The following is a 56,473-nucleotide window of genomic DNA, read 5'->3' on the forward strand; positions in this document are numbered from 1 at the left end:
CTTCATTATGATGAACAAGAACAAATTGTCACATTACAGCAGCGTAATTTCTTTAAAGCTGGCGACGCAGTTGAATTTTTCGGTCCAGAAATCGAAAATTTCACATGCAAGATTGAGACGATTTGGGACGAAAAAGGGAACGAACTCGATGCCGCTCGTCATCCACTGCAAATTGTGAAATTTAAGCTTGATCAAAAAGTATACCCTAGCAACATGATGAGAAAGGGGAAATAACCGGCACATGGGGAAAAAACCAGTGGTGATTGGAATCGCTGGCGGCTCGGGTTCAGGTAAAACGAGCGTCACCAATTCCATTTACGAAAAATTTAAAGGACATTCAATCCTCATGCTTCAGCAAGATTTATATTACAAAAATCAAAGTCATATGCCATTTGAAGAGCGCCTGCTGACCAATTATGATCATCCGCTTGCATTTGACAATGACCTGATGATTGAGCATGTAGAAGCGCTGTTAAAGTACGAGTCCATTGAAAAACCGATTTATGATTTTAAACTAAACACACGTTCAGAAGAGACGGTACATGTTGAACCCAAAGATGTCATCATCGTTGAAGGAATCTTTGCTCTTGAAAACGAACGTCTAAGAAACTTAATGGATATTAAACTGTATGTGGATACTGATGCAGATCTTCGGATCATTCGCCGTATTTTACGTGATACGAAAGAAAGAGGCAGATCGATTGATTCCGTGATTGAACAATATGTATCTGTCGTCAGACCGATGCACAATCAATTCATTGAACCGTCAAAACGATACGCCGATATCATCATCCCAGAAGGCGGTCAAAATCATGTGGCCATTGACCTCATGGTGACAAAAATTCAAACGATTCTTCAAAACCGCGGAGAGTAAATGGTGGAGAAGAACAAAGACCTTTACGACGTAAAGGTCTTTTCAACATCATGCTCTTGTAGTCAATACTTTAGTAATGACTAGTCCGAAATCATCAGTGAGCATTGTAAGAAACAGCCCTCTGAATAAAAGATTTGATATGATAGGAAAACAATGCTGCGAAATGAAGACAGGAAAATCACGATGGGATGCTGAAAGTTTCAGTTATTCCTGCTTTGTAAAAGTATATTAAAAAAACGACAAACAAATCATCACAAATTTTCAAACAATTCTTGATCAAAATGCAATTTTGTAATAATATAGCATAGACATATCGTACACTGACCATATTATGTATTGGAAGATGGAGAATGGATAAGCTATTCTTCTACATATGATCGAAATGGCCGAACGAGGTACAGGAGCTTCCTGTGCCTTTCCACAGTTTGTGCGATGAAGATAATACATCATCATGAGACCGCTGCTGTTCCTGCCTAATAAAAAGGCATAATAGTTGCATCTAAAAGGGACGCCATGTAAGATGGACTTTTACGAATATGGGACAGAAGGAATGAGGGCCGGAATATGTCCTCATTCTTGTATATTTCAGTCGTCACTCACATGCAGAAAGCTTGTATGATGAGGATTAATAGAAGGAGTGAATGATTCATGGCACAAGAGAAAGTATTTCCAATGACAGAAGAAGGAAAGCGCAAATTAGAAGAAGAGCTTGAATATTTGAAAACGGTTAAACGTAAAGAGGTTGTAGAGCGTATTAAAATCGCTAGAAGTTTTGGAGACCTCTCTGAAAACTCGGAATATGATTCTGCTAAAGAAGAGCAAGCGTTTGTAGAAGGTCGTATTACAACGCTTGATAATATGATTCGTAATGCCAAAATTATTGAAGATGAAGGTAACTCAAATATTGTTTCACTCGGTAAAACGGTGACATTCGTTGAATTACCGGACGGTGAAGAAGAGTCTTATACGATTGTAGGAAGTGCAGAAGCTGATCCGTTTGAAGGCAAAATTTCAAACGATTCACCAATTGCAAAAAGTCTTTTAGGCAAACAAGTAGACGACAAAGTCACTGTTCAAACACCTGGCGGAGAAATGTTCGTCCAAATTGTAAAAATTTCATAATTACGTTTATGCGATCAACACCTCGTCCACAATAGGGACGAGGTGTTTTTATGCTGAAAACAAGCAGAATCCAATGGACAGGTGTCATTATTTTTATCTTATTGCTCGGTCTCCTATTTAGACTAGCGGAAATTCAGTTGTTTTTCACAGAATCTTTTTCAAAGCTTGATATTAATTTGATCCAAGAAAGTGTCAGGCAGCGGACAGAAGAAGTAGTCATTTCAGACGGACGCGGCGAATTTTTAGATCGAAACGGCGAGGCACTTCTCACAAAAGAAGAGCCTGCGGTCATCATATTTCCTTTCCTGCAATATGACCTCCCTCACTTAAAACAAACCGCTTCTATACTTGAGATGGAAGAAGATGAATTGAAAAGCCAGCTGACAGAAACGAAGAAACCACTCATTTTAAAAGATGATATCACGAAAAAAAAGCTGAAAGACATCAATGATATGAAATATTCAGGTGTTTACGGCGTATATATGAAAGAGAAGGACAAAAAAAGACTTGCCCTCCACACATTAGGCTTCACAAGTGAGAATCCAGAACTCTTGAGAAAGCGTTATCCGGACAAAAAAGAGCTTTCGATTCGCACTGAGATCGGTACATTTGGTTTGGAAAGTACATTTGACGAATTTCTATTACCAGAGCAAGACACAAAATTGTTATATCATGTGGACGGAAGGGGAAACCCTTTGTTTGGGATGGACGTCAAATATACAGCAGAAGCTCATTCGTTTTATCCGCTGCAAGTGCAGACAACCATGGACGAAGACATGCAGAGGGAAATGGAGAATGTTCTCAAAGCGCAAGGTGTTGAAAAAGGCGGAGCGGTTCTGCTCGACATTCAAAATAGCAGTGTGCTGGCGATGGCGAGTGTTCCAAATGTGACCAGCAAAAACCGGCATGAGGCAAGAAATTACATGCTGACCGCAATGGCTCCCGGTTCTGTATTTAAAACGGTCGTACTTGCCGCAGCGATTGAAAAAAACTTGAACCAGCCACAAACGATGTATGATTGTCGAAAGAATTTATATGGAGAGCCAGAAGGAAAGCAGGAAGTACTGAATCTGTCTGAAAGCTTTGCGCAAAGCTGTAATTATACATTTGCGACACTCGCTGAGCAGCTCATCCAAACAGATGATCAAATCATTGAAAAGACAGCTTCAAAGCTTGGGCTTGTGGATCGAGCCGGCTGGGAAGGGGATGTATACCATAAGCAGCAATTCAAACAGTTTGATCGTGAAGAAACAGGCAGTGTGTGGGGAGATAAAAGAGACAAGCATGTCAAAAAAGCCATTGCACAAACGGCGATTGGTCAAAAAAATGTCAAAACAACTCCCTTGCAAATCGCCAATATGATGGCAACGATTGCAAGGGGCGGAGAAAGAAAAGAAGTGAGGATTGCAGATAAAGTGCTGTATCAAAACGGAACAACGATGCTATCCTTTCAAAACAAACGACCTGATGGTGACAGTATTGACCGCTATACAGCTCAAACCTTGCAAAAGTACTTAAGGCAGGTGGTGACGTCTGACAAAGGAACAGGAAGAAGATTTCAAGACCTGCCGTTCCATATAGCAGGGAAATCAGGCACTGCCCAAACCGGCAGCAAAGATAAACAGGGGAATCCACTTTATCACAAGTGGTTTGCCGGATACTTTCCGGCAGAAAAACCAAAATACGCTCTCGTCGTTGTTCACCTTGATGAGGCAAGTGGCCGGGCTAAGACAAATGAAGCGTTTTATGATATTGTAAAAAAGGTCAATGAAATTGAAAAGAAACAGACATAGAACATCCCTTCATGTCATGTTAGAATAGTAACGACTTAGGGAACAGAGGCAAAGGAGTGCAGAGATTTTGAGTAGAAATTCTCGATTTGAACATCGTGATAAGCGCAGAAAGGCGAATATGGTGCTTAACATATTAATTGGTATCGTTGTGGTGCTTATTTTGGTTGTCGCATCGAGTTTGTTAATTTTTAATAGACCACCGAAAGATGTAGCCAACGAACCATCAAAAACAGCACCTGCATCGAGTGAAAATAAACAAAACTCAGAAGAAGATGTGAAAGATCAAAAGAAAGACACATCAGATGATGCGGATGCGAAAAAAGACGATTCATCTGACAAAAAAGACGATACAAAGAAAACAGATGATGAAGAAAAGCCAAACAAAGATGCGTTAAAAGACGCCACAGAAACAGATGGCGGTAAAACAAGTGACGTAGACAAAACATATGAAAACGATAACTGGGAGCCTGTAGGAACAGAGCAATCGGGATCACATACAGCAACCTATGATGCTAACTCAAAAGACTGGAAAGAAATGATCAAAGCCATGTCCTATGCGACAGGAATCTCAGAAGACCAAATGACTGTTATTTGGTTAGGAAATAACGGAGGACCTCAAGATGCAAAAGGAACCATCCGTGATAAATCAACAGGTGAACGCTACCGTGTAGAAATTACGTGGGTGGATGAAAAAGGCTGGAAACCTGTGAAGGTTGAAAAATTAAAATAAAATAAAAAAGATGTATGCAAAAAGGCTAAAATGAACCTCATTTTAGCCTTTTTCTTCTTTTCAGCGTGATAGAAAACCTTTGCAGTCTAGGAAGGACTAGCACCGGCGCACAGACCTGACTTCCTACACGCTGATCTTTTTTATGAGACATTCGCTTTAAAATGAACAACTGCTGTATACAAAATCTTATCATCAATGACAGTTGTTTGATGACTTACAGAATGAACAGTCAGCAAGATCGCCTGATTATGTTCAATTTGTTTTTGGATCTTTTGTTCAAGTTCTTTTAAAGACGTTGCTTCAAAAAATTCAATTTTGTCCTTTAAAAAATCCAGTTGAAAATCCATTTCATTCATCCCTCCATGCTCTAGATTCATCATAATCTCTCCCATTCAAAAGGGCAAATATTTTTCTACCCCGCCCAGTATTTTTTAGTAGGAAAGAATCAGAAGATGTGGTAGGATAGGAACTGTTCGACGGAATAAAACATACTATACGGATAGGAATAAATAGATAAAGTGGAGGGAAAGAAAAATGGGACGTGAGTTTCTTTCTTTATTTGATCATTGGGCTGAATCTTATGATGACACTGTAAGTGGTCATGACGAGCAGTATAAAGAAGTGTTTCGCCGGTATCCGGCCATTCTAAAAGAGATTACTCGCCGTGCAGGTCAACATGTCATTGAGTTTGGAAGCGGCACAGGAAACCTAACGGCGGCACTGCTTCAAGCAGATAAGAAAGTGTTTGGCGTTGAACCTTCAGAGGCCATGAAGAAAGCGGCTCTTCAAAAAGGAATACCAAATGTATTTCATGACGGAGATTTTTTATCGTTTCCAGCTCCACCTTTTGAGCCTGATACGATCGTCAGTTCATATGCTTTCCATCATTTAACGGACGAAGAAAAAAAACAAGCCATCCACACCTATGGCAACATCCTTCCCTCAGGTGGTAAAATAGTCTTTGCTGATACAATGTTTCAAAATCAAGCAGCACATCAAGCTGAAACGAACAAAGCGAAAGCCGCTGGATTCGATCAGCTTGCAGAGGATTTAGAAACGGAATACTATCCATCCATAGGTGTGTTAAAGCAAATCTTTGAAGAAGAAGGTTTTAGCACATCTTTTCATCAAATGAATGATTTTGTGTGGATCGTAGAAGCGAAGAAAAGGGAATGAAAGGATGTTTTTGATTTGAAAATCGCAGTGATAGGTGCAATGGAAGAAGAAGTGACGATTTTAAGAGACCAACTAAAGAATGCCACACAAGAAAACATCGCTGGGTGTGAATTTACAACAGGTGTTTATGAAGATAAAGAAGTGATTTTATTAAAATCAGGGATTGGAAAAGTGAATGCAGCGGTCAGCACAACACTTCTGCTTGACCGCTTTCAGCCAGATTATGTGATCAATACAGGATCAGCTGGCGGTTTCCATCACTCATTAAATGTAGGTGATATTGTCATCTCTACTGATGTTAGACATCATGATGTGGACGTGACGATCTTTAATTACGAATATGGACAAGTGCCAGGATTACCAGCTGCTTTCATCGCAGATGATCAGCTTGTGAAGCTGGCAGAGGAATCTGCTTCAGAAATCGATCATATTCAAGTGGCAAAAGGAACGATTGCAACAGGAGATTCATTTATGGATGATCCTGGTCGTGTCGCGTTTGTGAGAGAGAAATTTCCAGAGCTGTATGCAGTGGAAATGGAGGCAGCAGCAGTTGCGCAAGTTTGCCATCTATTTGAAACGCCATTTGTGGTCGTTCGAGCGTTGTCAGATATTGCTGGGAAAGAATCCAATATCTCTTTTGATCAATTTCTAGAGCAAGCAGCGATTCACTCAACAGACCTTGTCCTGCGTATGATAAAGCAAACACAATAAAAGAAGGGGTTTCCCCCTTCTTTTCCATACAAAGGAAGGGATTTATATGGCTGTCATACATGATATTACGGAATTAATTGGCCACACACCGCTTTTAAAACTGTCAGGGATGGGTGTGCCGGCAGGTGTTGATGTTTATGCAAAACTTGAAATGATGAACCCAGGCGGAAGTATTAAGGATCGCTTAGGTGATATGCTGATTAAAGAAGCGCTGGCATCGGGCAAACTGCGCCCAGGCGGAACCATTATTGAAGCAACTGCAGGAAACACAGGCATCGGGCTTGCGCTAAGTGCAAGAAAACATCAATTGCATCCGATCTTCTGTGTACCAGAACATTTTAGTCAAGAGAAACAACAGCTCATGAAAGCGCTTGGTGCAGAGATTATTCATACACCAAGAAAAGATGGGATGAAGGGTGCGATTGATCGAGCCCTTGAACTAGAGGCAAGCCTTGACAATGCTTATTGCGTCTTACAATTTAAAAACCAAGTAAATCCATTGACTTACTATAAAACGCTCGGGCCAGAAATATGGTCTGACCTCCAGGGGAACATAGACGTGTTTGTAGCAGGAGCGGGCTCTGGCGGAACGTTTCAAGGCTGTGCTACCTATTTAAAAGAGCAAAAAGAAGCGCTAAAAACAGTGATCGTGGAACCAGAAGGATCTATTTTAAATGGCGGAAAGCCGGGGCCGCATAGAACGGAAGGAATTGGCCTTGAATTTATTCCAGATTATATGGAATCGACTTTATTTGACGAAATTTATACCGTCAGTGACGATGATGCTTTCCGAATGGTGAAAGAAGCAGCTGAAAAGGAAGGTGTTCTGATCGGAAGCTCGTCTGGTGCCGCTCTATTTGCCGCTTTAGAGGAAGCGAAAAAGGCATCACCTGGGACGGTGATCGTCACTATTTTTCCTGATAGCAGTGAGCGTTATCTAAGTAAAGGTATTTATGAGGGAGGAAAATAAAATGAAGCCAAAAACAATGATGATTCATAGTGGAATCACTGGTGATGAAAAAACAGGAGCCGTGTCTGTTCCTATTTATCAAGTCAGCACCTATAAGCAGCCTAAAGCAGGCGAGCACACTGGATATGAATATTCCAGAACTGCGAATCCAACAAGAACAGCACTGGAAACAGTCATTCGTGATCTTGAAGGCGGGGCAAACGGCTATGCGTTCGGTTCAGGGATGGCTGCAATTACAGCTGTGATGATGCTGTTTAACAGCGGAGATCATATCGTACTGACTGACGACGTGTACGGCGGAACGTATCGTGTGATGACAAAGGTGCTCAACCGGATTGGCATTAAAGCTACATTTGTAGACACAAGTGATCCTGAAGCGGTGAAAAAAGCAATTTCACCAGAAACAAAAGCCGTCTATATTGAATCACCAACCAATCCATTGCTGAAAATGACGGATCTACAAGCCATAAGCCGGATCACAAAAGAAGCTGGCATCTTGATGATTGTCGATAATACGTTTTTTACCCCATATTTTCAAAAGCCGATTTCATATGGGGCTGACATTGTCTTGCACAGTGCCACAAAATATTTAGGCGGCCATAGTGATGTGGTGGGCGGCCTTGTCGTGACAGCTACTGAAGAGCTTGGTGAAGAACTGCACTTTGTTCAAAACTCTACAGGCGGTATTCTTGGACCGCAAGATGCATGGCTTCTAATGCGAGGGATGAAAACGCTCGGACTAAGAATGGAAGCACATCAACAAAACGCGCAGAAAATCGCTGAGTTTTTAGAACAGCATCCTGCGATTACAAGTGTCTATTACCCAGGTTTAAGCGCTCACCCAGGGCATGAGCTTGCAAAAACTCAAGCAACAGGCTTTGGCGGTATGATTTCTTTTGATATTGGAAAAGAAGAAAATGTCGACGTGTTTTTAAGCCAATTGAAATTGTTTACAATCGCAGAAAGCCTAGGGGCGGTTGAAAGTTTAATCTCTGTTCCTGCTCGCATGACCCATGCATCTATTCCAAAAGAGCGCAGAGAAGAGCTTGGCATCACAGATGGTTTAATCCGTATTTCTGTCGGTATTGAAGATATTGATGACTTATTACATGATATTGAACAAGGGCTCGACGCAGTAACGAATGGATAGATTTACATGCCCCTCGCTTTCTCTCACTATGGTAAGCTATCAATAGACATTGATAGCGGGAAGGTGAAACAAGTGAAGAAAAAGTGGGATGGTTTAGTGACAGATTACAAGCAATACGCTTTTATTTTGCTTGCTGTCAGCACCTTTTTATATATTGGTACGATTTTACCGAATCAGCACATAGAAGCCTCACCAAAAATGCTGATGCTGGCAGTTGATTGTGTTTTCCTATTGGCTGCTTTCCTTTGCGTGAAACGTGCGATCTTTTTTCAAAAAAAGCTACAAGAACTAGATGAAGATTAAGTCGAAAAGTCTCCTCATGTGATGAGGAGACTTTTTTGATTACACTGGATAATTGGACAAGAATCACTGTGGAAATTTAGTCAAACACACAAAAATCATCTAATTTACTAAAAACAGGTTTACAAAATGGTGCTTGCTGGATATACTTACAAAGTAATTAAAAACGTAAAGGAGGCTGAAGAATATGTTATTCGTATCTACTTGTGATCAATTCAACAACCAATTTCATCATGTCATCAGCCTGTGGAAGAGCTCGTGTCCTTCCTTTACCTTTTACGGTTCACGCTACAAAACTGTTTAAGTAAACGAGGATTTCACGTATCATCCATCGCAGGTTAGAAGACACTGTCTTTTGATCTGCATTTTTGTGTGCCCGCAGGTCAACTGATAAAGAAGATCTGCGGGCTATTTCGCGTGCTGCGAACTGAAGGGAGGTGAGCGTATATGACAATCCATTTATTTTTTATTACTTTGACGATCCAACGTAAATACAAAGACATTGAAACGGTTCTTTATGAACAACAAGTCGAAACATTTTATGAAGAAATGAAGCAGAAACAACTAAAGTACATGAACTAAAAAGGACAATAAAAACATGAAAAGGAGGAGATTGACATGTTTATGATGCTTGCAATGCTTGATTGTTATACAAGGGAGAAGGACCAGGTTTAGACACGCTCCACATTGATCACCTGCACATATGATAACCGTAAAAGGAGATTGTGAGGTGATCAATGAATGTCGATGTCACCATATATGAGGTTTCCGTCAGTGGGGCACGGGTATGCGTCTATTCCGCATTCTTTAAAGCACGGGTACGGCAATCCATACAGAATGCAAAGAGAGCAAGAAGAAATGCTCAGACGCTATATGTACAATTATCCAACCTATTGGTATTAAAGAAAAGGAGCAGGAAACGTCATCGTTTCCTGCTCCTTTTACATTAGCAAATCCAGCTTGCACCGATGATGATTAACAAAATGAACAGTACAACAAGCAATGCGAATCCGCCTGCAAAACCGCCACCGTAGCCACCGCAGTAGCCTCCAGAATAACCGCCAAAGCCCATAATCTAGCACCACCTTTATCTAATCAAGATACATTCATAAAATATGCAGCTCATGCAGAAAACGAAATCAATCTGAGCACAATTAATGAAAATGCCTATTTGTTTAAATATTTTTCATGACGTGCGAAACATTTTCAGAAAAGGTGCCGTCTAATAAAAGACAAAGAAATTAGGACTAGGTCTTAACTTTTGTTAGGCGAGAGCCGATATGAAAAGTAAGAAAATTCGTAAATAGTTTTATTTACTGGTGCAAAGCAGGTGTTGACATTGATTCAAAGCTGGATTGGAAAACAAATGAGGGAACCAAAGGGCTTGTTCTCAAAATGGGTAGCCCGCTATATGGAAAAAAATCATCATAATATCAATCAATGGACGATTCAACTCTTAAATATACAAGAAAACGACCGGATTTTAGAAATTGGTACTGGAAGAGGTATGACATTATCTAAAGTAGCGGAAAAACTTGATCGAGGGAAAGTATATGGAATCGACGCTTCGCGTCATATGGTAAAATACGCGAAAAGAAAACATAAGAGGCTTGTCGAGCAGGAAAAAGCCGTTATCACACTTGGAAAAGCTGAGCAATTACCTTTTGAAGACAGATCATTCAATAAATTGTTCACAGTGCAGACCATCTATTACTTGCCAGATATCGAACAAGTCATGAAAGAGGTATATCGTGTTCTTCAAGTGGATGGAGAAGTATTCTTATCTTTTCAAAAGCAGGAACTAATGAAGGAACAAAAACGCTCACAGTCTCTTTCAACGTACAGTGAAGAAGACATCAGCTGTCTTTTTTCAGCGTATCACTTTAGAGACGTCTCTGTTTACCATTATGATACATACATCTGTATCAAAGCCTTAAAATGATGATGAAAATATTTCCCAGGTAATGAACAAGCAATTAAAAAAGGCTCTTCGTCAGAGGAGCCTTTTTGCATGCGATGAAATGGACCATTCGTCAATAAAAAAGACTCTTCACAAGAAGAGTCTTTTGCATTCATTTCATATGTAGGGGCCAGCCAGGTGTGTAAGGAATGATAGTATATATAAGGAATTTGTTTGTCGATTAAGGATACCTGTCTGGCTTATTCCTTATATCGACAATGTTCTGCAAATGTTTAGCTTTTTTTTCAATATTTTCTTTTTTATTTGACTGGAAAATACATTTTTCTCTCCTAGATAGACATTTGTCACTTATTTTTTGAGTCAATGTGCGGTTAAAAGAAGGAAAAAGCCCGAGAAAGAGAGAATTTTGGAGAGACTTCATTTTTAAACAAAAAGGGAGGAATGAAAACATGTCGGGAAACAAAGGTGTCGTTTACAAAGGAGCAGGAAATGTAGCAGTTGAGGATATTGGATACCCTGATTTGGTTTTAAGGGATGGCCCTGGTGTACCTAAAGCCAATGTTGGACGTAAGTGTGAGCATGGCGTCATTTTAAAAGTAGTGACAACAAACATTTGCGGGAGCGACCAGCACATGGTAAGAGGGCGCACAACTGCGCCTGAAGGACTTGTCCTTGGTCATGAAATTACTGGTGAAGTCGTTGAAGTTGGACGAGATGTAGAGTTTATCCAAAAGGGTGATCTCGTATCAGTTCCGTTTAATATTGCCTGTGGCCGTTGCGTCATGTGTAAAGAACAAAAAACTCATGTGTGTTTAAATGTGAACCCCGATCGACCTGGCTCAGCTTATGGATATGTAGATATGGGCGGATGGGTTGGCGGCCAATCGGAGTACGTCATGGTGCCATATGCTGATTTCCAGCTACTCAAATTTCCGGACAAAGATCAGGCGATGGAAAAAATACTTGATTTGACGATGCTTTCTGATATATTCCCGACAGGTTTTCATGGTGCTTATACGGCTGGCGTAAAGCCGGGCTCTACCGTCTATATTGCTGGTGCAGGGCCAGTAGGTCTTGCAGCAGCGCATTCCGCTCAGCTCCTTGGCGCATCTGCTGTCATCGTCGGCGATCTTAATGAACAAAGGCTCGAGCAGGCGAGAAGCTTTGGCTGCGAAACGATTAACTTACGAAAACATGATCGAATCGGTGAACAAATGACAAACATCCTTGGAGAGCCAGAAGTCGACTGTGCGGTCGATTGTGTCGGTTTTGAAGCTTCAGGTCATGGAGATCAAGGAGAAGCACCAGCCACCGTTTTAAATACAATTATGGATATTACCAAAGTTGGCGGTAAACTTGGAATTCCAGGACTTTACGTCACAGAAGATCCAGGTGCTGTGGATGAAGATGCAAAAGTTGGATCTCTGAAAGTGCGAATTGGACTTGGCTGGGCCAAAGCCCATACCTTTGTGACAGGCCAAACCCCTGTCATGCAATATCACCGCAGCTTGATGAAATCTATTTTAAGCGGAAGAGCACAAATCGCCAAAGCCGTTAATGCGACCGTCATTTCCCTTGATCAAGCCCCTAAAGGATATAGCGATTTTGATTCGGGTGTGGCGAAGAAATTTGTGATTGACCCGCATGGCATGATTTCTAAATAATGATCCATCGAAAAAAACTTACAGGATTTTTCCTGTAAGTTTTTTTGTTTATAAATATAAAAAGACCTATACTGTTCTTCTACATTTCATAACGTGGTAAAATGAGTAAATTGGGAAAAATGATCTTTAGTTGAAAGACATACCATAAAACAGTTGGCAATGATTGGACAGGATTATGATAGATAGGAAGAATAGAGGAGAGATTGCGATTGCTAAAAGTACAAAACATCATCAAAAACTATGAAGGTAAACAAGTATTAAAAGGGATTAGCTTCCACTTAAAACAAGGTGAATCATTTGGATTGTTGGGCCCTAATGGTGCAGGGAAATCAACCTTAATCGGTATCATGACAGGACTTATACATGCAACGAGCGGGACTGTTACGATTGGAGGCATTGATCTACATAAAGAAACAAAGCATGCACAGCAATTGATTGGCATTGTTCCGCAAGAGATCGCTTTATATTTAGATATGTCAGCAAAAGAAAATTTAACGTTTTGGGGGAAAATGTATGGACTTAAAGGAGAAGAATTAAAAAGCAGAGTACAAGAAATCCTTGAATTAATTGGTCTGGGTAATAGAGCGAATGATAAGGTGAAAGTATTCTCAGGAGGGATGAAAAGAAGAGTGAATATCGGATGTGCGATTTTGCATCGGCCAAAACTATTAATAATGGATGAGCCTACAGTGGGTATAGACCCACAATCCAGAAATCATATATTAGAAACAGTTAAAACGTTAAATAGTGAAGGAATGACGATTATTTATACGAGTCATTACATGGAGGAAGTCGAATATCTATGTGAAAAAATAGCTATTATGGATCAAGGTTCTTTCATTAAGGTAGGTGATTTAAGTGAATTGGCTGAGCTTGTTGGAGAAAAAAGAGAAATCATTTTTACGATTAAATGTGAACAAGGACAAAAGGATATGGAGCGAGTGTGCCAATATATAAATGAATACCACCCATTGAATGACTTTATGGTGCAGGAAAATCAAATCAAATTATTTGATGACAACCCTCAGCATTTACTAAGTCAACTTATTCAAGGTGTAACCGCATTACATGTTCAATTAATTTCAGCAGAAGTTGTAGAACCAAATTTAGAAAATGTATTCTTGTATTTCACAGGTAAGAAATTACGAGACTAGACCGAATAGAGGTGAGCATATGAGCATTTGGGTTGTACTGAAAGATCTATTATTGTTTTTTAGGGATAAGAAAAGCTTTTTTACACTTTTTTTTATGCCTATCATATTAATTGCTATATTAGGTGCAGCATTTGGAGATAACATGAAGAAAGATAGTGAAGTCAAGATCAATTCATTTCGAATAGGAATAACAGATCAGGATAAGTCCGCTACAAGTAAAATGTTTCTTTCAACATTGTCTAAGAGTGAACTCAATGACATATTTGAAGTGAAGGTCACCTCGAAAAATCAGCTAGAGAAAGATTTAAATAGTAGAGACATTACAATGGGTATAATCATCAAGCCGAATTTTGAAAAAAGCCTATTAAATCACGATCATGTGCAATTGAATATTTTGAAAGGACCTAATTCAAGCTTACAGGAAATGGTCCTAGAAAATGTGGTTTTGCAATTCTTTCAAAATTATCATATGAATCGTATTCTGGTGCCGTTGAATCAAGGTAAAGAAGTGGAGGTCGTGTCTGATCAACTGAAAAAAGAACTAGTGAACGAAAGGAACATTCATATCAACAGCCAGCCGATTACATCCTTCCAATACTACGCAGGCGGGATGGGTGTACTTTTTTTATTAATGACTGTTGTTTTCTTGGTTGGCAGTATGATAGAGGAAAAAGAAGAAGAAGTTTATAAAAGACTACTAGTATCAAAATTAAGCAATACTAGTTATATCATTGGAAAGTTATTGGGCATTATTTTAATGAGTATGATTCAACTTGCGGTCATTATTTTATTTACTAGCTTTGTCTTTAAGGTGAACTGGGGAGAGCCTTTTACTGTTGTTATGATCGGATGTAGTTTTATATTAAATGCTGCGGGTTTCGGGGTGCTGATTGGTTCTTTTATCAAAAGAGAAAAAACGTTTAATAGTGTGGGGATTTTAGGCACTCAAGTGTTAGCTGCTTTAGGCGGGAGTATGGTGCCCTTATACTTATTCCCACAATGGGTGATTGATACCAGCTATTTTTTACCTAATTCTCTTGCACTTCAAATGTTTTTGAAAAGTATGGCAGGTGCTGAATTTAGTGAAATACAAAACGGATTATTACTTAGCTGTGGGATGGGAATGGCTTTCTTCATCATTGCTTTATTAAGAATGTCTTTTGAAAGGAAGCATCGCTATGCATAAAATATTAGCCATTATCACGTTAAAGTTAAAAGAAACATTAAAGTCTCCATTGGCTCTCATTTTTTTATTTGTTATGCCAATCATATTTAGTTTTATCTTTGGCAGCACGGCATCAGATACAAAGAAACCCACAGTTGCTTTTGTTCAAAATCCTCAACAAGACGAACTCAATCAGGAAATATTAAAACTGCTCAAAAAGAACACGACATTTCTTTGGATAAAGGCGTCTGAAATTGAAGCGGAAGAATTAGTATCTGATGAAAAGGTAATTGCGTCGGTTAAAGTCTCTGATCAATTAGAGTCCCATTTAAAAGAAAATAAAGAAATTTTTGATGTGACAGTTTATAAGAAAACTGAGGAATATGCAGTCTTATCTCCCTATTTAAAAGAGGCAGCAGCGATCATTTATCAGATCAATTACGGTGTGAAAGATCAGAGAAGTGCTTCTCTCACCACTGCATTGAATAAGTTAAATGAATCTGGCACCATTTCGTTGGTTGAAAAAAAACAAGATGGTCAAGCAAACCAGCAACCAAATTTAATACCGCTTGGCTTTACCATTATGTTTATGATGTTTGCGATTTCAAGCTCTTTGTCCGCTATACATTTGGAGTATAAAAATTATACATGGCAAAGATTGCTTTCGAGTCCCATCCATAAAATATATGTACTTCTGGGATATTTAATGGCATATTTCCTTCTTGGATGGCTACAATTAGGTGTTCTTTTGACCATCTTATCTATTTTCTTTAATGTCTACTTAGGCAACCTATTTCTTATTTTATTGTTCGGATCATTTGTTATAGGCCTTGTCGTAAGTTTAGGATTTATGATAGCTACTTTATCTCAAACGAAAAAACAAGCTGAAATCTTTAGTGCAATTGTCATTGTAGGATCGTGCATGCTGGGTGGTATTTATTGGCCTCTAGATATTGTTCCAGACATTATGAAGAAGATTTCTTTGACTATACCGCAAACATGGATGATGTCTGGTTTTGGTGAGATCATGAGCGGCAATGTTAATCTTTCTATCTTATTATTAGATGCGACGGTTTTAATTGCTTTTACAGTGATCTTTATGATCATTGGTTTGAAGAGTATCAGATCCTATTAATCCTTTGTTCTTCTAAAAAGCCCTCTATAGCTATGTAGAGGGCTTTTTGTATACATGTGATTTACTTTAAATGATTGGATAACTCGTTAATATTTAATGGTGAAAGAAATGGAAGGCTGCCCAAATAAATATTTCACACTACCCATTGAGAAGGATATATTCCTCTGTTAAATCAACAAACGCCTTCAAAGCAGGAGACATCCATTTATTTTTATGCCAGAATAGTTGGATTTTCGTTGTGAGACAGGGTCCCATCCAATTGATTTTAATCATATGGCCTTCTGTTATTTCTCTTTTTATAGAAATTTCGGGAAGTACAGCAATTCCTAGACCAGCCATTACACATTTTTTAATGGCTTCTACATCTGCTAGTTCTAGTTTACTTCTCGGTTTTGCTCCTGTCTGTGTCAAAGAGTGTTCGAAGGCATAACGATAATCGCAGTCTTCAGTTAACAACAATCTTTGCTCGTCTAAATCGATAGGATATACTTTTTGTTTTTTGCTCAATGGATTTGTTGGACAGCATACAATGGCCATCGGTTCATCTTTTAATTCTTTTACAATTAAATGTGAGGATACGACAGGATTCATCGATAATAGGGCGACATCAATTTGTCCTTCTAGTAATAGATTTAAAACATCCTTTTCAGCTATTCCGGGACGGAAAATCAGTTCTACTTTAGGATACGTTGTTTGAAAGTCCGTTAAAATATGAGGAAGTCGATAGGTACATTGTGTTTCAGATGCACATATTCTCAAAATGCCGCTTGGCTCACTCATCCCGCCAACAGCCTCTAATGCTTCTCCTGTTAAACCTAAAATCTTATCCGTATAATCTTGAAACTTCATACCAACTTCTGTTAAAATCACCCTTTTTCCAAGCCTTTCAAAAAGAGGGGTTCCTAACTCTTCTTCTAATGCAGCGATATTTGCCGTGATACTAGATTGAGCATAGCCAAGTATTTGTGCTGTTTTTGTAAAGTTTAATACTTTTGATGCTGTTTGGAACATCATCAGTTGCTTTATTTCCAACGTCAATCCCTCCTAAATCGGATGAGCCGATTGATGCAATCAGAAAACTTCTATAGATAGATCATAACATTTTTACTATGATAAAAGTAGGCGCTTTCATTATTTAGAATGTTCAGATTTTATAGGGGGGATGGCTTTGTTTGAAACGATTGTCAATTCAATAAATGACTTTTTATGGACATATATTTTAGTCGTTATGTTAATAGGGATTGGAATCTACTTTACGGTGAGAATGAAGTTTATGCAAATTGTCTTACTAAAAGAGATCTTCCGTTCTATTTTTGAAAAAGCCCCAAAAATAAAAGGGAGTCAAGACATTTCTTCAATGCAAGCTTTCTTTATCGGAGCAGCGACGAGGATTGGAACTGGAAATATGGCAGGTGTTGCTATTGCCATCACAGTTGGTGGTCCTGGAGCTATTTTTTGGATGTGGTTTGCAGCAGTTTTAGGGGGAGCTTCTGCATTTGTCGAAAGCACACTCGCTCAAATATATAAAGTGAGAACAAGTGATGGTTTTAAAGGGGGGCCAGGCTATTATATACAAAAGCAATTTGGACTGAAATGGCCAAGTAGGATCTTTGCCTTTTCTGTTATTCTTAGTTTTGGCTTGATTTTTAATGCAGTACAAACGAACACCATCACAAATGCCTTTCGATATTCATTTGGTATCAATCCAATTGGTATGGGGGTATTCGTAACCATTCTTACGGCTCTCATCATTTTTGGTGGTGTAAAGAGAATTGCCCGCTTTACCCAAATCATTGTGCCAATCATGTCCTCGTTTTATATTATCTTAGCACTTTATGTGATAGTGACAAATATCGCTGATGTACCCGCAGCATTAGCAAGTATTATGAAAAGTGCGTTTGGATTAGAGCAAATGGTTGGAGGCGGAATCGGCGCTGCAATAATGAACGGTGTCAAACGCGGTTTATTTTCCAATGAAGCAGGAATGGGAAGTGCGCCAAATGCAGCAGCTGCTGCCCATGTTTCACACCCAGTAAAACAAGGGTTTGTTCAATTATTAGGCGTATTTTTTGATACATTAGTTGTTTGTAGTTGTACAGCATTTATTATTATGCTATCAACAGTAGAAACAGCAGGTGATTTGTCAGGTATTGAAATCACTCAAGCTGCAATGGCGCAGCATTTCGGTTCTTGGGCTAGTATTTTCTTAGCATTTGCGATCTTTACTTTTGCATTTAGCTCCATTGTAGGTGGCTACTATTACGGTGAAGCCAATATCGGTTTTATTCATCACAGTGTAACCGCGCTATTCGTGTATCGAATCACTGTTTTAATGATGATCATGTTTGGTGCTCTCGCCAACTTACAAATCGTTTGGACGTTAGCGGACTTGTCGATGGCGATTATGGCTATTGTTAACTTGGTTGCTATTGCGATTTTAGGCAAATTTGCTTTTGCGGCTCTAAATGATTACATGGGACAAAGAAAGGTAGGAAAGAACCCTGTTTTTTACGCTTCTACCATTCCAGGTTTAAAAGGAATAGAATGGTGGGGAGCAGAAAAACAAGCGATTAAATCAACAAATGAAGGGGTAGAAAATCAATGATAAATTTTGAATATGATTGTCATACGAAAATGATCATGGGGACTGGAAAATCTAAAGATATTGCCTCTATTGTAGAGGACATGGTTTTGCCTAGTGCTACAATTATGATTGTGACTGACCCTGGTGTAAAAAGCGCAGGATTGGTGACGCCTATTGAAGCATATTTGCAAGAAGCTGGTTATTCCGTTGTCGTCTTTGATCAAGTATCTCCAAACCCTAGAGATCATGAATGTCTAACGGGTGCAGAGCTCTTTAGAAAAGTACAAGCATCAGCGGTAATTGCGATTGGTGGAGGAAGCCCAATGGATACGGCAAAAGCCATTGCTTTATTAGGTCCAAATGGCGGTAATCCTGAAGAGTATATAGCAGGCAAGAAAGCGTACACAAATGTATCACCCTTAATTTGTATTCCAACCACGGCTGGAACTGGCTCTGAGGTGACCCGTTCATCTGTGATTACGTTAGCTGCTTCACATAAAAAAATCACCTTAAAACATGCCTTGCTTCGACCAACTATTGCGATTTTGGATCCTGCTCTTACTTCAACGGTGCCAAAAAGTATAACAGCGGCAACAGGTGTTGATGCACTGGTCCATGCGATTGAAGGCTATACATGTAAAGAAACAAACCCTATTTCTAAGGCGATGGGGGCAAGCGCAATGAAAACCATTGTGACCTATTTACCGAAGGCGTATGAAGACGGGTCTGATTTAGAAGCAAGATACAAAATGCAGGAAGGCAGTTTACTCGCTGGCTTATGCTTCGGTTCTGCTGATGTAGCAGCCGTACATTGTTTAGCCGAAGCGCTCGGCAGTCTTTATGATACGCCTCATGGTATCGCAAATGCTGTGTTTTTACCTTATGTCATACAATTTAATGCAGCTGAAAACAAATCATTGCACATAGAGCTTGCAAACATCATGGGCTTTGCAGATAAAACGGATGCAGATGATGTGGCGATTCAAAAATTAATGGATGGTATGTATACATTCACAAAGAATTTAGGTATTCCATCACTAAAAGAATTATCTTATGTAAAAGTAGAAGATTTTGAAAAAATGGCTGAACTAGCAGAACAAAATAACTCTACAAAAAGCAATGTTCGTGCCGTTACGAAAGCGGATTACTTAGATATACTAAAGGCTGCTTTTTAATTATAGTCATACAGAAAAAGAGCCGAATAGAATGACTGAATGATAAACACAAACTTTCCCAGACTTTACACAAGAAGCAAACGACTATGTCGTCAATATGGAGAATTACAAATATACCACCCTCCTAATGTATGATTTAGGTGGTGGTTTTTCTATGTCCCATTTGACTAGGTATCGTGTATACATGAGTGGTATGATAGACGACAACATCTCATGAGAGAAAGGATAGGATAAACGATGAATTTTCACAATAAAACAGTCGTTATCACTGGCGCAGCAAATGGAATTGGTGAGTCGATCGCGTATGGCTATGCGAAAGAAGGGGCGCGTGTTGTGCTTGCGGATATTGACGAAGAGAAGGGCAAGCGCTTGGAAGATCAGCTGAAAAAGGAGTCCTTTGAGGCTTTTTTTAAAAAAACGGATGTGAAACAAGAGAAGGATATTCAAGACATCATGTCAGCTGCTGTGGCTCGTTATCAAACGATCGATATTCTCATCAATAATGCAGGGGTTATGTGTACAAAATCGCCTTATGAGCTAACGGTTGATGAGTTTGATCATGTGCTGCATACAAACCTACGAGGTGCTTTTTTATGTGCAAGGGAAGCGGCACGTTATATCAAAGAGAATCCAAACGGCGGTTCCATTGTGAATATTTCATCTACCCGTGCGACCATGTCAGAGCCTCATACAGAAGCGTATGCTGCATCAAAAGGCGGGATATCAGCACTTACTCATGCGCTGGCTGCTTCTTTTAGTCAGGATCACATAACAGTAAACAGCATTTCCCCTGGGTGGATTGAAACGAAGGATGAGAAAAATTTGCGAGAAATTGACCATCAGCAGCACCTTTCCAATCGAGTAGGAACGCCAAAGGATATTGTCAAAGCTTGTTTTTATTTAACAGATGAAGACAATCAATTTGTGACAGGAACCGATTTGGTTGTTGATGGCGGCATGACTAGAAAAATGATTTATGCGGATTAACATGAAAAAACATTGACGCCTTGACGGAGGCGCAGTACAATATAGAACAATTCAGCTGAAGATCGTGATGAAAAAAAGATAAAGCGCAAATAGAGAAGAGTATGTAATGGCTGCCTCACACAGAGAACTCCGTGAAGCTGAGAAGGAGCTGGGAAGCGTTACAGAACCAAGCCTCTTAGCTCTGCACCGGATTCATTGTGATGGTGATGCAGCGGCATTCTCCCGTTATAGAGAAGGGTTAGCGATAACCTGCTAAGGTTCATCTGGTAACAGGTGAATGAACTGAGGTGGCAACGCGGAGTCAATCCCGTCCTCAAGACAGAAATGTCTTGGGGGCGGGATTTTTTTATGACAAAAAGGAGGGCACCACGATGAAAAAACATTGGCGGGATATGAGCATGTTACTTGGAGCGATTGGTATTGCGAACATAGGAGAATGGATTTATATGATTGCTCTCCATCTGCTGATTTTTCAGGAAACGGGCTCCGTTCTTGCTGTAACAGCCGTCTATATGTTAAGACCTGTCTCGGCTCTTTTAACAAATAGCTGGTCTGGTAGCTTAATAGATAGACTGAATCAGCGGAATGTCATGATCAGTCTAGATCTATGCCGGGCCATTCTGATTGCTTGTTTACCCTTTGCCTTATTTTCAGGCCACTTATTGATCGTATATGTGATGCTATTTCTCATTCATATGGCACAAGCCATGTTTCATCCAGCTTCGATGGTCTATATGACAGCACTAATCCCGGCGGATAAACGAAAACGGTTTAATGCCATTCGATCTTTGCTTCAGTCTGGTGGATTTTTACTCGGACCCGCCGTAGCAGGGGTGCTTTTTCTCATTGGTACACCAGTCCTTTCAATTTATGTAAATGCAATCTGCCTTTTGATATCTGCTGTTTTGACGATGTGTTTACCGATTTTGTCAAAAGCAGCCGGGGCACAAAAAGGCTTTTCTCTCTCAGTATTAAAGGAAGATGCAAAACTTGTATTTCATTTCAGTCTCACATCCCGTCAAGTGATGGCCGTGTATTTATTATTTAGTGCCGCCATCACGGTGCTGCCGACTGCAATTGACTCACTTGAAGCAGCTTTTGCAAAGGAAGTGCTGATGTTGACCAATACCGAATATGGGTTTCTTGTCAGTGTAGCTGGGGCAGGGATTATCGCAGGGGCATGTCTCAATACGGTCATTGTCGAAAGGCTGCCTATTTCAGTGATGCTTGGTGCGGGTAGTTTGTTTGTGGCTTTTGGATACTTGATCTATGCTTTTTCAAGCACATTGACTGTCGCAGCAGCTGGCTTTTTTGTTCTAGCTTTCTTTTTAGCATTTGCAAACACCGGTTTTATGACTTTTTATCAAACGAATATCCCGGTAGAGGTTATGGGGAGAGTGGCAAGTTTTTATGCGTTATGTGAAGCTGTTCTGACGATGATGATGACAGGAATATGCGGCGCATTGGCGCATGTTTTATCGATACGTACTTCTGTCATAATTGGCTGCCTATGTATGCTTCTTATTTGTCTGTTGCTATGTTTTGTCATTTTTCGTCCATTGACTGTCAAAAAAATAGTGCATCTTACTTAGAAAATTAAAAAAATTATGTTATCATTATTTAAGTAAGTTAATTAAATTGATGAGAAAAGGAGTCTTACAAATGAAAGCACTACGCTGGCACGATCAAAAGGACATTCGACTAGAGGAAATTGATGAACCAACAGTTGCTCCAGGAAAAGTGAAACTGAAAGTAAAATGGTGCGGCATTTGCGGTAGTGATTTACATGAATATTTAGGCGGACCGATCTTTATTCCTGTGAATGAACCTCATCCACTTACAAAAGAAAAAGCACCCATTACACTGGGACACGAGTTCTCTGGTGAAGTTGTAGAAGTTGGAGAAGGCGTGAGTAATTACAAAGTAGGCGATCGAGTGGTTGTTGAACCTATTTTTGCAACTCACGGGCACCAAGGTGCTTACAACTTAGATGAAAACATGGGCTTCTTAGGACTTGCTGGTGGCGGTGGAGGATTCTCTGAATATGTATCTGTCGATGAAGAATTACTTCATTTGTTACCAGACGAAATTTCATATGAGCAAGGTGCACTTGTTGAACCTTCTGCAGTTGCTTTATATGCGGTTCGTTCTAGTAAAGTGCAAGCTGGGGATACAGCAGCTGTGTTTGGCTGTGGGCCAATCGGTTTACTTGTCATTGAAGCATTAAAAGCAGCTGGTGCTACTGACATTTATGCAGTGGAATTATCAAAAGAGCGCCAAGAAAAAGCAAAAGAACTTGGAGCGATCATTGTAGATCCTTCTCAGTATGAAGATGTTGTTCAAGAAATCGCACGCCGTACAAATGGTGGAGTCGATGTTTCTTTTGAAGTGACAGGTGTACCTGTTGTATTGAAGCAAGCAATCCAATCAACTAGAATTTCAGGTGAAACAGTCATTGTGAGCATTTGGGAAAAAGGCGCAGAAATTATGCCGAATGACATTGTCATTAAAGAACGTACAGTCAAAGGAATCATCGGCTACAGAGATGTTTTCCCATCTGTATTAAACTTAATGAGAAAAGGCTATTTCTCTGCAGATACACTCGTCACGAAAAAAATCAAGCTGGACGATGTGATCGAAGATGGCTTCCATGCATTAATCAATGAAAAAGATCAAGTGAAAATTTTAGTCAGTGCTGAATAAGTAGGACGATAAAGAGAATGGCAGATGCCGTTCTCTTTTTTTTTATAAGAGCATGCGATTTTCATAAAGAGGGGATCGGCTGAATAGTGATAAGTGCAAAGGTGTTTGTAAATAAAGGAGATGACATCATGTTTTATCACATTAAAGAACTGCAATATGAAGCAAAGCCCTCTAAGCCGGACCCTCTTTATGCGAAAAAATTACAAGAGGTATTAGGCGGTCAATATGGAGAAATCAGCGTGATGATGCAATATTTATTTCAAGGGTTTAACTGCCGAGCGGATCAAAAATATAAAGATTTGCTCCATGACATTGGAACGGAGGAAATCGGTCATGTCGAAATGCTGGCAACGATGATTGCTCGATTACTTGATAATGCCCCAGTTAAAGAACAAGAAGAAGCGTATCAAAGTGATCCAGCACTTGCAGCCGTCATGGGCGGAATGAATCCTCAACATGCAATTGTTGCAGGCTTAGGGGCAATGGCAGCAGATAGTCAAGGGTATCCGTGGAATGCAAAATATATCATTGCAAGTGGAAATTTAATGGCTGACTTCCGGGCAAATTTGAACGCGGAATCACAAGGCAGACTTCAGGTTACACGGCTTTATGAGATGACCGATGACCGCGGAGTGAAGGATATGCTCTCCTTTCTCATTGCTCGTGATACATATCATCAAAATATGTGGCTGGCTGCAATTAAGGAATTGGAAGAACGAGAAGGGGATGTCGTTGTTCCAACCACCTTCCCGCGCTCACTGGAAAAACAGCAAGTATCCTATGATTTGTTTAACTTCTCAAGAGGAGAAGAAAGCAAAGAAGGCAGATGGGCACATGGCCGAAGTATGGATGGAAAGGGAGAATTCAGATATATTTCTGCTCCTGTCGTGTTCGGCTCTGCGCCTAAACTCAAACCAGCACCGAAAGAACTATATAACACACCGAAAAAAGGAGAATAAAAAAGTCGATCAGGTTTTGTACCTGATCGACTTTTTTAACGTCCAAGAGATTTTCCGTACACGCTGACTCGTTTCTCTAACAAAGCAAAAGCGAGTTCAAAGAAAATACTAAGCATCCAATAGATCAAAGCAGAGACCAGATACGTTTCTAAAAATTTGTAGCCGTCATTTGCAATGATGCGAGAGATTCCCATGATTTCCAGTACACCAATTGTAAACGAAAGGGACGTGGCTTTTAACAGCTGAATGAGCTGATTCCCTAGGTTTGGCAGGGCAACCACAAACGCTTGCGGTAAAATAATGCGAATCATCGCCTGTCTGGTGGTCATGCCAACGATTTTCGCCGCTTCAAGCTGCCCTCTGTCTACTGCAAGGAGTGCGCTGCGGACCACTTCTGTTAAATGCGCGGCTGAATGCAGGCTGAAGGTGATAAGGGCAACGGTAAGCGGGGAGACCATATCCGGGTGAAAGGTCAACCCAAAAGTGCTATTCATTTTGGTCAGAACAAATGGAATGCCATAAAAGAAAGCAAACAACTGAACAATGAGAGGTGTTCCTCTAAAAAATGAGACATAGAGCGTGACCAGCTGGCGGAGCACAGGGATACGAAAGAGGCGAATGAAAGCAAAAACAGATCCAATCAAAAGGCTCACAGCCATAGAAACAAGTGCAATCAATAAGGTGAAGGGAACGCCTTTTAGAATATGTGGTATTTGGTCAATTGCAAATGATATATCAATGGTTTGCATCAAATCGCCTCCTTAGCGTGACAGGCTGGTGCGGCCTTTCACAAATTTTCTTTCCAGTAGCATCGTGATCAGTTCAATACTGATGCAAATCAGCCAATACACAATTGCAATGATGACGTACACTTCAAACATCCCTATCCCGTAGTTATTACCTAGGATGATTTTGACCTGTCCCATCATATCAATGAGTCCGATTGTAAATGCAATGGCGGTATCTTTCACGAGATCAATGGTGTAATTTCCAAGGTTCGGAAGTGCAATGAGAAAGGCTTGCGGAATAATGATCCTCATTAATGCCTGCGTATCTGTCATCCCAACAATGTAAGCTGCTTCAAGCTGATCTTTCCCAACAGAGGAATATGCACTGCGAAAGACTTCAGATAAATAAGCGCCCGTATGTAACGAGAATGTGATCATCACAAATAACACACGATCCCAATGATTGATTTGAATTCCGGTCATGAGTAAAAGCTGAGGCAGGCCAAAATAAATCAGAAATAACTGAACAATGAGCGGCGTACTTCGTGTAAATGACAAATAAATGACCGCCAATTGTTTCAGCACTGGAATTTGTTTGATTCGAATGCAAGCAAACAGCAATCCGATGATGATGGCAAAAAACAATGACACCACAATCATAAGAAATGTGAGTGGCAGGCGATCAACCACCTGTAAAAAGATTCTTAGCCAATCTCCAGCTGTAAACGTCATGGCGCTTCCTTCCTTTCTTCATATTGATAGCCTTGCTCTGATATATAGTCAATATCTTGAAAGAAATCAACGCCAAACCATTTCTTCGCAAGGTCAGGTAATGTTCCGTCTTCGATCATCTCTTGTGTCACTCGATCCAATTGTGATGCTAGTTTCTTTTGACTAGGCTGTAAGACAAGATAAATAGGTTCCTTTGAGACAATGCCGCCCACTTTGACTTTCAGGTGAAGATGTTTTTGAATCGTATCAAAGGTCGAAATATTCATAAAAGCCGCATCGGACCGTCCACTTTCGACTCGTTTTAAATTGAGTTCGTTTGAAGGGCTTTCAATGGTTGTGAGCGGAATTTTTCGATCATGTTCTTCATTATATTGATTTAATATGGAACGAAGGCCGCCGCTAGGACTGACGGGAGCGAGCTTTTTTGATGTCATATCGTCTAGAGATTGAATATCTTGCTCTGATTCATTCACAATTAAACCTGTCATCGAATAGCCGTATGGAACTTTAGGATAAAGAAAGCGTTTTTCACGTTCAGGATTACTAAAAAACCAATTAGCCGCCATTTCAAATTTCCCAGCGCCGATCCCAATTAAATTGGATTCTTCCTCGCCAAAGATATAATCAAAATGAATGTGTGGCAAACGTTTCTCGACTTCATTTAAATAATCGATGTTATAGCCAATCGGCTCGTTGCGGTCATTTGTGGCTAAAAAAGGCGGATTGACTTCTGCGCTTAGTGCGACTTTGACAATTTGTCTGCCATCATCTGTTGTTGTTTTCACACTGCTACAGCCAATGAGAGAGAGGAGAAACAGAAGGATACTAGCGGCAGTGAATAAAGTCTTGCGCTTCATCTGTCTTCCTCCAATCCTTGCCACATCCCGCGATGAATTCTTGATAAAAATTGTTTCGTCCGTTCATGCTGAGGCTTCATCAGGACGTCTTCTGGTGAGCCTTTTTCAACGATTTCCCCATCTGCCATAAAGATCACTGTATCCGCTACATCCTTTGCAAACGAGATTTCATGCGTCACAATGACCATCGTCATGCCTTGGCTCGCAATATCTTTCATCATTTCAAGGATTTCTCCGACCATCTCTGGGTCCAGTGCGGACGTTGGTTCATCAAACAAAAGCACCGCAGGATTCATGGCAAGAGCACGAGCAATCCCAATCCGCTGCTGTTGACCGCCGGATAATTCACTTGGAAACGCATCTTTTTTATGAAGCAGCCCAATTCGCGTTAACAATTGCTCTCCGATTTTTTCCGCCTCTTTTTTAGACATGTTTTGAGACACAATCAATCCTTCTGTGATGTTTTCAAGTGCTCGTTTATTTTGAAACAAGTGATAATGCTGAAACACCATAGACGATTGCTGTCTGAGTTTTAGAAGATCTTTTTTTCGATATTGTTCAAATTGAATCGTGGCTTCTCCAACTGTCAGCGTTCCTTTGTCTGGGATATCAAGGCTGTTTAAACTGCGGAGAAGGGTTGTTTTTCCTGATCCGCTCGGTCCAATAATGGCGACCACTTCACCTTCTTGTACGGTGAAATCAATTCCTTTTAACACATGAGTTGACCCATAGGATTTATGTAGATTAGTAGCAGAAATCATAAAAGCATCACGTTCCTTTGACATATGTACTTAATATTGATAAAATTTAACACATTAAATCCTATAAGTAAAGTGTGTTTTAATAATACCTATTGGATAAATCGGATATGATAGATTGCGAGAAACAGAGGAGTTGGATACGTTTTGTCTAAAGCATTATTTGTCGAATCAGATTTTCAAAAAAATTGGCTAGATCAACTAGAATCCCTTCGTGAAACGATCGAACAATCTGCAAAAGAACATGATGAGGGTGCCTATTTTCCTAAACAAAATATCGAATCATTAGTAAAACTGGGCTATACAACGTTGTCTCTGCCTGTTGAGTACGGGGGCGGGGGTCAATCTGTAAAGGATATGGTCCTTTTTCAAGAAACACTAGGAAGTATGGATGGAGCAACTGCCTTATCGATCGGCTGGCACCAAGGAGTTGTTGGTGAAATTTATGAAAAGAAACTATGGAATGAGAAGCAGCTGCAATTTTTTGCTGAAGAAATCAAGAATGGGGCTCTTGTGAACCGGGCCGTCAGTGAGGCGCAAACAGGGAGTCCGACAAGAGGGGGCAAACCTGGAACAACTGCAACGAGATCAGGAGATCAATGGGTGATCAGTGGCAGGAAAACATTCACAACGATGTCACCAGCGCTCACATACTTTCTCGTCGGTGTATGGATCGAAGAAAAAGAAGCGATGGGCTTCTTCTTAATTCACCGTGATACAAAAGGTGTTTCTATAGAAGAAACGTGGGATGTTGTTGGCATGAGAGGAACAGAGAGCCATGATTTAATTCTAGATCATGTGGAAGTTCCAGATGACATGTTGGTTGAAGTGCAAAAAGGACCCCGGGGCGGTACGTTAAACCCTTGGATCGCACATATTCCTTCCTGTTATTTAGGGATTGCACAAGCGGCAAGAGACTATGCTGTTCAGTATGCCATCACCCATTCACCGAACAGTATTAGCGGAACGATTAGCGAACTGCCAAATGTCCAAACACTGATTGGCGAAATTGATTTACTACTAAAGCAAGCACGCCATGTCATCTATTCAACGACAACATTGTATGAGCAGCCAGAGAAAAGAGAGCTGTTAATCAATGAATTCGGTGCTGTGAAGCATACAGTCGTTAATGATAGTCTGCAAGTGGTCGATAAAGCTATGCGTTTAGTCGGTGCAAAAAGCTTAAACCTTAGCTGCCCGCTTCAACGTTACTATCGAGACATTCGTGCTGGCCTTCATAACCCACCAATGGACGATATGACGATTTCGAAAATTGCAAAGCAAGCGATTGAAGAGAAAAAATTGAACGTACAATAAACAGAAAGCCGGATAAAACCGGCTTTTTTTATTGAAAAAGAGGACGAGCGGCTCTTATTTCTGATCAGTCAGCATGCTACAATCGATTGCAATCATGAGCAAAGAGGGTGATTGTTTGCAAAAAAAGAAGATGAAATGGCTGATTGCTGGCGCGATGCTTGCAGCACTTTGTATGAGCAAGCCTGCATCAAGTGAAGGAACATCTCCAAAATGGTCCGTCGATGAATTTATGAAAGATCGGGAAGGCACATTTGTGATTCAAGAAGTAAAAGAAAAATCACCATGGGTGTATAACAAAAGAAGAGCGAACAAGCGCTTTGCACCTCAATCAACGTTTAAAATAGCAAATGCCTTAATCGGACTTCAAACAGGTGCAGTTAAAGATGAATACGACATTAAATATTGGGACGGAGTAAAAAGAGAGATTGATAATTGGAATAAGGACCATACACTGGGCTCTGGCATGAGAGATTCAGTCGTCTGGTATTATCAAGCTATGGCACGTGACATCGGGGAAGAGCGCATGGGCCATTGGATAAAAGCCATTCATTATGGGAATCAAGACATATCTGGCGTAATCGATCAATTTTGGCTAAGCAGTACGTTGCGCATTTCTCCAGTAGAACAAGTCCATTTCCTAAAACAGTTATATGAAGAAAGTCTCCCATTTGACCTATCGGTTATGAGAACCGTCAAACGAATGATGATACAAGAAGAAGAGAAACACACCACGCTATACGGAAAAACAGGCTCCGGATCAGGAATCGGCTGGTACGCAGGCTTCATCAAACATGAAAACAAAACCTACATCTTCACCACAAATATAGAAGGCACCGGACTAGAAGCAAAAGAAATCACCTATCGTATTTTGAAAAAATATCATTTGGTAGAAGCATCCGTTTAGGGTGCTTTTTTATGTGTGAAAAAGGGGATATATAGATAAGTTGATGATATATGGATTAGTTTGAAAGTATGGTATATTTATAGAAATATATTGAAGTGAAATAGTAATCATTATCTTAACAACTATAGGCAATGCAAGAGGTGAAAAATTTGAAAAAAATTAAATTGAATACTTTGACCAAAGAATTTATCGCAGATATCGAAAAAGAAATAACAAAAATCGCTTTGAATATAGTGAATGAAAAACAAATAGATTTTAGAGATTTAGGGTTAACAATCAATGCTGCATTTGGACGATTCGGATATGGGAAGAAATTTAGCGGGAGAGAAGTTCATGTTTCAGATTGTTTTAAAGCAGGTTATCATTCATCCATATATTTTTCAGTAGATTATCTAAATGGCGAAGAGTTTCATGATGGTGATGAGGGAGATGAAGGTTATTGTATAGACCATCTGGATATCTGGGATTGTGTATCAAATAATCTGATCAGCAAAAAAGGATATTTAATTGCATTTGAAAATGAAGTGGATTTGCGAGGAATTATTATACAACTAGTTAATGAATTGTACAAAGAAGCAACAGAAATTCTTCAAATTCTAAGGAGCTAATATTTTAAACTAGCTATATTTAGAAGGGAAGAAAGGGCATTTTAATGGGAATGAGATAGAGCATTTACACCTAAGAAAGCAAGTTTTGAAAAAAGAGTGAGCAAACATTCACAATCTTATTAGGAGGCTTACAAGAAGTGCATTTGAAAAATATACAATTAATGTCAGATGACGATCATGGGAACTTAGCCAGCCAATCCCTTTGTATGACTGAAATGTTTTTATACGAATTAGAAAAGAAATTTCAAACGAAAGATTGTGAGGCTATTGTTTTGATATGTGGGCCTTTTAAAGACTACAAATTAATTAGTACTTCAAAAGATGAACCAGACATCTTATTTATAAAAAATACGTACGAGCTGGAAGTACCCTTCCGTTACAGTGAATTTGAAAATGCAACAAATAAGAAAAAGATCTTAGCAGATACTTTGGAAAAAGCGATACTCTATCTTTGTGAACTGAAGAATTGGGACAGTCAGCTAGTCAAAGCAACATTTAAGAAAATGAAGGAGAAGGAATATAAAGCGGAGATTAAAGGGAGAACAAAACTAAGTCCCGATAAAAAAAGAAAAGCTTACCCAGTTATCGAATTAGATTTAAAACAGTTTACTCTTTATCTTGTAGTTGAAGACAATAAAAGAAATATCTTAGATAAAAAATTAATTGCTGAAACCTATACTTACTTAGAAGAAATTTCTTATCATATGAGAGAGCTTAAATGGTTAACGGATCACGAAGTGACACTTTTCAAACGTGCAAATAAAACAGTTTATACAAGTATATATTTATCGTGATAAATCAAAATGAGAAAATAAAGAACCCAATATATAAGGAGGGTTTTCCAAATGGGCTTTTGGGAAGAAGAACATAAGAAAAAGAACATCATAATTGGTGATGATGGATTAGATATTTTTGAAGAAGCGATTGAACAATTTTATGAAATGACTGAGGAACATTTGAAGAGAAAGCCAACGATTGATGAGATGCTTTTGACAATTATGATGGCTTTAAACAATGGAGGTAGTCACTATTTTGATGATTTAAACGACAAAGAAGTAACGGATATTAAAATAACAACTAAAAAAGCAAAAACTTTAAGTAAAGTAGAACCAGGAGCTATTATTGAACTCCCGTTAGAAGAAATTGGAAAATTGAGCTATGCTTTAATCATTTCAGGTGAGGGAAAAAATCAATATGATGATATTTTAATCCAATACTATGATTTGTTTGTTGATGACAGAATAGAAAAAAGTGAGTTAAAACAATTGATAAAAAAAGAGAATGGACTATTTGTTGCAAGTACAGGATTGACAGGATTTTTAAGTGGTTCATGGAAAGTCATTACAAAAATAAAGCAAGATTTTATAAAAGAAGAGGATCTTCAAAATCTGAAATTCGTGGAATACCGAGATGGAAATTATTATGTAAGCAAGGGTAAAGAAGGTCACGATGCACCTGTTAGGTCCTTAGAGGTTGCTGATCCAAAAACCGCTAAAATGATATTTAACCCGATTGGTATGTATGGCGAATACATTATTAAAAGTATTCTTACTTTATATTTTAAAGGTATGTCAATGGAAGATATTATTAAATACGAAATATAGGCATCTATCATGAGGGTCAGCTGATAAAGATGATTTGTTTTAAAAGCCTTATGGAATAGTAGTATTTCAAAAAGTAAGCAATATAGCTTTCTATCGTTTAGCAAACAAACCTCCACTTTATCAGTAGGAGGTTTGTTTGCTTTAAAGATCATTTGAGTTTCTACAGTAATTGAGGTGAAAAAATTGAAGAAAGTTAAATTAAACACAATGACCAAAGAATCTATCGCAGATATCGAAAAAGAAATAACAAATATCGCACTGAATCTAGTGAAAGAAAAACAAGCAAAATTTAAAGATTTAGGTTTAACAATCAATGCTGAATTTGGAAGATTCGTATATGGAAAAAAATATAGAGGGAGAGAAATTCAAGTCTCAGATTGTTTTACAACAGGATATCATTCATCCATATATTTTCAGTAGAATATCTAAATGGTGAAGAGCTTCATGATGGTGAAGAAGGTGATCAAGGTTATTGTATAGACCATCTCGATATTTGGATTTGTGTATCGAATAATCTCGTGAGCAAAAAAGGAGATTTAATAGAATTTGAAAATGAAGCAGATTTGCGGGGAATGATTTTACCATTAATTGATGAACTTTATGAAGAAGCAACAGAAATTCTTCAATTTCTAAGCAGCTAGGATTTTTTCAACCGGTCTAAAAAGAAGAGAAATGGTGCTTCAATGGGAACAAGATAAAGTAGAGCATTTGCAGTAAAGAAAGCAAAGGAATAATATAAGCAAACATTCAAGGCTAAGGTGATTAAAATTTTATTAGGAGGCTTATAAGCAGTGCATTTGAAAAATATACAATTAATGTCAGATGACGATCGTGGAATTTTAGCTAGTCAATCTCTTTGTATGACTGAAATGTTTTTATACGAATTAGAAAAGAAATTTCAAACGAAAGATTGTGAGGCTATTGTTTTGATATGTGGATCTTTTAAAGACTACAAATTAATTAGTACCTCAAAAGAAGAACCTAACATGTTATTTTTAAAAAATACGTATGAGCTAGAAGTACCCTTTTGTTACAGTGAATTTGAACATGCAATAAATAAGAAAAAGATCTTAGCTGACACTTTGGAAAAAGCGATGCTCTATCTGTGTGAACTGAAAAATTGGGAAAGTCAGCAAGTCAAAGCGGCATTTCAAAAAATGAAAGAAAAGGAATATAAAGAAAATTAAGTCCTGATAAAACAAAGAAAGCATATCCTCTGATTGAATTAGATTTAAAGCAGTTTACTCTTTATCTTGTAGTTGAAGACAATAAAAGAAATATCTTAAATAAAAAATTAATTGCTAAAACCGATATCTATTTAGAAGACATTTCGTATCACATGAGAGAGCTAAAGTGGCTAACTGATCATGAAGTGGCACTTTTCAAACGTGCAAATAAAACAGTTTATACAAGTATACATTTATCGTGATAAATCAAAATGAGAAAATAAAGAACCCAATATATAAGGAGGGTATTCTAAATGGGCTTTTGGGAAGAAGTACATAAGAAAAAGAACATCATAATTGGTGATGATGGATTAGATATTTTTGAAGAAGCGATTGAACAATTCTATGAAATGACTGAGGAACATTTGAAGAGAAAGCCAACGATTGATGAGATGCTTTTGACAATTATGATGGCTTTAAACAATGGAGGTAGTCACTATTTTGATGATTTAAACGACAAAGAAGTAACGGATATTAAAATAACAACTAAAAAAGTAAAAACTTTAAGTAAAGTAGAACCAGGAGCTATATTTGAACTCCCATTAAAAGAAGTTGGGAAATTGAGCTATGCTTTGATCATTTCGGGTGAGGGGAAAAATCAATATGATGATATTTTAATCCAATACTATGATTTGTTTGTTGATGAAAGAATAGAAAAAAATGAGTTAAAACAATTGATAAAAAAAGAGAAAGGACTATTCGTTGCAAATACAGGCCTGACAGGCTTTTTAAGTGGTTCATGGAAAGTCATCACAAAAATAAATCAAGATTTTATAAAAGAAGAGGATCTTCAAAATCTGAAATTCGTGGAATACCGAAATGGAAATTATTACGTAAGCGAGGGTAAAGAAGGTTCCGATACACCTGCTATGGACTTAGAGGTTGCTGATCCAAAAACGGCTAAGACTATATTTAACCCGATGGGTATACGTAGCGAATACACTATTAAAAACATTCTTACTTTATATTTTAAAGGTATGTCAATGGAGGATATTATTAAATATGAAATATAGGCAGTTTACAGCGTAAAATGAGTTTTGAGAAAGGAATGGTGTAATAAATGGCTGAACCAAAAATGCTAGACTGTTTAAATAAAATACGAAATGTCTTAAAGGGGACGATCACAAGAGAACAAGTGTCTGATTGGGCTGAAATTTACGTTTCTGCAGACGATCCAGAAATAGACGATGATGAAGTTTGGGATATGCTGATTCTTTTAAGTGGAATTGATTTGAAAGATTCACCTAATTCTTACTTACATTCTGTAGATGATTTGAATGACTGGTTAGAAGAATACAAATAGTTCCTATGTATGAGCTTGCTAAATTCTTATGATTAAGCCCATTTATAAATAAAAGGCGTGACGCAATGTCTATGCATCCGAAAGAATTAGAAACCACCATGCAATTACCTGCGAAAAAGTGTTATGACTATTTCATCAAAAAGATTGTTGATTTTGAAGAGGTTTGGTCATTAAGAAACGAGAAGGGGTGGGTGATGTCAGAGGATGATTATCGTGTACCGCAGCTTCATTTTTGGCCGACAGAGGAACATGCCGCTTATTGTGCGATCGACCAATGGGAAAAAACAGTGCCAGAAATGATTGATTTAGACGATTTTATAGAAGAGTGGCTGCCGGGAATGTTAGCAGATGGAATCAATCCGTCCATTTTCTATAATCGAAATAATTCGTTGTCAATTGAAATTCAAACATTAAAAGAAGATATAGAGGAAGAATTAAAAAACTACTAGTTCGACAAGAGTGGAGGTAGTTGTTTGAAACGGCTTGAAGATTTATTTATTCGTTCAGAAAAAGAATTCAAATTCTATCAGAATTTAGTAGACCATGTGTTTGAAACAAGTAAAGAGCTGCCACAACAAGTTTTTCGTAAGACATTTGATTGTTTTTTGTTTCAAGAGTTTGATTGGGCATTGAGTGATGATATTTTACCAACCATAAAAGAGTTATCAACTGTTACACAAGATAGAGAATTTTTGACTGCAGTCCTTCAACCAGATCCAACCGCATATTATTTGAAGGAATTTGGTTATTATCATTGGCTGAAAGCGAGTGTGAACATTTCAGGTGAGGATTATGTAAATGCACTATGGATGCACCCAAAAGGTTCCATAGCGGATAATATAATCACGCATTCGAATATAGTTGTCTGGTTAGCTCATTCTTTGCAGTGGGCGATTTGGGCAGATAGAGATATGGAAATTTGTATCATAGGAATGGTATCAACAAAAGATTCTGTGAAAAATAGGTTATTAAAAGAAGGGTGGAAACCAATGGATCACCCTGTTTTAGCAAATTGGTTTGAAGGATTATTGAAGGATCAAAAAACATTCAATGATTATTACACTCAAATGCTCTCTCATTATGCGTCATGTTACAAGCGGTGAAATGGATTATTAATGACTGATGATAGACTTACCCGAAGATATGAAAGGAGCATAAAGTGAAACATTTGTTTATATCCGATCCAAAAGAATTTGAACATGTTCTATCGTTTGTTCATTCGCTCATTCACAGTACGAATACATTCCCTGATCAAGTGTTGAAAACGAAAACCCCTCATTATTTATTCGAAGAATTCCATTGGTTGTTATCAGATGATGGTTGGGAAATGTTAAAAGGTTTAGCTTTGAATCATCATGATGACTATATACTCATGGCTGTATTAGATGAGCAGAAGAGCATGGATGATTATTATCATGATTTTGGTTATTATCCTTGGGTGAAAGTACCGTTAAACCTCACACCAAGTGATTACCTCGATCTCTTAACGGATTATCCGATAGAGAGTGTAAATGATAGCATAATGGATATTGCTTCACGTGTGATATGGGTTTCCCCTTCTGCGAAATGGATCATTTATGGCGACAGAGGTTATGAGATAGGAGTACTAGCGATTCTTCAATTAGAACAAATGAATAAACAATTGTTAAAAACGTGGAGAATTTTAGATGAGATTGTATTAGGCTGGATTTCAGTTGTATTTCCGAATCAAAAACTTCCTGATGATTTTAGAAAAGAACTGATTCGAAATTATACAAACGTAGAATGAAATAACTTCATAAGGAGGAAGACATGAATCAAATAGACAATGTGTTATCTATACTAGATGAGTCTTTTCTAAATAAAGAGTTTCCATTATTAGATAATGGGAACTTTGATTTTGCCAAAGGGAAGCTTTCTCTATTTACTAGAGAGGAAAATTGGCTGATCACGATTCAATTATTCGGTTTATCGAAGGTAGGACCGTCTATTGATTTTTTTGCGATTGGTCATGATTTGAAGAATGGATCAATCAATTTTCTACTGGATGAGCTTTTTGATTTCGTGGATCATCATCATGAAATAATAGATGATGATGAGATAGAACATGGGTTCACAAAGCATCCTTTACTAATTAGATTAAATGGAGACTATTTTCATGTTCAAATACCAGAGTCATGCCAATCTGATGTAACAGAGGAAAATGAATGGATTACTCTGTTAAGAGAAATGGCCAAACATCGAGATTTGCTGGATAGTTTATGGATGACAGATCAAGAACAATTTGACATCGTTCAGCATGTATATGATAAACCGCTCTACACAACTGAATCATGGTTTCATCCAGAAACGCATAGCCAACTCCCTAGTCAATCTCCTTTTTTTCAATCGGTTGCGAAGAGTTTGATCTATCAAGATCCAACATGCATTGTAAATATAAACACGAACACTGACTGGAGATTATGGTCAGATTTTGATACTGTGGAATATTTTTAGTTTCGTCTGATGTTTTAAATCGGTGAGGTGGAGCAAGTAATGAGAATCGTATTAGCAAAAGAGGAAAATCTATTCGAAGTAAATGAATTAATAAAGAAAATCAATTTAAACGTAGAAGAGTATCATTGGGTCATAAGTGATGTGACACTCCCAATGCTTCATGATCGGAATAATCAATCTCATTCAGAAGTCATGCCGGATTATACGGATTTTTTATTTCTGAAGGGTGAACATTTCAAAAAATTCTTACATGACTATTCTTATTCTTTTATTTTCGCTGTTTTGACCGCATTGCCTCGTCATATAGATCATTTGAATATTATTTCAATACCTCAAATTGAAGATAATGAACGATATTGGAACGTAAATTATACACCCGTTATCCCTCAAGCCGTGTTTGAAATCGGATTTTTTGATTCGACAGATGTTATTTTTACAGGAGATCAGAAAATCTTAAGCGAATTTCGAAAAAAAGCGGACTTTATTTCATTTGAAGAATATTTACAAACTCCGTGACACGATAAGAATAGAGTTCATCCTGAAAAAATAGGAGAGTGAATGAGATGTTTAATAGTGTACAAAAATGGATCGATTATCTAGATGGGGGTTGTAATGTACTCGGAGTCACATTTGATTTGTTTCATAAAGAATTAATACTGAGCGTAAAAGTATCAGAATTAAATAAAGTTACTCAACATGAAATACGATTTATGAATATGGCGAGTCTTTATTATAATGGGGGTGAAGGTAATGATAGATTTGAAGAATTGATACAAGAAGAGATGAATTGGCAAATTTTTGAATGTAGTTACCATCCTAATGGGATAGGGGACCTTAAAAATGTACTTCTTGAAGAATTTGATTCAAATGCAAATTTTCTATTTAACATCAATGGGATGTTACTCGCAATAGAATCGAAAAACGTATGTTTCGATTCACAAGAATTTATTTGCAGTGTATAGGAAGATCTCATTAGCGTCTAAATAAGAATTAAAAACAATGAGAGATTGGGGAAAATCCATGAAAATCAGCCGAGATAAACAAGGTTTATTCGATGATGTAAAACAACGTTATCAATACTTATTAGATTCATCTTATCCAGATGAAATCGTCTCTTTTGAAGAGGAAACTGGTATATGTTCAGATGATTTTTATATGTTTTTTTCACTTGTTGCAGGCAGCTTAAGTTATGTGGTCGATCATAAACGAATACCGAAAAAACAGTTAAACGTGCTGCGTCAGTCATTTGAAGAGCAATATCCCCAAATCAAATCGTATCAAGAGATCCTTGAATCATATCCTTTACTGCACTCCTATGTTCAATACCATGAAGAAACAAGAAAACAAATCATTGCACTTCTACAATAACCTCTTGGAGGACAAACGATGACATGGTTTTTAGATGAAAAAATCCAGAAACAAATCCCTGATTTCGATATCAACCATCTAAAGCAAATCAATGAATTTCACTACTTTAAAGAGTATAATGAACATTACGACTTGATCAACTGTATTCATCTACACATCCCATACGAATCTGCAACCCATAAAGCAGACATTCATCTGAAATTTACCAACGTCTCTTCTGTTCAAATCAAAGATTTGGAGTTAACAAACGATTCCTCTCTTTTTTTGAACACTCAACTTTTGGATAGAGGCTGGGAATATTTGAATTACTTTGTCGAAGATTATGAAGAACAGTATTTTTCTTTTTATTGTGAAACGATTCAAGTCATACAAGTCGTTTCAAATGAATCGGGCTAGTCTCTCTACATATGTGCGAATGATGCTTCCCCATCCCAATATAGAAAGGTGCAATGAAATTGAATCGAATCATGAAGTGGCTTTTATTTGCGGCAGTCATCGCTGGCTTATTGGTATGCGCATTCTTTGTGTTCCGTTTCAACCAGCCTAAGCCGACGACAAACATCCATTATGCAGACACACAAAATAAACAGCAAACACTGGATATATATATGCCAAAGGGAAAAGATGAAGACAAAAAGAAGAAGCATCCAGTCATGATCTATCTCCATGGCGGCGGCTGGACAGGCGGCGATAAGAATAGAGTCGCTTCAAAGGCTGATTATTTTACGGGTCAAGGGTATGTGTTTGTTTCAATGAATTACAGGCTTCACCCTGATGCCAACTTCGAGCAGATGGCAGATGATACGGCAAGCGCTATTAAATGGGTCAAGGATCATGCAGATGAATATCAAATCGATTCGTCAAAAATCAATGTCATGGGTCACTCAGCGGGCGGTCATTTGACGGCATTGGTTGCTACAGATTCGACTTACTTAAAACGTGTGGGGCTGTCGCCAAAAACGATCAATTCTATCGTGATTTTAGATGGACCGTTAAACATCAATCAATTTATACAAGCCATTCCCTCGTATAAAAAAGTGTTTGGCAAACAGGAGAAGAACTGGACAAAGGCATCACCTGTAACTTATATGAATCAAACGAATGTTCCGCCTGTTTATTTGGTCACAGGCTGGGAAAATCCTGAAGTGTACCGATTTGCAGAAAAACTCAATCATGATCAAGGCTCTCGGTTTGTGTTTCGGGTTCATTCGCTGAGCCACAGTGATTTAAATAAATGGTTTGGATCTGACAGAGCGCCAAAAGAAGCGCAAGAGATGACAAAGGCTGTGATGGCTTTCGTCAAAAAACAAAATCAATAACAAAGACTGTATGCTAGGGCAATCCATTTTGCCGAAGTATATGATAAAGTGGTTTGAAATTAAAGGAGTGTATGTTGTTGTCATCACGTATGGAAAATAAAGTGTTCAATTGCGAAAAAGAGCTGACGCTGAATATTATCGGTGGTAAGTGGAAAATGCTGATCTTATGGCACCTTGGCAGAGAAGGGACAAAACGGTTTGGTGAGTTAAAGTCGTTAATGCCTGGGATTACGCAAAGAATGCTTGTCAATCAGCTAAGAGAATTAGAGGAAGATCACATTGTGCACCGGGAGGTTTATCCTGTCGTTCCGCCAAAGGTTGAGTATTCTCTCACAGAACTCGGAGAAAGCTTAATGCCAATTTTAGAGGCGATGTATGATTGGGGCAAACAATATCTCGACAGCAATTTTTTAAAGGACGATAAATAGAAATACCTACAAATAGATACTGGTCGAAAGACAGTATCTTTTTTGTGCCCATATGCGAAAAAGTATAGTATGTAAAAAAAAAGTGCGTACTTGGATTGCTTCCATCCTGTTGTTATACTCATTTCATCGTTCAAGAAGCCCTATTCACGGAGCTCTTGAAGATGAGATGAAAAAACGGGAGTGAACGTTCATGAAATTACAATTAGCGTTAGATTTAGTGAATATACCAGAAGCGATCGAGCTGATCAAAGAAGTAGAAGCGTCTATTGATGTGGTGGAAATTGGGACACCTGTTGTGATCAACGAAGGGCTTCGTGCTGTAAAAGAAGTCAAACAGGCGTTTCCGAATTTACGTGTGCTGGCGGATCTTAAAATTATGGATGCTGCCGGTTATGAAGTGCAGCAGGCATCTGAAGCTGGAGCGGATATCGTCACGATTCTTGCGGCAGCGGAAGATATGTCTATCCAAGGAGCGGTGAAGGAAGCAAAAGCAAGAGGGAAACAAATTTTAGTTGATATGATTGGGATCAAAGATATCGCCGGCCGTGCGAAAGAGCTGGATGAGCTTGGGGTAGATTATATTTGCGTGCACACAGGCTATGACCTGCAAGCGGTTGGTCAAAACTCATTTGCGGATCTCATGACCATTAAACAAGTGGTCAAACAGGCAAAAACAGCGATTGCAGGCGGTATTAAGCTTGATACGTTACCTGAAGTCGTCAAATTAAATCCAGATTTGATTATTGTCGGCGGCGGTATTGCGGCTCAAGACAATAAAGCAGAAGTGGCTGCGCAAATGAAGCAGTTGATTGCACAATCATGAAAATAAGTGACTATGTGAGAGCCATTCTAAGCGAGCTTTCTGAGCACTCGCCCGCTATTCAAGACGAACAATCAGAGCAGCTTGTCAAAAGCATTTTAGCGGCTCGAAAGGTCTTCGTCGCAGGGGCTGGCAGGTCTGGTTTGATGGGGAAATCGTTTGCGATGAGACTCACGCATATTGGTGTCGAAGCTTATGTGATCGGTGAAACGAATACGCCTGCTTTTACATCTGAGGATTTATTGATTGTAGGGAGCGGTTCTGGCGGAACAGAGACGCTACTTGTGCTTGTGAAAAAGGCAAGGGGGATTGGCGGAAGCGTGGCGTCGTTCACGCTTTCAGCTGAGTCACCTATAGCTGATCTATCGGATGAAGTCATCTTACTGTCAGGTGCGCCAAAGGATCAACATGAAGGAAACCATCATACGATTCAGCCGATGGGCTCATTATTTGAGCAAACTTTGCTTCTTATGTACGATGCGGTCATCTTGAGATTGATGGAAATGAAGAAGCTCGACACCCATAAAATGTACGGTCACCATGCGAACTTAGAATAGCCGTGATGAAAACCTTTCCTTTTTTGAAGGAAAGGTTTTTTTAATACATGGTACTTAAAAAGAAGGATCACTTGACATAAAGGAATGGATGTAACTATAATAGTTACATCTTGAAAGAAAAAACCTAAGCAGTGGAAGGAAGATGAAGATGAAAGTGCAAATTTGGTCAGATATCGCCTGTCCTTTTTGTTATATAGGAAAAAAACAGTTGGAAACAGCGCTTGAGCAATTCCCTCATAAAGAACAGGTAGAAGTAGAGTTTAAAAGCTTTGAGCTTGATCCGAATGCACCTGTTGCAGTGGATTATGATGTGCATGATATGCTTGTCAAAAAATATGGCATGAGCCGCAGCCGGGCCATCGCGATGAATGAACAGGTGAAACAGGCGGGCAAGGAGAAAGGAATCGATTTTCAATTCGATCCACTCGTTTTGACAAACACCTTTGATGCCCACCAGCTCGCACAATATGCTGGAAAAATGGGAAAAGGCGATCTCGTCATGGGAGAGCTGTTTCAAGCGTATTTTACAGATGGAAAGCATGTTGGTGATCGTCAAACCCTTTTAGATATTGCAGAAAAAGCAGGCCTTGATCAGAACGAAGTACAGAAGGTTCTAGACGGGCAAGAATTTGCAGACGATGTGCGAGAAGACGAAAAAGAAGCAAGACAGCTCGGGATTTCTGCTGTGCCTTTTTTCTTGATCAATGACAAATATTCGGTTGCTGGTGCACAGCCAGCAGATACGTTCCTTCGTGCACTTGAAACGGCTTGGACAGAAGAGGCAGCGCAAACGGAGAAAGCGGCTGATGCTTCATTTGAAGAAGCATGTGCAGATGGCGTATGTGCAGTACCCTCGCCAAAAGAAGAATTATAATCGGCATTTTCCCTATCTTTGATAAAAGATAGGGATTTTTGTTGATTAATAATTAATACACCTTTATACTTAAGTTATCTTAATTATGAAGGTGATGACATTGACATCCAAAACAACGATGATCCAAGAATTAAACCAAATCGAAGCGCGTATCCATCAAAAGCTCCGATTAGAGTTTGAAGAGTTATTTGTAGATGAGTTAACTGATAAGCAGCATATTGTCCTTGATTTCGTAGAGCGCAAAGGGGGAAGCTCACCTATTCAAATTGCTCAGCAACTAGGCATCACCCAAAGTGCTGTGAGCCAGTTGTTAAACACGCTTGAAAAAAAAGAATGGGTTCGCCGCAGCATAAACCCGCAAAATCGTCGGGAATTGCACGTTGAACTTTCTGAAAAGGCAAAGACGTACTTGGAGAATATGAGAAAGATAGAACTTGCGATCATTGAAAAATACTATTCAAAATTAAGCCTCGAAGAGATCAACACATTGACATCCATTTATACAAAGCTTGATCAATTGATTGTAGATCAAAATGAAGGGGAAGGATGATGATCCATTGATGATGCTCAAACAAGAAGTACAGCGAATTGCCTCTTCTTATACGGAGAAAAAGAAACAGGCACTGCTCGTGATCGGACTGATTCATCAAGGAGAAAGACACGTTTTTCATTTCGGAGATCACCCCATACAGCAGCGCGTGCAGCCTGAGGAGGTCATTTTTGAAATCGGCTCTATTTCAAAAGTCTTTACGACAAGTATATTGGCAAGCATGATTCAAAAAGGGCAGATGAAGCTAGACGATTCCATTTCACTGTATTGTCCCGAAATAAGAAAGAATCACCCCATCCAATTGGAACAGCTGGCAACCCATACGTCTGGACTTCCTTCACATCGTTTTCTCAGAGATTTACAACTAAGGTTTCTTCCAAAAGTGAGAAGAGATATGTACTGTCAATACTCCCTTGATGAATTAATGAAACTGTTACACTCGAAAAAATGGAATGAGCGAAAGGAATACCCATCTCGTTACTCCAATGTAGGGATGGGGCTCCTCGGGTTGATCATGGGATGGTCTCTTCACAAAACATATGAAGAGTTGCTGACTGAATATATCGTGGATGAGCTGAAACTATCGAACACCTTTATTACGATCAAGGAGGACGTCAAAGAGAAGATGATCCTAGGTCATCAAGAGAATGGAAAAGAGGTTCCTCCGCTTCAGATGCATGACTATCAAGGGGCTGGTGCGATTCGTTCGACGGTCACTGATTTGCTTTCATTTCTCTCTGCGCATATGAGTGCAGACGTCGCTTCTCCATGGAAAATGACCCACGAGCCAAAGGTGAAGATAGGGAAAAACATGTCAATGGGACTCGGGTGGGTCATAGATGATACGGGATTGATTTGCCATAATGGTGCAACTTCTGGTTTCTCCAGCTTCATGGGCTTCCGCCCGGATTCAAAAGCAGGAGTGGTCGTCTTGTCTAACTATCGCAATCGTATCACGCAAGATTCTCCCGACCGAATTGCCTATGATGTGATGAATATGCTTGAACAAGAGCTTAAAGTCAAATGAGCCTTCTATGAAGAGGGCTCATTTTTTCTTACGTTCAGCTCTTTAATCGTTTCACCAGGAACGAGTTCAGGCTCATAAAATGTTTGATCAGGCAGGTTCTTTTTCCCTTGTACTTTTTTAATCATCCAGTCTGCCGCATCTCGTCCCATTTGCTCTTGAGGGTGTGTCAGCGTTGTCAGTTTCACATGGGCATTTTTTTGGGCAATATACGAGTTATCCTGTCCAATAATGGAAAGATCATCTGGAATAGATAAACCTATTTCACTACATACATTTGCTACTTCTAATCCTACCTCATCGTTATAGCAAACAAGGGCTGTCAGCTCATGCTGGTGCGCTTGTAAAAAGGTTTTGATATGATCCCCTAAATACTGCTTCGATTCTGTATCGAAAAAAAGAACATGCTCTGGTAGGAAATTGAGCTTCGCTTCACCAAGTGCCTGAATATAGCCCTTCATTCGATATTTTCCTTGTAAATCATCTGTTTTTGAAATCAGTCCAATGTGCTGATGCCCAGAGGTGATCAGCTCCTTTGTCGCTAAATAGCTGGACTTTACATCATCCAAACAAAGGAAGGGGACCTCTAACTGCTCATAGTAGGCATTGATCATAATAAGCGGGACATCCTGCTCTTTAAAGGATAGGTAGTACGAAATATTTGGATTATATAAATTGCTTTTTGTCGGTTCGACAATTAATCCGTCCACACCAAAGGACAGCATCATTTCAAGCGCTTTTTTCTCCTGCTCCACATCGTTATTTGTACTCGCCAGTAACAAAGAATAGTTCTCTTCATTTAATCGGCTTTCGATGCCCCGAATGATCGACGGGAAAATGTAATCGGATATGTATGTGGTGATGACGCCAATCGTTTTCATATGAGCATGTCCAGCAGGTTTTGTTTGATATTGATTGGTGACAAATGTGCCCGAGCCTTTTTCGCTTCGTAAAAAACCTTCACTCGATAATTCTAAGATGGCTTTTCGCACCGTATGCCGGCTTACTTGATACATCTCTTGTAAGCTTGATTCGGTTGGAATACGCTCCCCGATCCGGTAATCCCCTGTCAGTATTTTGCTTTTTATATCATCCATAATGATCTGGTACTTCTTTTTCATCGTTTCACTTCTTTCACAGTTGATCCTCTACTCGGATTGAGAAGAACTTGTATGGACATATTTTAACATGGTTGCTTAATCAAAAACAGGCGCTTGCAGTGTCTACCGTCTAATCCTTAGAGAATATAAAAGTTTTTGTCTAATTATGTATGCACAACTATATTTATTATTGACATATGTACGTACAAATATTATATTGTTTTTGTGCACAGGTAAAGATGGATCAAACGAAATAGATATTTGAAACCGCTATCATCATGGGGGTGAACAAAATGAATCGTGAAGAGACGGCCAAAGCCATTAGAGAAGGCAGGACATCTTTGGGCATTGAATTTGGTTCGACACGAATTAAAGCCATTTTAATAGATGAAGAGTTTCAGCCAATTGCGCAAGGTGCATTTGAATGGGAAAGTTCTCTTCAAGAAGGAATATGGACGTACAACTTAATTGAGATCATTACAGGTCTTCAAGTGGCGTACCGTCAGATGAAAGAACAGGCTGCACAATTGTATGGGGTGACGATTCAAACCATTGGCTCCATCGGGATATCTGCGATGATGCATGGCTACGTCGCCTGTCATCATACAGGAGAGCTCCTCGTCCCGTTTCGAACGTGGCGGAATGGAACAACGACCGAGGCGAGTCAAAAGCTAACAGATGTATTCCAATTTCATATTCCAGAAAGATGGAGCATCGCTCATTTATATCAAGCGATATTAGAAGAGGAAAAACATCTGTCCCGGTTAGAGTATGTGACCACTTTGTCCGGCTACATTCACTGGCTGTTAACAGGGAAGCAGGCCATCGGAATTGGCGATGCGTCGGGAATGTTCCCCATTGATGAAAAAACGAAGGATTACAACGAAGTGATGCTTCATCAATTTGAAGCATTGATTGCAGAAAAAGGCTACCCGTGGAAGCTTCGTCATCTTTTGCCGCGCATCTATTTAGCAGGCGAAGAAGCTGGTGTGTTAACAGCAGCTGGAGCAGCGATTTTAGACCAAGGCAAACAGTTGCAGCCAGGTATCCCTTTTTGCCCGCCAGAGGGTGATGCAGGAACAGGGATGGTCGCAACAAACAGTGTGGAAAAGAGAACTGGGAATATTTCAGTTGGGACATCTGTATTTGCCATGATTGTGTTAGAGCAACATCTAAAAGGTGTGTACCCAGAAGTGGACCTTGTCACGACACCAGATGGCCTGCCAGTCGCGATGGTTCATGCCAACAATTGTACAAGTGACCTCAACGCCTGGATGAATCTATTCAGAGAAGCGTTTGAAGCAATGGGTCAGCCAGTTGAAACAGAAAGATTGTACGAAACTCTATTAAATCAAGCTTTAGAAGCAGATCATGATGGGGGCGGGCTTTTAAGCTATGGCTATTATTCTGGTGAAAATATTACGAGACTAAAAGAAGGAAGACCCCTTTTTGTTAGATCTCCTCAAAGCCGGTTTACCCTTGCTAATTTCATTCGGACGCATCTCTTCTCTGCATTTGGCGCAATGAAAATCGGGATGGATCGGTTAAAAGCACATGAACAAGTCAAGATTGATCGCTTACTAGGACATGGCGGTTTATTTAAAACACCCATAGTTGGGCAAAAAATGGTCGCTGCTGCACTCGGGACACCTGTATCCGTCGTATCAACGGCGGGAGAAGGCGGCGCGTTTGGGATGGCGGTCCTTGCTTCATATATGATCAATCACCAGCAGCAAACACTGAGCCATTTCCTCAAGCATCAAGTATTTGCCCATACATTAGAAGAGCTTATTGATCCTGATCCACTGGATGTTAAAGGTTTTGAGGCATTTATAAAGCGCTATCAAGAAGGACTCCCGATAGAAAAAGCGGCAGTAGAACATTTGACGCCACAGAAAGGAGCGGCACCTGTATGTTAGAGCGGTTAAAAGAAGAAGTGTTTCAAGCGAATCTAGATCTGCCAAAGTACGGACTTGTGAAATTTACATGGGGCAATGTCAGTGCGTGCGATCGTGACAGTGGACTGTTTGTCATTAAGCCAAGCGGCATAGCGTATGACAAATTATCAGCAAAAGACATGGTCGTGGTCGATTTTGACGGTCAAGTGGTCGAGGGGGAATTCAATCCTTCTTCCGATACTGCCACACATGCTGTTCTTTACAAACACTTTGAGGAAATTGGCGGCATTTCACATAGCCATTCAATGTGGGCAACGGTATGGGCGCAAGCTGGACTTGATTTACCAGCAATGGGCACAACACATGCAGATACATTTTACGGACCTGTTCCGTGCGCTCGATTTCTCACAGAAGAAGAGGTGAATCGCGGGTATGAGGTGGAAACAGGACACCTGATCATTGAAACGTTTGAGAAAAGACAGATAGATGTCATGGCGGTTCCTGGTATTTTGCTACAAGGTCATGGGCCCTTTACGTGGGGAAAAGATGCAAAAAGTGCGGTAATGAACAGTGTCATTTTAGATGAAGTAGCGAAAATGAACCTGTTTGCAAAGCAATTGAACGAATATGCGGAGCCTCTTCCGCAGGTGATTTTAGATAAACATTATTTAAGAAAGCATGGAACACATGCGTATTACGGACAAAAACCTTCAAGATAAAGAAAAGAGGGATTTCTATGTTAACAAGTCAGAAGAAAGAATGTTGGTTTGTCGTCGGTTCACAGCACTTATATGGGGACGAGGCACTGAAGCAAGTGAAGGCAGATGCGCAAAAGATAACAGATGCCTTAAATGAGAGCGGTTTGCTGCCTTATCCAATTATCCTGCAGGAACTGGCGGTTAGTGCGGATCAAATCACACAGCTGATGAAAGAGGTCAACTATCGTGATGAGGTCATCGGTGTGATGACTTGGATGCATACGTTTTCTCCAGCAAAAATGTGGATACGTGGTACGTCTCTTTTGCAAAAGCCTCTTTTGCATCTCGTCACGCAATACTATGAAAACATTCCGTGGGACACGATTGATATGGACTATATGAATCTCCATCAATCGGCACATGGAGACAGAGAGTACGGCTATATCAATGCACGTTTAAATAAGCAAAACCAAATCGTTGCAGGTCATTGGTCGAAGCAGGAGGTGAAGCAGCAAATCGCTGATTGGATGGACGTTGCGGCTGCCTATCATGAGAGCTTCCAGATCAAAGTGGCCCGGTTTGGTGACAATATGCGCCACGTTGCGGTGACAGAAGGAGATAAAATTGAAGCGCAGATCCAGCTGGGCTGGACCGTTGATTACTTTGGAATAGGCGACCTTGTGAACTATGTAAATGCCGTGGAAGAAGCAGAAGTTGATGCTCTGTTTGCTGAGTACTTAACGTTATATGACGTGGATTATGGGAGTTATTCGGCGGAAGAATGGGAACAAAGTGTAAAAGTGCAAGCACGATATGAAATTGCCATCAAACGTTTCTTAGATGAAGGCGGCTACAATGCCTTTACGACAAACTTTGAAGATCTACATGGCATGAAGCAGCTTCCGGGTTTAGCCGTTCAGCGGCTGATGGCAAAGGGGTATGGCTTTGCAGGTGAAGGGGATTGGAAAACCGCCGCACTGGATCGTTTATTAAAGGTGATGAGCCATCATCAATCCACAGGTTTTATGGAAGATTACACATATGAAATGACCTCTGGTCAGGAAGCAGTGCTGCAATCTCATATGTTAGAAGTAGATCCAGCGCTTGCACATACAAAACCTGTTATTGTCGTGTCTCCGCTAGGCATTGGAAACCGGGAAGACCCAGCACGTCTTGTGTTTGATGGAAAAGCAGGCGAGGGCGTTGTTGTCTCCATTGCTGATTTTGGAACACATTTCAAATGGCTGATTCAAGAAGTGGAAGCCTTTGAGCCGCAGGAAGCAGCACCTCAATTACCGGTGGCACGAGTCCTCTGGAAAATCAAACCGAACTTTCAAGATGGCGTCAAAGCATGGATTAAGCACGGCGGAGGTCATCATACAGTCGTATCTCTCAATTTAACGGTTGATCAAATTGTTCATTTTGCAAAGCTTGTGAATGCAGAATATGTGGTTTTATAAAGAAGGGTGAAATGCATTCTACTGTGAACGGTAGAATGGCAGGGAGAAATGAAAGCGGTTTATTAAGTGAGGGGGGTCATCCACTTGGAGAAAAAAGTATCAAGTAAATTTATCTTCTTTTTCGGGTCCTTTGCAGGTATCTTATTTGGATATGATATTGGCATTATCGCAGGGGCGGAAGGGCACATTCAGGAAGAATTTCAGCTCAGCCCGTTATGGCTTGGCATCGTCGTTTCTTCATTAATGGGCGGGGCGATCATTGGTTCCATTTTAAGCGGTCTGATGGGGGATAAGTTTGGCCGCAGAAAGCTCATTTTGGTGTCATCGATTATCTTTTTTGTCGGTGCGCTTGGCTCAGCCATTGCACCAGAAGAAATCTCATTAACCATTGCCCGGATTTTCTTAGGAACAGCTGTAGGGACAGCCTCATCGCTCGTGCCTGCTTACATGTCTGAAATCGCGCCAGCTAAAATTCGCGGGAAATTGTCTGGCTTGAATCAGCTGATGATTGTGAGTGGATTATTGCTTAGCTATATCGTCGCATTTGTGTTTGAACCCATTCCAGACAGCTGGCGCTGGATGCTGGGAAGTGCTGCTTTATTTGCGATCGTGCTTTATATTGGCATGCTGAAACTTCCTGAATCTCCAAGATATTTAATTAAACACGGAATGGCTCATAAGGCACGTGAAGTATTAGGAACACTTCGTTCATCACGTGAAGAGATTGAAGCAGAAATGCAAGAAATTTTAGAAGTAGCAAAAGAAGAACGCTCAGGCATTCGTGAATTATTTCAAAAGAAATTCCGAATGGCTCTCTTTATTGGGGTCGGAATGGCGACACTCCAGCAAATACAGGGGGCGAACTCCATTGTGTATTATGCAACGAGTATCGCAAGAAATGTAGGTCTTGCTCCGCAAGTTGCCGCAGGTTTTACCGTCATTGTTGGTGTCATATTTGTTGTGACAACCGTAATCTTTTTACAATTCGTCGACCGGTTCGACCGCCGAACGATTCTCACAGTTGGGGGAACGGGGATGGCCCTGTCTTTCTTTGCACCAGCGGCATTAGGTGCGCTCGGAGTGAGTGAAGGTATATTAAACTGGGTCACATTGATTTCACTTTGCTGCTTTATTTTGTGCTATGCCTTCTCATGGGCACCGATCACATGGATTATCATTGGTGAAATTTTCCCACTTTCTGTAAGGGGTATTGGAGCGGGCATTTCCTCTGCCTTTAACTGGACGGGATCATTAGCAGTTGGCCTTGTGTTCCCAATCTTGGCTGACCAATTCAGCTTTGGCGTCATTTTCTCCTCATTTGGGGTCATCTGCTTAATTGGCCTGTTGTTCACCCGCTTTGTATTAGTCGAAACAAAAGGAAGAAGCTTAGAACAAATCGAAACCGATATGGCTGCACGAGTCTAAAAGAAACCATCTATCCTGTGTGGATAGATGGCTTTTTTAATCAAGTATTTGTTTCAGTTCATCTGGCAGTAAATCCATTAATTGATCAGGTGAGGATACGTCCAGCACTTCAAGCAGCGCATAATATTTCGCATAAATTTCACTCAGCTGATCAGGATGATTTGCTTCATATCGATTCAAATGCAATTGCGTCAGTTCAAGTGCAATGTCCAGTTTGTTTCGTTCGATGGTTTGTGTTGTGTTGATCAAATCGTTCACCTCTTATTTTAAAGTTATTGAAAAATGTTACGGTGCAGTTCCGCAGCTGACCTTATATTCATGGTCTTCTACCTTTTTTGAATAACAGACGGAAGGCGTCATTCCCGTCTCACTTTTCCAAGCCTGCCAATACACATCATACAGCTGACCATATTGAGGGTCTACATCGTCCTTTTTTTGCAAAATAGCAAAATAGCTTTGGTAAGGGTAGCCTTCTTGATAAATGGCATGCCGTATCGCTCCTCTTTCAGTCGCATTTGTAAAAACCATAGGCGACAGCAAGGGAAGGGTGATCATCACGACAAGCAGAATGAAAAATGAAAAAAGCTTATGTCTTGTTTTCATCAATGAATGTCCTTTCCTTCACAAGAGATCATTTGTATAATATGTTAAAATTGTCCTATTGTAAAGGGTGAGACTACTAGATCACCAGCGGATTTTATCAAAAATAGACAAGCATCTAATCACTAATCGTGCCTCTGACATACGATAGAGTGTAAGTGAAAGACAACTTGAAGGGGTGTTGAGATGAGCCGGAATCGATTAGACAATTTTTTCTTTGGGCCTCGCAGAGGGAATCATGGAGAAGTTGAAACGGTTGTATCCCCTACACGTCAAATTGTCAACACGACAACAAATGTACAAACGATCAGAAAAATTCATCCAACTCATATCACAAACGTCAATAAAAACATCAAAAGAATTGAAAACTACTACCCTGTGACGCAATCTACTCGAAATGAGTATATTGTGGAAGAATATGACTGTGGCAGTGATATCAAGAATCCTTGCTGCCGCCCGGTCAAACGCTGTAAATGGTAAGATAATGGTATATAGAAGTGAGGCATCCTGTGATGGGATGCCTTTTGTATGTTTAACGCTCTATTTCATTTAGTTGTCCGTGATCAAGCTCGAAAAAACGATTTCCTAATTCTGAATAAAGGTAGCGCTGATGGCTTGTAAATAAAACACATTGATCAGAGAATTCTTCTTTTAATAAAGAAATAGACTGCATTTGAGATGCCTCATCAAGAGATGTAAAAGGTTCATCAAGAATGATTAGTTCTGGTGATCTGGCTGCCATACAATTAAAGAAAAGCTTATATCTCATACCTAGTGAATATTGTTTGACAGGCATCTTAAGTGCATGAGTTAAATCAAATGCATCACAAAGCGAGAGAAAGGTCTTTTTGTATACCTCTTTTTCTGACTGATTCATTTTCCATAGTGACTGTATAAGAGTCATATGCTCAATACCAGTCAGCGCATCATAAACCAAAGGCTTATCTGGAATGTACGCGACCAACCCTTTATAAAGAGCTGACCCAGGATGATGCTGTTCGTTGAGTAAAACCGTTTCGGATACTGAAGGAAGCAGACCTGCGATGATCTTTAAAAGTGTCGATTTACCGCTGCCGTTTTTTCCGATAATACAAGCACGATCACCTTCTTTCAGATGAAAGGATACTTGATCAAGGAGGGGAGAGCTTTCTTCAGTTGTTTCATAACGAAAAGATAGCTGAGACACTTGCAAACTAGCCATTGATAAATCCTCCAATAACAAAAACAGTGGTCACCAGCATATACAAGATGACGGTCGCAAGGGCGGCTTTTTTTGATCCTTTAGCATAATAAATGATCCCATCATATAGGATGCGTAAAAGGTACAAGTTGATCAAAAACGAAACCGCTTGGATGAAGATAAAATAATGATCTAAATCGAGTACCATCACACAATAGATTGCTGCGCTATTCACTAATAGAAGAAACGCATTATAAAGCAAGATGACAAAATACATTTTGCGCAAAATAAACGTTTTATGAAAAAAGTACATATAAATCGAAGTCACGACAGTACCGAGAAAATTCAATATGAAATAAAGTGGGATTGTCAGTAAAAAGATAAACACAATGCTGGATAATTGTTTTCCAGCAGATAAAGGCTCCTCTACTAACAAATCAATAATGAAAAATGTTAAAAAAACAGTTGAAACAAATAAAGATAGTAAGACTAAGCCTATAACGGTTTTGGTCGATTGATGTTGGTTAAAAAATTGCTTAGGGCGTAGAAGTAGATCCATAGAACCACATTCTCCTTTCTTCTATGATAGATGTACATGGCTGACATATTCCTCTAAAAGAGAGGCAATCAACAAGAGCACTACAGCAGCAAAGATTAACTGAATCACAGTCCGAGTCAGCTTTCTTACATCAATGGCCTTACCTTTCATAAACCGGTAAAGATAAATGAATGGAAAAGCACTGACGATTGAAAAGAGGATCAAACCAAGAACCTCAACAAAAGCATGCGGCATGAGGCCAGTGAATAACTGCTTCACTTCATGCTGAGCTATCAAAAACTGAATGAGTTTTCCGATGATATAGCCATTATAAAAAAGAATGCCAGCAGACATAATGCCGCCAGTAAAAGCCCCGATACCTAGAATGGCAAGCCCAACCTGTAAATTGTTTGAAAAAATAGAGAGAAAAAACATGTCTTCATCCTTTTTTAAATAAGGAATCTGATCATAAGGAAGGAGACTTCCAATGAGCAAAGCTACAATAAATACACCGGCGTAAAGATAGCCGAGACGTAGAATCAATCTATTCTCCGATAGAAAATATCTTATTTTTTTCAACATACTCAATTCCTTTATAAATGGTCTTGCGGCATAATATCCAGCAAATCACTGAAACGATCACAAAATATATAGCAAACAGCACGTTTACGAGCCCTGAGGATTGCTGCAATATAGGGAGAAAAGAGGTCAAAATCAAATAGTACATGAAAGGCAGCACAAGAAAGTTTCTGGCAAATGCCTGACCTTTATCGATGATCTCTAGTTCCTCATTTGTTGTCCCTATTTCATGCTCATGAATAAAATTGAATTTCGTTGTGAATGGAAACAAGTACAGTTGGATTAAAGGAAAAATGAAAAAGCCAATCCCTAATGCCACCAGTTGAATGAGCATCTGAACATGAAACAGTTGATACACAGTCATGATAGATAGATTAATGAATAGTAAAAAGAGCGCTGGTATGGAAAATAAACAATAAAATAACTGGATTTTTGATAAGAAAAATTGCAAAAGTGATATTTGAGAAAGTTCGTAAAGCCAAATGTTCTTTTTTTCAGCACTTAAAGCAAAAATAGAAGGTGTCAGCATTCTCATCTCATAAGATTGATTCGCTAGTATCATAATATTGAGTGTGAATAGCAGCTGAATTTGCAAGGCTTGATGATCGATGATCGAGATCAATCCGGTAAAAACACCAATATAAAAGAAGGCTTCATATGACATGAACATATAATTAAAAAATTCTTTAGATAAGAGCCACCTTTTTTCTTTCAGCAGCTTGATGTCTTTTTGAATCAACACATTTTGTCTAAACAACAAACCCTGAATTTTATGCAGTACTTGAAAGTACCAATAAAATAAATCCCGAAAATGCTTTGAGCTTTGGTCTTGATCTTTTTCCGTTGGAATCCATCGAACAGGACTTCTCATGACAAGCGCACTACCTAGTATCACAACAATCAATGTAATAGGTGAATTAAAAAGGGCTTGAAATTGTAGAAAAACAGAGCCATCTGAAAATAAAGCATGATGCATTTGCTGAAGATCATGTTGATATAAAGAGATCAGCTTGTTTGAAAGAGTGATCCAAAACGAATCCTCTGCAAGCGATGAGATCGATTGAAATAGTTTTTGGAAGGTGTGATAAAAAGGGAAAATGATGTTTAATATGAGAACCCTTCCGAAAAAGAAAAAAAGCAAAGCGATGCTTGCAAAAAAGAGGACACGAATGGCCCCGATTTTTTTTACGACGATGTTATAAATATAAGCACCGAATATCTTATTGCTGATGATAAATAGGAAGATACTTGTCAGCATCACATTGACATGTTTTAACCAGAATGCCAGATCGTGTGTTTGAACAATATCATATTGAAACAAAAAATAGATCAAATAAGTGCTCAAACTCGTAAACACAAGCCAAATCAATTCTGAAAACAGAAGCGTTTGAAAAAGTTGTCTAGAGGAAACAGGTGCTAGCTGTATCAATTCTTTAAAAGGAAGAAGATGAGTTCTTCTATAAGATTCAATTCCTTTGACGATAGAAAATAAAAATAAAAACATCACAAAAGCACTTTCCCATTCTATTTGATAGACGGGGGAGTAAAGAAATGAAGATATAACGAATACAATCATGCATCCGAATATGATATCAAGAATACAAGAAAAAAATATGTACTGTTTTGAAGAAAACGACTTGAGAAATGGAATTTTTCGTATAACGTACTGAGCGATATTAGAATACTGCTGCTCCAGTCTAATGGATAGAAGTAGTGATAATAAAGGATATAACATCTTCTCACCTGCACAAAAATTTAAATAGAAGGAGAACAGAGTCTCCTTCTATTGAGTCGTTAAATAAATTACCAAGCGATAACGGCTTTACGGCCTTTTTTCTTAATTTCGTTTTTAAGGTATTGACGAATTGTCTCTTTACCAGCCGCAGCAATAAGAGAAAGACCGCCTGAACCTACAGCAGTTAAAATGGAGACAATTGTAGTGACAGCTCCACCCGCTTCAACCACATTAAGAACCACAGCGGCAACACTGCCTGGAATACCAAATTCTTTTGCTAGATCAGCAACTGGCAGTACTTGTAGCGAGAAGGAAAAAAGAGCTAGCATAAGGAATCCTACTGCTAAAGCACCAAAAAGAACATGTAGTTTGATTTCATTTCTTGTTTCTGTCATATCAAATTCCTCCCTTTTTTGTCTTTTTATTACTATTTTATCTTATGATATGTTTTTGTTCATATCAATCCTTTTTTTTCTTTTTTTTCATGAATTAGTTATAGGTTAATATAAAATAAGTGAAAAGATAAGTGAGAAAAGAATCGTTTTGGATAGGGAATATCGAGTGAACATGATCAAAATGACCTTGTTTTCACAAAAACGAAAGAGAGCCTAAAAGTCTATAAGAAATGTGCTATATGTAAATGAACCAATATTCTTTGATCAAAAGCTTCTTTCAAGATAAAATTGGAAGTATCAATTCATTCTGATGGAGGCGATTTTCTGAATATTCGATTGTTAACACCAGAAGATGCTCAAGAATATGCGAACTTGAGATTAGAAGCACTCCGATTAAATCCAGAGAGTTTTGCTATGAGTTACGAGGAAGAGAAGCTAGATACGAAGAATAAATATAAGGCTCGTTTTGCCTCTACACAATCTATGTGGACATTCGGTGCCTTTCATCAAGGTCAGCTGGTCGGCTCGGTTACACTCATACAAGAAACCTTGCAGAAATTAAAGCACCGTGCCAATGTGGCAGCGATGTATGTAACGGCTAATGGACGCGGAAAAGGAATGGGGAAGGCACTTCTGACAAAAGTACTTTCTTTTGCACGCGAAAAAAAAGACATCGAACAACTATATTTAACAGTGGTCACAACGAACGACCCAGCCAAACATCTTTACAAGTCTGTTGGATTTAAGTCGTATGCGGTAGAGGAAAAAGCACTAAAAATAAATGGTGCTTATGTAGATGAGGAAAAAATGGTGCTATGTTTATCATCGTTTGGAGGGGATATAAATGAGCCAGCCAGTTATGCGCATCACATTGGCAGCCGGACCAAATAGTGAGCTGGAATCCTTTGCGCTTCGTGCAGCACTTGAAAACTTTGGCGCAAAAGTCGATATGCATTGGATAGGCAGACCGAATGACCTGATTGATGTATTATCCGGGAGGAATAGAGGCGAGACGGATTTCATTCTTTTATCCTTTCACGGAGAAGAAGGAGCGTTTCTCATGCCGGAGTTAGGAGAAGATGTATACGAAGAGGGTGAGCCGAGAGGTACTGCTTTTGGTGCGGATGACATAAAGCGGTA

Annotated in this window: 69 protein-coding genes (2 of these 69 cut by a window edge); 54 read left to right on the forward strand and 15 right to left on the reverse strand. The window is 39.3% G+C overall.

Annotated features, from left to right (window positions below):
* From ACTJKA_RS03385 to ACTJKA_RS03405, 5 genes are all read left to right on the forward strand, one after another.
* Positions 1–234, forward strand: partial view of a peptidase U32 family protein gene (locus ACTJKA_RS03385; protein WP_052320979.1) — the final stretch only. Its footprint begins 1,035 nt before the window's first position; 234 of the gene's 1,269 nt are visible here — the last part of the coding sequence; the start codon falls outside the window, past its left edge; its stop codon occupies positions 232–234.
* A gap of 7 nt (positions 235–241) precedes the next feature.
* On the forward strand, positions 242–874 hold the full coding sequence (udk, locus tag ACTJKA_RS03390; protein ID WP_007501435.1) for a uridine kinase: 633 nt from the start codon (positions 242–244) through the stop codon (positions 872–874).
* A gap of 648 nt (positions 875–1,522) precedes the next feature.
* Positions 1,523–1,996 carry a transcription elongation factor GreA gene (gene greA, locus ACTJKA_RS03395; protein ID WP_007501433.1) on the forward strand — a complete coding sequence of 158 codons (474 nt, stop codon included), beginning with the start codon at positions 1,523–1,525 and terminating at the stop codon, positions 1,994–1,996.
* Between the two features lie 50 nt (positions 1,997–2,046).
* A complete protein-coding gene (locus ACTJKA_RS03400; RefSeq protein ID WP_057079271.1) occupies positions 2,047–3,789 on the forward strand; it encodes a peptidoglycan D,D-transpeptidase FtsI family protein in 1,743 nt (580 codons plus the stop codon).
* A gap of 67 nt (positions 3,790–3,856) precedes the next feature.
* Positions 3,857–4,519 (forward strand): YrrS family protein, encoded by a 663-nt coding sequence (locus ACTJKA_RS03405; protein WP_048001797.1) that lies wholly within the window; start codon positions 3,857–3,859, stop codon positions 4,517–4,519.
* A 140-nt stretch (positions 4,520–4,659) separates the two neighbouring features.
* Here the strand turns inward: ACTJKA_RS03405 and ACTJKA_RS03410 are convergent, their stop codons facing one another.
* Positions 4,660–4,866: a YrzA family protein gene (locus ACTJKA_RS03410; RefSeq protein ID WP_024718362.1), complete on the reverse strand. Its 207-nt coding sequence runs from the start codon at positions 4,864–4,866 to the stop codon at positions 4,660–4,662.
* 187 nt (positions 4,867–5,053) lie between these two features.
* Between ACTJKA_RS03410 and ACTJKA_RS03415 the strand changes: the two genes are divergently transcribed.
* From ACTJKA_RS03415 to ACTJKA_RS03445, 7 genes are all read left to right on the forward strand, one after another.
* Positions 5,054–5,695, forward strand: coding sequence for a class I SAM-dependent DNA methyltransferase (locus tag ACTJKA_RS03415; protein WP_081114969.1), 642 nt, complete (start codon positions 5,054–5,056; stop codon positions 5,693–5,695).
* Between the two features lie 15 nt (positions 5,696–5,710).
* The gene (gene mtnN, locus ACTJKA_RS03420) at positions 5,711–6,406 is read left to right on the forward strand and encodes a 5'-methylthioadenosine/S-adenosylhomocysteine nucleosidase (protein ID WP_019743016.1); all 696 of its coding nucleotides are present in this window, start codon (positions 5,711–5,713) and stop codon (positions 6,404–6,406) included.
* 46 nt (positions 6,407–6,452) lie between these two features.
* Positions 6,453–7,376 (forward strand): PLP-dependent cysteine synthase family protein, encoded by a 924-nt coding sequence (locus tag ACTJKA_RS03425; protein WP_060832467.1) that lies wholly within the window; start codon positions 6,453–6,455, stop codon positions 7,374–7,376.
* 1 nt (position 7,377) lies between these two features.
* A complete protein-coding gene (locus tag ACTJKA_RS03430) occupies positions 7,378–8,526 on the forward strand; it encodes a bifunctional cystathionine gamma-lyase/homocysteine desulfhydrase (RefSeq protein WP_144684050.1) in 1,149 nt (382 codons plus the stop codon).
* A gap of 72 nt (positions 8,527–8,598) precedes the next feature.
* Positions 8,599–8,829, forward strand: a complete 231-nt coding sequence (locus ACTJKA_RS03435; protein WP_017358091.1) for a YrhC family protein — start codon at positions 8,599–8,601, stop codon at positions 8,827–8,829.
* A 444-nt stretch (positions 8,830–9,273) separates the two neighbouring features.
* A complete protein-coding gene (locus ACTJKA_RS03440; RefSeq protein ID WP_008342648.1) occupies positions 9,274–9,408 on the forward strand; it encodes a YrzI family small protein in 135 nt (44 codons plus the stop codon).
* Positions 9,409–9,567: 159 nt separating this feature from the next.
* The gene (locus ACTJKA_RS03445) at positions 9,568–9,729 is read left to right on the forward strand and encodes a hypothetical protein (RefSeq protein WP_154666048.1); all 162 of its coding nucleotides are present in this window, start codon (positions 9,568–9,570) and stop codon (positions 9,727–9,729) included.
* A gap of 43 nt (positions 9,730–9,772) precedes the next feature.
* Here ACTJKA_RS03445 and ACTJKA_RS03450 read toward each other — a convergent pair whose 3' ends face one another.
* Positions 9,773–9,898 (reverse strand): YjcZ family sporulation protein, encoded by a 126-nt coding sequence (locus ACTJKA_RS03450; protein ID WP_008342643.1) that lies wholly within the window; start codon positions 9,896–9,898, stop codon positions 9,773–9,775.
* 267 nt (positions 9,899–10,165) lie between these two features.
* Here ACTJKA_RS03450 and ACTJKA_RS03455 point away from each other — a divergent pair, with 267 nt between their 5' ends.
* From ACTJKA_RS03455 to ACTJKA_RS03475, 5 genes are all read left to right on the forward strand, one after another.
* Entirely contained in the window at positions 10,166–10,768 is a 603-nt protein-coding gene (locus ACTJKA_RS03455; RefSeq protein WP_017367683.1) for a class I SAM-dependent methyltransferase, read from the forward strand.
* A 428-nt stretch (positions 10,769–11,196) separates the two neighbouring features.
* Positions 11,197–12,411 (forward strand): formaldehyde dehydrogenase, glutathione-independent, encoded by a 1,215-nt coding sequence (gene fdhA, locus ACTJKA_RS03460; protein WP_017358089.1) that lies wholly within the window; start codon positions 11,197–11,199, stop codon positions 12,409–12,411.
* Between the two features lie 209 nt (positions 12,412–12,620).
* Entirely contained in the window at positions 12,621–13,565 is a 945-nt protein-coding gene (locus ACTJKA_RS03465) for an ABC transporter ATP-binding protein (RefSeq protein WP_039964061.1), read from the forward strand.
* A 19-nt stretch (positions 13,566–13,584) separates the two neighbouring features.
* On the forward strand, positions 13,585–14,751 hold the full coding sequence (locus ACTJKA_RS03470) for an ABC transporter permease (RefSeq protein ID WP_268357576.1): 1,167 nt from the start codon (positions 13,585–13,587) through the stop codon (positions 14,749–14,751).
* Positions 14,744–15,865 carry an ABC transporter permease gene (locus ACTJKA_RS03475; protein ID WP_268357575.1) on the forward strand — a complete coding sequence of 374 codons (1,122 nt, stop codon included), beginning with the start codon at positions 14,744–14,746 and terminating at the stop codon, positions 15,863–15,865. Before ACTJKA_RS03470 ends, ACTJKA_RS03475 begins: the two co-directional genes overlap by 8 nt.
* A 138-nt stretch (positions 15,866–16,003) precedes the next feature.
* Here the strand turns inward: ACTJKA_RS03475 and ACTJKA_RS03480 are convergent, their stop codons facing one another.
* A complete protein-coding gene (locus ACTJKA_RS03480; protein ID WP_129547735.1) occupies positions 16,004–16,897 on the reverse strand; it encodes a LysR family transcriptional regulator in 894 nt (297 codons plus the stop codon).
* Between the two features lie 130 nt (positions 16,898–17,027).
* Between ACTJKA_RS03480 and ACTJKA_RS03485 the strand changes: the two genes are divergently transcribed.
* From ACTJKA_RS03485 to ACTJKA_RS03510, 6 genes are all read left to right on the forward strand, one after another.
* On the forward strand, positions 17,028–18,470 hold the full coding sequence (locus ACTJKA_RS03485) for an alanine/glycine:cation symporter family protein (RefSeq protein ID WP_025207691.1): 1,443 nt from the start codon (positions 17,028–17,030) through the stop codon (positions 18,468–18,470).
* The gene (locus ACTJKA_RS03490; RefSeq protein ID WP_056705384.1) at positions 18,467–19,624 is read left to right on the forward strand and encodes an iron-containing alcohol dehydrogenase; all 1,158 of its coding nucleotides are present in this window, start codon (positions 18,467–18,469) and stop codon (positions 19,622–19,624) included. Before ACTJKA_RS03485 ends, ACTJKA_RS03490 begins: the two co-directional genes overlap by 4 nt.
* Positions 19,625–19,861: 237 nt before the next feature.
* Positions 19,862–20,611 (forward strand): glucose 1-dehydrogenase, encoded by a 750-nt coding sequence (locus ACTJKA_RS03495; protein ID WP_007501410.1) that lies wholly within the window; start codon positions 19,862–19,864, stop codon positions 20,609–20,611.
* 371 nt (positions 20,612–20,982) lie between these two features.
* Entirely contained in the window at positions 20,983–22,203 is a 1,221-nt protein-coding gene (locus ACTJKA_RS03500) for an MFS transporter (RefSeq protein ID WP_076822306.1), read from the forward strand.
* Between the two features lie 70 nt (positions 22,204–22,273).
* Positions 22,274–23,314 (forward strand): 2,3-butanediol dehydrogenase, encoded by a 1,041-nt coding sequence (locus tag ACTJKA_RS03505; RefSeq protein ID WP_017358082.1) that lies wholly within the window; start codon positions 22,274–22,276, stop codon positions 23,312–23,314.
* Positions 23,315–23,442: 128 nt separating this feature from the next.
* Complete coding sequence (locus tag ACTJKA_RS03510; protein WP_007501404.1) at positions 23,443–24,273, forward strand: manganese catalase family protein; 831 nt, start codon at positions 23,443–23,445, stop codon at positions 24,271–24,273.
* A gap of 35 nt (positions 24,274–24,308) precedes the next feature.
* Here ACTJKA_RS03510 and ACTJKA_RS03515 read toward each other — a convergent pair whose 3' ends face one another.
* Genes ACTJKA_RS03515 through ACTJKA_RS03530 form a run of 4 tightly spaced genes read right to left on the reverse strand, consistent with a single transcriptional unit; the run spans position 24,309 to position 27,351 of the window.
* Positions 24,309–25,022: an amino acid ABC transporter permease gene (locus tag ACTJKA_RS03515; protein ID WP_008342619.1), complete on the reverse strand. Its 714-nt coding sequence runs from the start codon at positions 25,020–25,022 to the stop codon at positions 24,309–24,311.
* Positions 25,023–25,034: 12 nt separating this feature from the next.
* Positions 25,035–25,733, reverse strand: coding sequence for an amino acid ABC transporter permease (locus ACTJKA_RS03520; protein WP_440607626.1), 699 nt, complete (start codon positions 25,731–25,733; stop codon positions 25,035–25,037).
* Positions 25,730–26,590, reverse strand: coding sequence for an amino acid ABC transporter substrate-binding protein (locus tag ACTJKA_RS03525; RefSeq protein ID WP_025207687.1), 861 nt, complete (start codon positions 26,588–26,590; stop codon positions 25,730–25,732). The genes ACTJKA_RS03520 and ACTJKA_RS03525 overlap by 4 nt, the downstream gene beginning before the upstream one ends.
* Positions 26,587–27,351 (reverse strand): amino acid ABC transporter ATP-binding protein, encoded by a 765-nt coding sequence (locus ACTJKA_RS03530; RefSeq protein ID WP_024718348.1) that lies wholly within the window; start codon positions 27,349–27,351, stop codon positions 26,587–26,589. Before ACTJKA_RS03530 ends, ACTJKA_RS03525 begins: the two co-directional genes overlap by 4 nt.
* Positions 27,352–27,495: 144 nt before the next feature.
* Between ACTJKA_RS03530 and ACTJKA_RS03535 the strand changes: the two genes are divergently transcribed.
* From ACTJKA_RS03535 to ACTJKA_RS03650, 24 genes are all read left to right on the forward strand, one after another.
* On the forward strand, positions 27,496–28,665 hold the full coding sequence (locus ACTJKA_RS03535) for an acyl-CoA dehydrogenase family protein (protein WP_076822302.1): 1,170 nt from the start codon (positions 27,496–27,498) through the stop codon (positions 28,663–28,665).
* Positions 28,666–28,780: 115 nt separating this feature from the next.
* Complete coding sequence (blaBPU, locus tag ACTJKA_RS03540; protein WP_336750314.1) at positions 28,781–29,569, forward strand: BPU family class D beta-lactamase; 789 nt, start codon at positions 28,781–28,783, stop codon at positions 29,567–29,569.
* A 140-nt stretch (positions 29,570–29,709) separates the two neighbouring features.
* Positions 29,710–30,177 carry a hypothetical protein gene (locus ACTJKA_RS03545; protein ID WP_225310441.1) on the forward strand — a complete coding sequence of 156 codons (468 nt, stop codon included), beginning with the start codon at positions 29,710–29,712 and terminating at the stop codon, positions 30,175–30,177.
* Positions 30,178–30,314: 137 nt separating this feature from the next.
* On the forward strand, positions 30,315–30,971 hold the full coding sequence (locus tag ACTJKA_RS03550) for a hypothetical protein (RefSeq protein WP_035390924.1): 657 nt from the start codon (positions 30,315–30,317) through the stop codon (positions 30,969–30,971).
* A 51-nt stretch (positions 30,972–31,022) separates the two neighbouring features.
* Positions 31,023–31,781 carry a hypothetical protein gene (locus ACTJKA_RS03555; protein ID WP_076822295.1) on the forward strand — a complete coding sequence of 253 codons (759 nt, stop codon included), beginning with the start codon at positions 31,023–31,025 and terminating at the stop codon, positions 31,779–31,781.
* A 183-nt stretch (positions 31,782–31,964) separates the two neighbouring features.
* The gene (locus tag ACTJKA_RS03560; protein ID WP_235633542.1) at positions 31,965–32,201 is read left to right on the forward strand and encodes a hypothetical protein; all 237 of its coding nucleotides are present in this window, start codon (positions 31,965–31,967) and stop codon (positions 32,199–32,201) included.
* 371 nt (positions 32,202–32,572) lie between these two features.
* The gene (locus ACTJKA_RS03565; protein WP_235633541.1) at positions 32,573–32,968 is read left to right on the forward strand and encodes a hypothetical protein; all 396 of its coding nucleotides are present in this window, start codon (positions 32,573–32,575) and stop codon (positions 32,966–32,968) included.
* A 293-nt stretch (positions 32,969–33,261) separates the two neighbouring features.
* Positions 33,262–34,020: an Imm26 family immunity protein gene (locus ACTJKA_RS03570; RefSeq protein WP_008342601.1), complete on the forward strand. Its 759-nt coding sequence runs from the start codon at positions 33,262–33,264 to the stop codon at positions 34,018–34,020.
* 47 nt (positions 34,021–34,067) lie between these two features.
* A complete protein-coding gene (locus tag ACTJKA_RS03575) occupies positions 34,068–34,310 on the forward strand; it encodes a DNA-binding protein (RefSeq protein ID WP_254000679.1) in 243 nt (80 codons plus the stop codon).
* Positions 34,311–34,375: 65 nt separating this feature from the next.
* Positions 34,376–34,759: a DUF2750 domain-containing protein gene (locus ACTJKA_RS03580; protein WP_322535883.1), complete on the forward strand. Its 384-nt coding sequence runs from the start codon at positions 34,376–34,378 to the stop codon at positions 34,757–34,759.
* A 24-nt stretch (positions 34,760–34,783) separates the two neighbouring features.
* Positions 34,784–35,413: a hypothetical protein gene (locus ACTJKA_RS03585; RefSeq protein WP_056705355.1), complete on the forward strand. Its 630-nt coding sequence runs from the start codon at positions 34,784–34,786 to the stop codon at positions 35,411–35,413.
* Between the two features lie 56 nt (positions 35,414–35,469).
* Positions 35,470–36,078, forward strand: coding sequence for a hypothetical protein (locus ACTJKA_RS03590; protein WP_224558476.1), 609 nt, complete (start codon positions 35,470–35,472; stop codon positions 36,076–36,078).
* 23 nt (positions 36,079–36,101) lie between these two features.
* Positions 36,102–36,785: a DUF7003 family protein gene (locus ACTJKA_RS03595; RefSeq protein ID WP_268357571.1), complete on the forward strand. Its 684-nt coding sequence runs from the start codon at positions 36,102–36,104 to the stop codon at positions 36,783–36,785.
* A 39-nt stretch (positions 36,786–36,824) separates the two neighbouring features.
* Positions 36,825–37,301: a hypothetical protein gene (locus ACTJKA_RS03600; protein WP_017358069.1), complete on the forward strand. Its 477-nt coding sequence runs from the start codon at positions 36,825–36,827 to the stop codon at positions 37,299–37,301.
* Positions 37,302–37,348: 47 nt separating this feature from the next.
* Positions 37,349–37,747 (forward strand): YxiG family protein, encoded by a 399-nt coding sequence (locus tag ACTJKA_RS03605; RefSeq protein ID WP_017358068.1) that lies wholly within the window; start codon positions 37,349–37,351, stop codon positions 37,745–37,747.
* Positions 37,748–37,805: 58 nt separating this feature from the next.
* On the forward strand, positions 37,806–38,153 hold the full coding sequence (locus ACTJKA_RS03610; protein WP_076822292.1) for a YxiJ family protein: 348 nt from the start codon (positions 37,806–37,808) through the stop codon (positions 38,151–38,153).
* An 18-nt stretch (positions 38,154–38,171) separates the two neighbouring features.
* Positions 38,172–38,549, forward strand: coding sequence for a hypothetical protein (locus ACTJKA_RS03615; protein WP_440607627.1), 378 nt, complete (start codon positions 38,172–38,174; stop codon positions 38,547–38,549).
* A 53-nt stretch (positions 38,550–38,602) separates the two neighbouring features.
* Positions 38,603–39,472 (forward strand): alpha/beta hydrolase, encoded by an 870-nt coding sequence (locus ACTJKA_RS03620; RefSeq protein ID WP_076822287.1) that lies wholly within the window; start codon positions 38,603–38,605, stop codon positions 39,470–39,472.
* A 71-nt stretch (positions 39,473–39,543) separates the two neighbouring features.
* Positions 39,544–39,900, forward strand: coding sequence for a winged helix-turn-helix transcriptional regulator (locus ACTJKA_RS03625; protein WP_029708013.1), 357 nt, complete (start codon positions 39,544–39,546; stop codon positions 39,898–39,900).
* A 190-nt stretch (positions 39,901–40,090) separates the two neighbouring features.
* Positions 40,091–40,723: a 3-hexulose-6-phosphate synthase gene (gene hxlA, locus ACTJKA_RS03630; protein WP_007501390.1), complete on the forward strand. Its 633-nt coding sequence runs from the start codon at positions 40,091–40,093 to the stop codon at positions 40,721–40,723.
* Positions 40,720–41,277 (forward strand): 6-phospho-3-hexuloisomerase, encoded by a 558-nt coding sequence (gene hxlB, locus ACTJKA_RS03635; protein WP_268357569.1) that lies wholly within the window; start codon positions 40,720–40,722, stop codon positions 41,275–41,277. The genes hxlA and hxlB overlap by 4 nt, the downstream gene beginning before the upstream one ends.
* 148 nt (positions 41,278–41,425) lie before the next feature.
* Positions 41,426–42,151: a DsbA family oxidoreductase gene (locus tag ACTJKA_RS03640; RefSeq protein WP_048001502.1), complete on the forward strand. Its 726-nt coding sequence runs from the start codon at positions 41,426–41,428 to the stop codon at positions 42,149–42,151.
* 94 nt (positions 42,152–42,245) lie between these two features.
* Complete coding sequence (locus tag ACTJKA_RS03645) at positions 42,246–42,701, forward strand: MarR family winged helix-turn-helix transcriptional regulator (RefSeq protein ID WP_230680590.1); 456 nt, start codon at positions 42,246–42,248, stop codon at positions 42,699–42,701.
* A gap of 10 nt (positions 42,702–42,711) precedes the next feature.
* On the forward strand, positions 42,712–43,728 hold the full coding sequence (locus ACTJKA_RS03650) for a serine hydrolase domain-containing protein (protein WP_440607642.1): 1,017 nt from the start codon (positions 42,712–42,714) through the stop codon (positions 43,726–43,728).
* Between the two features lie 5 nt (positions 43,729–43,733).
* On the opposite strand, the gene ACTJKA_RS03655 is transcribed toward ACTJKA_RS03650, so the two are convergent.
* On the reverse strand, positions 43,734–44,846 hold the full coding sequence (locus ACTJKA_RS03655) for a GntR family transcriptional regulator (protein ID WP_440607628.1): 1,113 nt from the start codon (positions 44,844–44,846) through the stop codon (positions 43,734–43,736).
* A gap of 272 nt (positions 44,847–45,118) precedes the next feature.
* On the opposite strand from ACTJKA_RS03655, the gene ACTJKA_RS03660 reads away from it, so the two are divergent.
* From ACTJKA_RS03660 to ACTJKA_RS03675, 4 genes are all read left to right on the forward strand, one after another.
* Positions 45,119–46,744: a xylulokinase gene (locus tag ACTJKA_RS03660; RefSeq protein WP_440607629.1), complete on the forward strand. Its 1,626-nt coding sequence runs from the start codon at positions 45,119–45,121 to the stop codon at positions 46,742–46,744.
* Complete coding sequence (locus tag ACTJKA_RS03665) at positions 46,738–47,442, forward strand: L-ribulose-5-phosphate 4-epimerase (RefSeq protein ID WP_046527161.1); 705 nt, start codon at positions 46,738–46,740, stop codon at positions 47,440–47,442. Before ACTJKA_RS03660 ends, ACTJKA_RS03665 begins: the two co-directional genes overlap by 7 nt.
* A 17-nt stretch (positions 47,443–47,459) precedes the next feature.
* Positions 47,460–48,881 carry an L-arabinose isomerase gene (gene araA, locus ACTJKA_RS03670; RefSeq protein WP_268357567.1) on the forward strand — a complete coding sequence of 474 codons (1,422 nt, stop codon included), beginning with the start codon at positions 47,460–47,462 and terminating at the stop codon, positions 48,879–48,881.
* An 84-nt stretch (positions 48,882–48,965) separates the two neighbouring features.
* Entirely contained in the window at positions 48,966–50,306 is a 1,341-nt protein-coding gene (locus ACTJKA_RS03675; RefSeq protein WP_076822271.1) for a sugar porter family MFS transporter, read from the forward strand.
* Positions 50,307–50,342: 36 nt separating this feature from the next.
* Here the strand turns inward: ACTJKA_RS03675 and ACTJKA_RS03680 are convergent, their stop codons facing one another.
* On the reverse strand, positions 50,343–50,555 hold the full coding sequence (locus ACTJKA_RS03680; protein WP_017367657.1) for a hypothetical protein: 213 nt from the start codon (positions 50,553–50,555) through the stop codon (positions 50,343–50,345).
* Between the two features lie 36 nt (positions 50,556–50,591).
* Positions 50,592–50,909 (reverse strand): hypothetical protein, encoded by a 318-nt coding sequence (locus tag ACTJKA_RS03685; protein WP_025207665.1) that lies wholly within the window; start codon positions 50,907–50,909, stop codon positions 50,592–50,594.
* A 183-nt stretch (positions 50,910–51,092) separates the two neighbouring features.
* Between ACTJKA_RS03685 and ACTJKA_RS03690 the strand changes: the two genes are divergently transcribed.
* Positions 51,093–51,386: a CotD family spore coat protein gene (locus ACTJKA_RS03690; RefSeq protein ID WP_017358055.1), complete on the forward strand. Its 294-nt coding sequence runs from the start codon at positions 51,093–51,095 to the stop codon at positions 51,384–51,386.
* Between the two features lie 52 nt (positions 51,387–51,438).
* Here ACTJKA_RS03690 and ACTJKA_RS03695 read toward each other — a convergent pair whose 3' ends face one another.
* The 5 genes from ACTJKA_RS03695 to ACTJKA_RS03715 form a co-directional block, all read right to left on the reverse strand.
* A complete protein-coding gene (locus ACTJKA_RS03695) occupies positions 51,439–52,107 on the reverse strand; it encodes an ABC transporter ATP-binding protein (protein WP_024718783.1) in 669 nt (222 codons plus the stop codon).
* Positions 52,100–52,645 carry a hypothetical protein gene (locus tag ACTJKA_RS03700; RefSeq protein ID WP_019743195.1) on the reverse strand — a complete coding sequence of 182 codons (546 nt, stop codon included), beginning with the start codon at positions 52,643–52,645 and terminating at the stop codon, positions 52,100–52,102. The genes ACTJKA_RS03695 and ACTJKA_RS03700 overlap by 8 nt, the downstream gene beginning before the upstream one ends.
* A gap of 21 nt (positions 52,646–52,666) precedes the next feature.
* Positions 52,667–53,167 (reverse strand): stage II sporulation protein M, encoded by a 501-nt coding sequence (locus ACTJKA_RS03705; RefSeq protein WP_048001507.1) that lies wholly within the window; start codon positions 53,165–53,167, stop codon positions 52,667–52,669.
* A 1-nt stretch (position 53,168) separates the two neighbouring features.
* The gene (locus ACTJKA_RS03710; protein WP_230680585.1) at positions 53,169–54,707 is read right to left on the reverse strand and encodes a hypothetical protein; all 1,539 of its coding nucleotides are present in this window, start codon (positions 54,705–54,707) and stop codon (positions 53,169–53,171) included.
* 299 nt (positions 54,708–55,006) lie between these two features.
* On the reverse strand, positions 55,007–55,333 hold the full coding sequence (locus tag ACTJKA_RS03715) for an uberolysin/carnocyclin family circular bacteriocin (protein WP_017358050.1): 327 nt from the start codon (positions 55,331–55,333) through the stop codon (positions 55,007–55,009).
* 288 nt (positions 55,334–55,621) lie between these two features.
* On the opposite strand from ACTJKA_RS03715, the gene ACTJKA_RS03720 reads away from it, so the two are divergent.
* The gene (locus ACTJKA_RS03720) at positions 55,622–56,224 is read left to right on the forward strand and encodes a GNAT family N-acetyltransferase (RefSeq protein ID WP_440607630.1); all 603 of its coding nucleotides are present in this window, start codon (positions 55,622–55,624) and stop codon (positions 56,222–56,224) included.
* Positions 56,178–56,473 carry the 5' portion of a delta-aminolevulinic acid dehydratase gene (locus tag ACTJKA_RS03725; RefSeq protein WP_076822260.1) on the forward strand. Its footprint extends 259 nt past the window's final position, so only the first 296 of its 555 coding nucleotides appear in the window; its start codon is at positions 56,178–56,180; its stop codon lies beyond the right edge, outside the window. Before ACTJKA_RS03720 ends, ACTJKA_RS03725 begins: the two co-directional genes overlap by 47 nt.

Origin of the sequence: Bacillus sp. 22190 (genome assembly GCF_052045575.1) — a bacterium.
Taxonomy (GTDB): Bacteria; Bacillota; Bacilli; order Bacillales; family Bacillaceae; genus Bacillus; species Bacillus altitudinis.

Bases quoted from the DNA above. Each gene is read 5' to 3' on its own strand.
- ACTJKA_RS03445 (WP_154666048.1), top strand. From the start codon at position 9,568: ATGTCGATGTCACCATATATGAGGTTTCCGTCAGTGGGGCACGGGTAT.
- ACTJKA_RS03495 (WP_007501410.1), top strand. From the start codon at position 19,862: ATGAATTTTCACAATAAAACAGTCGTTATCACTGGCGCAGCAAATGGA.
- hxlB (WP_268357569.1), top strand. From the start codon at position 40,720: ATGAAAATAAGTGACTATGTGAGAGCCATTCTAAGCGAGCTTTCTGAG.
- ACTJKA_RS03440 (WP_008342648.1), top strand. From the start codon at position 9,274: ATGACAATCCATTTATTTTTTATTACTTTGACGATCCAACGTAAATAC.
- ACTJKA_RS03645 (WP_230680590.1), top strand. From the start codon at position 42,246: ATGACATTGACATCCAAAACAACGATGATCCAAGAATTAAACCAAATC.
- ACTJKA_RS03520 (WP_440607626.1), bottom strand. From the start codon at position 25,733: ATGACGTTTACAGCTGGAGATTGGCTAAGAATCTTTTTACAGGTGGTT.
- ACTJKA_RS03500 (WP_076822306.1), top strand. From the start codon at position 20,983: ATGAAAAAACATTGGCGGGATATGAGCATGTTACTTGGAGCGATTGGT.
- greA (WP_007501433.1), top strand. From the start codon at position 1,523: ATGGCACAAGAGAAAGTATTTCCAATGACAGAAGAAGGAAAGCGCAAA.
- fdhA (WP_017358089.1), top strand. From the start codon at position 11,197: ATGTCGGGAAACAAAGGTGTCGTTTACAAAGGAGCAGGAAATGTAGCA.
- ACTJKA_RS03515 (WP_008342619.1), bottom strand. From the start codon at position 25,022: ATGCAAACCATTGATATATCATTTGCAATTGACCAAATACCACATATT.
- ACTJKA_RS03600 (WP_017358069.1), top strand. From the start codon at position 36,825: ATGAGAATCGTATTAGCAAAAGAGGAAAATCTATTCGAAGTAAATGAA.
- ACTJKA_RS03470 (WP_268357576.1), top strand. From the start codon at position 13,585: ATGAGCATTTGGGTTGTACTGAAAGATCTATTATTGTTTTTTAGGGAT.
- ACTJKA_RS03655 (WP_440607628.1), bottom strand. From the start codon at position 44,846: ATGAAAAAGAAGTACCAGATCATTATGGATGATATAAAAAGCAAAATA.
- ACTJKA_RS03400 (WP_057079271.1), top strand. From the start codon at position 2,047: ATGCTGAAAACAAGCAGAATCCAATGGACAGGTGTCATTATTTTTATC.
- ACTJKA_RS03430 (WP_144684050.1), top strand. From the start codon at position 7,378: ATGAAGCCAAAAACAATGATGATTCATAGTGGAATCACTGGTGATGAA.
- hxlA (WP_007501390.1), top strand. From the start codon at position 40,091: ATGAAATTACAATTAGCGTTAGATTTAGTGAATATACCAGAAGCGATC.
- ACTJKA_RS03580 (WP_322535883.1), top strand. From the start codon at position 34,376: ATGTCTATGCATCCGAAAGAATTAGAAACCACCATGCAATTACCTGCG.
- ACTJKA_RS03650 (WP_440607642.1), top strand. From the start codon at position 42,712: ATGATGCTCAAACAAGAAGTACAGCGAATTGCCTCTTCTTATACGGAG.
- ACTJKA_RS03640 (WP_048001502.1), top strand. From the start codon at position 41,426: ATGAAAGTGCAAATTTGGTCAGATATCGCCTGTCCTTTTTGTTATATA.
- ACTJKA_RS03555 (WP_076822295.1), top strand. From the start codon at position 31,023: ATGGGCTTTTGGGAAGAAGAACATAAGAAAAAGAACATCATAATTGGT.
- ACTJKA_RS03595 (WP_268357571.1), top strand. From the start codon at position 36,102: ATGAATCAAATAGACAATGTGTTATCTATACTAGATGAGTCTTTTCTA.
- ACTJKA_RS03710 (WP_230680585.1), bottom strand. From the start codon at position 54,707: ATGTTTTTATTTTTATTTTCTATCGTCAAAGGAATTGAATCTTATAGA.
- ACTJKA_RS03575 (WP_254000679.1), top strand. From the start codon at position 34,068: ATGGCTGAACCAAAAATGCTAGACTGTTTAAATAAAATACGAAATGTC.
- ACTJKA_RS03570 (WP_008342601.1), top strand. From the start codon at position 33,262: ATGGGCTTTTGGGAAGAAGTACATAAGAAAAAGAACATCATAATTGGT.
- ACTJKA_RS03525 (WP_025207687.1), bottom strand. From the start codon at position 26,590: ATGAAGCGCAAGACTTTATTCACTGCCGCTAGTATCCTTCTGTTTCTC.
- udk (WP_007501435.1), top strand. From the start codon at position 242: ATGGGGAAAAAACCAGTGGTGATTGGAATCGCTGGCGGCTCGGGTTCA.
- ACTJKA_RS03490 (WP_056705384.1), top strand. From the start codon at position 18,467: ATGATAAATTTTGAATATGATTGTCATACGAAAATGATCATGGGGACT.
- ACTJKA_RS03620 (WP_076822287.1), top strand. From the start codon at position 38,603: ATGAAATTGAATCGAATCATGAAGTGGCTTTTATTTGCGGCAGTCATC.
- ACTJKA_RS03685 (WP_025207665.1), bottom strand. From the start codon at position 50,909: ATGAAAACAAGACATAAGCTTTTTTCATTTTTCATTCTGCTTGTCGTG.
- ACTJKA_RS03475 (WP_268357575.1), top strand. From the start codon at position 14,744: ATGCATAAAATATTAGCCATTATCACGTTAAAGTTAAAAGAAACATTA.
- ACTJKA_RS03690 (WP_017358055.1), top strand. From the start codon at position 51,093: ATGAGCCGGAATCGATTAGACAATTTTTTCTTTGGGCCTCGCAGAGGG.
- ACTJKA_RS03715 (WP_017358050.1), bottom strand. From the start codon at position 55,333: ATGACAGAAACAAGAAATGAAATCAAACTACATGTTCTTTTTGGTGCT.
- ACTJKA_RS03425 (WP_060832467.1), top strand. From the start codon at position 6,453: ATGGCTGTCATACATGATATTACGGAATTAATTGGCCACACACCGCTT.
- ACTJKA_RS03510 (WP_007501404.1), top strand. From the start codon at position 23,443: ATGTTTTATCACATTAAAGAACTGCAATATGAAGCAAAGCCCTCTAAG.
- ACTJKA_RS03660 (WP_440607629.1), top strand. From the start codon at position 45,119: ATGAATCGTGAAGAGACGGCCAAAGCCATTAGAGAAGGCAGGACATCT.
- ACTJKA_RS03415 (WP_081114969.1), top strand. From the start codon at position 5,054: ATGGGACGTGAGTTTCTTTCTTTATTTGATCATTGGGCTGAATCTTAT.
- ACTJKA_RS03530 (WP_024718348.1), bottom strand. From the start codon at position 27,351: ATGATTTCTGCTACTAATCTACATAAATCCTATGGGTCAACTCATGTG.
- ACTJKA_RS03505 (WP_017358082.1), top strand. From the start codon at position 22,274: ATGAAAGCACTACGCTGGCACGATCAAAAGGACATTCGACTAGAGGAA.
- ACTJKA_RS03625 (WP_029708013.1), top strand. From the start codon at position 39,544: ATGTTGTTGTCATCACGTATGGAAAATAAAGTGTTCAATTGCGAAAAA.
- ACTJKA_RS03485 (WP_025207691.1), top strand. From the start codon at position 17,028: ATGGCTTTGTTTGAAACGATTGTCAATTCAATAAATGACTTTTTATGG.
- ACTJKA_RS03695 (WP_024718783.1), bottom strand. From the start codon at position 52,107: ATGGCTAGTTTGCAAGTGTCTCAGCTATCTTTTCGTTATGAAACAACT.
- ACTJKA_RS03665 (WP_046527161.1), top strand. From the start codon at position 46,738: ATGTTAGAGCGGTTAAAAGAAGAAGTGTTTCAAGCGAATCTAGATCTG.
- ACTJKA_RS03700 (WP_019743195.1), bottom strand. From the start codon at position 52,645: ATGGATCTACTTCTACGCCCTAAGCAATTTTTTAACCAACATCAATCG.
- araA (WP_268357567.1), top strand. From the start codon at position 47,460: ATGTTAACAAGTCAGAAGAAAGAATGTTGGTTTGTCGTCGGTTCACAG.
- ACTJKA_RS03410 (WP_024718362.1), bottom strand. From the start codon at position 4,866: ATGGATTTTCAACTGGATTTTTTAAAGGACAAAATTGAATTTTTTGAA.
- ACTJKA_RS03450 (WP_008342643.1), bottom strand. From the start codon at position 9,898: ATGGGCTTTGGCGGTTATTCTGGAGGCTACTGCGGTGGCTACGGTGGC.
- ACTJKA_RS03610 (WP_076822292.1), top strand. From the start codon at position 37,806: ATGAAAATCAGCCGAGATAAACAAGGTTTATTCGATGATGTAAAACAA.
- ACTJKA_RS03615 (WP_440607627.1), top strand. From the start codon at position 38,172: ATGACATGGTTTTTAGATGAAAAAATCCAGAAACAAATCCCTGATTTC.
- ACTJKA_RS03605 (WP_017358068.1), top strand. From the start codon at position 37,349: ATGTTTAATAGTGTACAAAAATGGATCGATTATCTAGATGGGGGTTGT.